46 protein-coding genes and 1 pseudogene are annotated in these 48,057 nt (G+C 28.4%); 36 read left to right on the top strand and 11 right to left on the bottom strand.

What is annotated here, in order from left to right; all coding sequences use genetic code 11:
* The coding region (gene iscB / locus KGF36_RS17755) for an RNA-guided endonuclease IscB (protein WP_227854916.1) at window positions 1–859 on the bottom strand (859 nt) is incomplete at its 3' end.
* A 275-nt stretch (window positions 860–1,134) separates the two neighbouring features.
* Window positions 1,135–2,262 (bottom strand): DEAD/DEAH box helicase, encoded by a 1,128-nt coding sequence (locus KGF36_RS17760; RefSeq protein ID WP_227830128.1) that lies wholly within the window; start codon window positions 2,260–2,262, stop codon window positions 1,135–1,137.
* Window positions 2,263–2,707: 445 nt separating this feature from the next.
* On the opposite strand from KGF36_RS17760, the gene nifV reads away from it, so the two are divergent.
* The 9 genes and pseudogenes from nifV to treR all read left to right on the top strand — a co-directional run bounded on the left by nifV (window position 2,708) and on the right by treR (window position 10,688).
* Window positions 2,708–3,901 (top strand): homocitrate synthase, encoded by a 1,194-nt coding sequence (nifV, locus tag KGF36_RS17765; RefSeq protein ID WP_227433357.1) that lies wholly within the window; start codon window positions 2,708–2,710, stop codon window positions 3,899–3,901.
* Between the two features lie 24 nt (window positions 3,902–3,925).
* Window positions 3,926–5,851, top strand: coding sequence for an aconitate hydratase (locus KGF36_RS17770; RefSeq protein WP_227854917.1), 1,926 nt, complete (start codon window positions 3,926–3,928; stop codon window positions 5,849–5,851).
* A gap of 20 nt (window positions 5,852–5,871) precedes the next feature.
* Window positions 5,872–6,864 (top strand): isocitrate/isopropylmalate dehydrogenase family protein, encoded by a 993-nt coding sequence (locus KGF36_RS17775; protein ID WP_227482972.1) that lies wholly within the window; start codon window positions 5,872–5,874, stop codon window positions 6,862–6,864.
* Between the two features lie 249 nt (window positions 6,865–7,113).
* Window positions 7,114–7,563, top strand: a complete 450-nt coding sequence (locus KGF36_RS17780; RefSeq protein WP_227830131.1) for a MarR family winged helix-turn-helix transcriptional regulator — start codon at window positions 7,114–7,116, stop codon at window positions 7,561–7,563.
* A gap of 33 nt (window positions 7,564–7,596) precedes the next feature.
* Window positions 7,597–8,091 (top strand): GNAT family N-acetyltransferase, encoded by a 495-nt coding sequence (locus KGF36_RS17785; protein ID WP_227841341.1) that lies wholly within the window; start codon window positions 7,597–7,599, stop codon window positions 8,089–8,091.
* 144 nt (window positions 8,092–8,235) lie between these two features.
* Window positions 8,236–8,442, top strand: a pseudogene (locus KGF36_RS17790) (NAD(P)H nitroreductase); the annotation flags it as partial.
* Between the two features lie 189 nt (window positions 8,443–8,631).
* Window positions 8,632–8,943 (top strand): helix-turn-helix domain-containing protein, encoded by a 312-nt coding sequence (locus KGF36_RS17795; RefSeq protein WP_227433351.1) that lies wholly within the window; start codon window positions 8,632–8,634, stop codon window positions 8,941–8,943.
* 28 nt (window positions 8,944–8,971) lie between these two features.
* Entirely contained in the window at window positions 8,972–9,667 is a 696-nt protein-coding gene (locus KGF36_RS17800; RefSeq protein ID WP_227830133.1) for a CPBP family intramembrane glutamic endopeptidase, read from the top strand.
* Window positions 9,668–9,965: 298 nt separating this feature from the next.
* A complete protein-coding gene (treR, locus tag KGF36_RS17805) occupies window positions 9,966–10,688 on the top strand; it encodes a trehalose operon repressor (RefSeq protein ID WP_413926553.1) in 723 nt (240 codons plus the stop codon).
* A gap of 111 nt (window positions 10,689–10,799) precedes the next feature.
* Here treR and treB read toward each other — a convergent pair whose 3' ends face one another.
* Window positions 10,800–12,239 carry a PTS trehalose transporter subunit IIBC gene (treB, locus tag KGF36_RS17810; protein ID WP_227830135.1) on the bottom strand — a complete coding sequence of 480 codons (1,440 nt, stop codon included), beginning with the start codon at window positions 12,237–12,239 and terminating at the stop codon, window positions 10,800–10,802.
* A 281-nt stretch (window positions 12,240–12,520) separates the two neighbouring features.
* Between treB and treC the strand changes: the two genes are divergently transcribed.
* From treC to KGF36_RS17860, 10 genes are all read left to right on the top strand, one after another.
* Entirely contained in the window at window positions 12,521–14,179 is a 1,659-nt protein-coding gene (gene treC / locus KGF36_RS17815) for an alpha,alpha-phosphotrehalase (RefSeq protein WP_227830136.1), read from the top strand.
* Window positions 14,180–14,197: 18 nt separating this feature from the next.
* Window positions 14,198–15,562, top strand: coding sequence for a sulfatase (locus KGF36_RS17820; protein WP_227830137.1), 1,365 nt, complete (start codon window positions 14,198–14,200; stop codon window positions 15,560–15,562).
* A gap of 64 nt (window positions 15,563–15,626) precedes the next feature.
* On the top strand, window positions 15,627–16,748 hold the full coding sequence (locus KGF36_RS17825) for a radical SAM/SPASM domain-containing protein (protein ID WP_227830138.1): 1,122 nt from the start codon (window positions 15,627–15,629) through the stop codon (window positions 16,746–16,748).
* 92 nt (window positions 16,749–16,840) lie between these two features.
* Window positions 16,841–17,623: a sulfite exporter TauE/SafE family protein gene (locus KGF36_RS17830; RefSeq protein ID WP_227830139.1), complete on the top strand. Its 783-nt coding sequence runs from the start codon at window positions 16,841–16,843 to the stop codon at window positions 17,621–17,623.
* Window positions 17,624–17,683: 60 nt separating this feature from the next.
* A complete protein-coding gene (locus KGF36_RS17835) occupies window positions 17,684–18,196 on the top strand; it encodes a PTS glucose transporter subunit IIA (protein WP_227830140.1) in 513 nt (170 codons plus the stop codon).
* A gap of 354 nt (window positions 18,197–18,550) precedes the next feature.
* Window positions 18,551–19,435, top strand: coding sequence for a fumarylacetoacetate hydrolase family protein (locus KGF36_RS17840; RefSeq protein ID WP_227830141.1), 885 nt, complete (start codon window positions 18,551–18,553; stop codon window positions 19,433–19,435).
* Window positions 19,436–19,533: 98 nt separating this feature from the next.
* The gene (locus tag KGF36_RS17845) at window positions 19,534–20,709 is read left to right on the top strand and encodes a phosphoribosylaminoimidazolecarboxamide formyltransferase (protein ID WP_227830142.1); all 1,176 of its coding nucleotides are present in this window, start codon (window positions 19,534–19,536) and stop codon (window positions 20,707–20,709) included.
* A 128-nt stretch (window positions 20,710–20,837) separates the two neighbouring features.
* The gene (locus KGF36_RS17850; protein WP_227830143.1) at window positions 20,838–21,692 is read left to right on the top strand and encodes a hypothetical protein; all 855 of its coding nucleotides are present in this window, start codon (window positions 20,838–20,840) and stop codon (window positions 21,690–21,692) included.
* A 44-nt stretch (window positions 21,693–21,736) separates the two neighbouring features.
* The gene (locus tag KGF36_RS17855) at window positions 21,737–22,984 is read left to right on the top strand and encodes a glycosyltransferase family 4 protein (RefSeq protein ID WP_227830144.1); all 1,248 of its coding nucleotides are present in this window, start codon (window positions 21,737–21,739) and stop codon (window positions 22,982–22,984) included.
* Window positions 22,985–23,086: 102 nt separating this feature from the next.
* On the top strand, window positions 23,087–24,025 hold the full coding sequence (locus tag KGF36_RS17860) for a cell wall-binding repeat-containing protein (RefSeq protein WP_227830145.1): 939 nt from the start codon (window positions 23,087–23,089) through the stop codon (window positions 24,023–24,025).
* A gap of 335 nt (window positions 24,026–24,360) precedes the next feature.
* Here the strand turns inward: KGF36_RS17860 and KGF36_RS17865 are convergent, their stop codons facing one another.
* The gene (locus tag KGF36_RS17865) at window positions 24,361–24,714 is read right to left on the bottom strand and encodes a GIY-YIG nuclease family protein (protein WP_227830146.1); all 354 of its coding nucleotides are present in this window, start codon (window positions 24,712–24,714) and stop codon (window positions 24,361–24,363) included.
* Between the two features lie 303 nt (window positions 24,715–25,017).
* On the opposite strand from KGF36_RS17865, the gene KGF36_RS17870 reads away from it, so the two are divergent.
* The 5 genes from KGF36_RS17870 to KGF36_RS17890 all read left to right on the top strand — a co-directional run bounded on the left by KGF36_RS17870 (window position 25,018) and on the right by KGF36_RS17890 (window position 29,862).
* The gene (locus tag KGF36_RS17870; RefSeq protein WP_227830147.1) at window positions 25,018–25,929 is read left to right on the top strand and encodes a recombination protein NinG; all 912 of its coding nucleotides are present in this window, start codon (window positions 25,018–25,020) and stop codon (window positions 25,927–25,929) included.
* A gap of 250 nt (window positions 25,930–26,179) precedes the next feature.
* Entirely contained in the window at window positions 26,180–26,614 is a 435-nt protein-coding gene (locus KGF36_RS17875) for a DUF6323 family protein (RefSeq protein WP_227830148.1), read from the top strand.
* A 23-nt stretch (window positions 26,615–26,637) separates the two neighbouring features.
* On the top strand, window positions 26,638–28,152 hold the full coding sequence (locus tag KGF36_RS17880; RefSeq protein ID WP_227830149.1) for a DUF6179 domain-containing protein: 1,515 nt from the start codon (window positions 26,638–26,640) through the stop codon (window positions 28,150–28,152).
* Window positions 28,153–28,234: 82 nt separating this feature from the next.
* Window positions 28,235–29,602, top strand: coding sequence for a M20 family metallopeptidase (locus KGF36_RS17885; RefSeq protein WP_227830150.1), 1,368 nt, complete (start codon window positions 28,235–28,237; stop codon window positions 29,600–29,602).
* A 35-nt stretch (window positions 29,603–29,637) separates the two neighbouring features.
* Window positions 29,638–29,862, top strand: coding sequence for a NifU family protein (locus tag KGF36_RS17890; RefSeq protein ID WP_227830151.1), 225 nt, complete (start codon window positions 29,638–29,640; stop codon window positions 29,860–29,862).
* A gap of 120 nt (window positions 29,863–29,982) precedes the next feature.
* On the opposite strand, the gene KGF36_RS17895 is transcribed toward KGF36_RS17890, so the two are convergent.
* Both KGF36_RS17895 and KGF36_RS17900 read right to left on the bottom strand, forming a co-directional pair.
* A complete protein-coding gene (locus tag KGF36_RS17895; RefSeq protein ID WP_227830152.1) occupies window positions 29,983–30,381 on the bottom strand; it encodes an HsmA family protein in 399 nt (132 codons plus the stop codon).
* A gap of 2 nt (window positions 30,382–30,383) precedes the next feature.
* The gene (locus KGF36_RS17900) at window positions 30,384–30,818 is read right to left on the bottom strand and encodes a MarR family winged helix-turn-helix transcriptional regulator (protein ID WP_255287880.1); all 435 of its coding nucleotides are present in this window, start codon (window positions 30,816–30,818) and stop codon (window positions 30,384–30,386) included.
* Window positions 30,819–31,167: 349 nt separating this feature from the next.
* On the opposite strand from KGF36_RS17900, the gene KGF36_RS17905 reads away from it, so the two are divergent.
* The 8 genes from KGF36_RS17905 (at window position 31,168) to KGF36_RS17940 (ending at window position 39,851) form a co-directional block, all read left to right on the top strand.
* Window positions 31,168–32,154: an ABC transporter permease gene (locus KGF36_RS17905; RefSeq protein ID WP_227830153.1), complete on the top strand. Its 987-nt coding sequence runs from the start codon at window positions 31,168–31,170 to the stop codon at window positions 32,152–32,154.
* Window positions 32,138–33,049, top strand: coding sequence for an ABC transporter permease (locus tag KGF36_RS17910; RefSeq protein ID WP_227830154.1), 912 nt, complete (start codon window positions 32,138–32,140; stop codon window positions 33,047–33,049). The genes KGF36_RS17905 and KGF36_RS17910 overlap by 17 nt, the downstream gene beginning before the upstream one ends.
* 115 nt (window positions 33,050–33,164) lie before the next feature.
* Window positions 33,165–34,733 (top strand): ABC transporter substrate-binding protein, encoded by a 1,569-nt coding sequence (locus tag KGF36_RS17915; protein ID WP_227830155.1) that lies wholly within the window; start codon window positions 33,165–33,167, stop codon window positions 34,731–34,733.
* A 73-nt stretch (window positions 34,734–34,806) separates the two neighbouring features.
* Complete coding sequence (locus KGF36_RS17920) at window positions 34,807–35,832, top strand: ABC transporter ATP-binding protein (RefSeq protein ID WP_227830156.1); 1,026 nt, start codon at window positions 34,807–34,809, stop codon at window positions 35,830–35,832.
* Window positions 35,825–36,769 (top strand): ATP-binding cassette domain-containing protein, encoded by a 945-nt coding sequence (locus KGF36_RS17925; RefSeq protein ID WP_227830157.1) that lies wholly within the window; start codon window positions 35,825–35,827, stop codon window positions 36,767–36,769. The genes KGF36_RS17920 and KGF36_RS17925 overlap by 8 nt, the downstream gene beginning before the upstream one ends.
* A gap of 333 nt (window positions 36,770–37,102) precedes the next feature.
* Window positions 37,103–37,957 carry a protein-ADP-ribose hydrolase gene (locus KGF36_RS17930; RefSeq protein ID WP_227830158.1) on the top strand — a complete coding sequence of 285 codons (855 nt, stop codon included), beginning with the start codon at window positions 37,103–37,105 and terminating at the stop codon, window positions 37,955–37,957.
* A 189-nt stretch (window positions 37,958–38,146) separates the two neighbouring features.
* Window positions 38,147–39,118 (top strand): alpha/beta hydrolase, encoded by a 972-nt coding sequence (locus KGF36_RS17935; RefSeq protein WP_227830159.1) that lies wholly within the window; start codon window positions 38,147–38,149, stop codon window positions 39,116–39,118.
* A 283-nt stretch (window positions 39,119–39,401) separates the two neighbouring features.
* A complete protein-coding gene (locus tag KGF36_RS17940) occupies window positions 39,402–39,851 on the top strand; it encodes a hypothetical protein (protein WP_227830160.1) in 450 nt (149 codons plus the stop codon).
* A gap of 160 nt (window positions 39,852–40,011) precedes the next feature.
* Here KGF36_RS17940 and KGF36_RS17945 read toward each other — a convergent pair whose 3' ends face one another.
* Window positions 40,012–40,941: a helix-turn-helix transcriptional regulator gene (locus KGF36_RS17945; RefSeq protein WP_227830161.1), complete on the bottom strand. Its 930-nt coding sequence runs from the start codon at window positions 40,939–40,941 to the stop codon at window positions 40,012–40,014.
* 192 nt (window positions 40,942–41,133) lie between these two features.
* Between KGF36_RS17945 and modA the strand changes: the two genes are divergently transcribed.
* The 4 genes from modA to KGF36_RS17965 all read left to right on the top strand — a co-directional run bounded on the left by modA (window position 41,134) and on the right by KGF36_RS17965 (window position 44,418).
* Window positions 41,134–41,946 carry a molybdate ABC transporter substrate-binding protein gene (gene modA / locus KGF36_RS17950; RefSeq protein ID WP_227830162.1) on the top strand — a complete coding sequence of 271 codons (813 nt, stop codon included), beginning with the start codon at window positions 41,134–41,136 and terminating at the stop codon, window positions 41,944–41,946.
* Window positions 41,947–42,094: 148 nt separating this feature from the next.
* On the top strand, window positions 42,095–42,778 hold the full coding sequence (modB, locus tag KGF36_RS17955) for a molybdate ABC transporter permease subunit (RefSeq protein WP_227830163.1): 684 nt from the start codon (window positions 42,095–42,097) through the stop codon (window positions 42,776–42,778).
* Window positions 42,779–43,855 (top strand): sulfate/molybdate ABC transporter ATP-binding protein, encoded by a 1,077-nt coding sequence (locus tag KGF36_RS17960; RefSeq protein ID WP_227830164.1) that lies wholly within the window; start codon window positions 42,779–42,781, stop codon window positions 43,853–43,855.
* Between the two features lie 5 nt (window positions 43,856–43,860).
* Window positions 43,861–44,418, top strand: coding sequence for a sugar O-acetyltransferase (locus KGF36_RS17965; protein ID WP_227830165.1), 558 nt, complete (start codon window positions 43,861–43,863; stop codon window positions 44,416–44,418).
* A gap of 186 nt (window positions 44,419–44,604) precedes the next feature.
* Here KGF36_RS17965 and KGF36_RS17970 read toward each other — a convergent pair whose 3' ends face one another.
* From KGF36_RS17970 to KGF36_RS17985, 4 genes are all read right to left on the bottom strand, one after another.
* Window positions 44,605–45,621, bottom strand: a complete 1,017-nt coding sequence (locus KGF36_RS17970; protein WP_227830166.1) for an ABC transporter substrate-binding protein — start codon at window positions 45,619–45,621, stop codon at window positions 44,605–44,607.
* 32 nt (window positions 45,622–45,653) lie between these two features.
* The gene (locus tag KGF36_RS17975) at window positions 45,654–46,676 is read right to left on the bottom strand and encodes a CD0873 family tyrosine ABC transporter substrate-binding lipoprotein (RefSeq protein ID WP_227830167.1); all 1,023 of its coding nucleotides are present in this window, start codon (window positions 46,674–46,676) and stop codon (window positions 45,654–45,656) included.
* A gap of 153 nt (window positions 46,677–46,829) precedes the next feature.
* Window positions 46,830–47,585 carry an ABC transporter ATP-binding protein gene (locus KGF36_RS17980; protein ID WP_227830168.1) on the bottom strand — a complete coding sequence of 252 codons (756 nt, stop codon included), beginning with the start codon at window positions 47,583–47,585 and terminating at the stop codon, window positions 46,830–46,832.
* Window positions 47,572–48,057: ABC transporter permease subunit (locus tag KGF36_RS17985; protein ID WP_413926891.1), on the bottom strand; the 486-nt coding region annotated here is incomplete at its 5' end. The genes KGF36_RS17985 and KGF36_RS17980, both read right to left, overlap by 14 nt.

The raw sequence follows: 48,057 nt of genomic DNA on the forward strand, positions 1-48,057 counted from the left end.
CATAAGTTGCTTTAATGTTAGTATATTTTTCTTTCAACTGTTCCAATAAGTACCATCTTATCATTGACATAAATGTATCATCTTTAAAATCTTTAACCTTTTTACCATTTTCACACCAATCATACAGAAATTTACCCTTTTTATGATTAGGAGATGTATGACACTTATTACACAAAGTTATTAAATTACTAGGAGCATCAGAACCACTATCACTCTTGTACTTAATATGATGAATTTCTAATATCTGTTCTTTATTCTTATTCTTACAATTAGGATTTTGACATTTATGTCCATCTCTATGAAGTACATATTCCCTTACATTCCAAAAACCAATTTGTTCTCCCTGCTGATACTTTACTCCATATATATCAGGATTCTTGATTTTTTGTATATCAAAGTTGGCAACCTCTATTACTATATTTTTAATAGGCAGTATTGAATTAAGATAATCTATAAATTTAACATGAGTATCTAACTTATGTTGTAAACTTGGTGCTAACCATCCATTTTCTATTTTTCTATTGTTCCATCTAGGTTTTCTATATCTTAATCTTTGTCTTCTAATTCTTCTATATTGACTTTTTTCTAATAATCTATCTTTCATACCTTGAAGCAACTTTACTTCTCCAACTATCAATTCTTTACTATCTGTTATAGCTGAAAATCCTATATTTAAATATCCGCTATCTATCCCTAATGTTACAGATTGAATATATTCAGTATCCGTTTTATACAGTAATTGTATAGTAAATGGATTAACTCTTTTAACAGTAGCTTTCTTTTGTTTTAATAATTTTCTAGCTTTTGCATTATTAGTAGGCATTAACGGTTTTCCTTCAAAGCTAATTACATACACCATAATATTAATCCTTTCAGATAATTTAACCTCACCTTACGGTGGTAAGCTCTCTTCGCCAATGTTATGAAAGGTTTTAAATATACCACACTTCGCCTGCCATCAGTGATGTTTAATGATACACCGTAGAGTTTAGGACTAGAGAAGTATCCTAAAGTACCTATATATTCTTACATAACGTAGTTAAAACTTAGGCTATTCAACTAACTTGTAATCTCCTACAAGCCACTACCCTTTAGGGTAGTTGGCAGTTGACAATTTGATAGTTAGCCTATATATTATAATTTTACAATTCTTCTATTAATTTTAGATTCTATAGCTGTTTCAATTTCACTTAATATTCTCTCGTTTTTAGGGTCAATAAAAGCACAAGTATAACCCTGTTCTCCAGCTCTACCAGTTCTACCAATACGGTGAATATAGTCTTCAGGCGTTTCTGGTAAATCGTAATTATATATGTGACTTACTCCTGATATATCAAGACCTCGAGAAGCTACGTCTGTAGCTATTAAATATTGTATTTCTAAATTTCTAAATGATTTCATTATTCTTTCTCGCTTTGATTGGGCGATATCACTATGCAACTTTTGACAATTATATCCTCGTATAGCAAGAGCCTCTTCAAGGTTGTCAACTCTTCTTTTAGTTCTACAGAATATTATAGCCATAAAAGGATTGTCTTCGTTTAAAACACTGCATAAAGCATCTAATTTCTTTCTATCTGTAGTTTCTACTACTTCTTGTTTTATATTAGTAAGAGTAATTTCTTCTTTTTCAATAGAAACAACAACAGGATTTTTTGTATATCTATAAGCTAATTTTTTAACTTGAGAATCCATAGTTGCAGAAAAGCATAATGTCTGTTTTTTATTTGAAGTTTCTTTTAAAATAGCTTCAACCTCATTTTTAAATCCCATAAGCAACATTTGGTCTGCTTCATCTAAAACAAAAGTTTTTAATTTGCTAAGGTCAATTGTTTTTCTATTTAAGTGGTCTAGAAGTCTACCTGGTGTTGCTATAATCATATGAATATTTCCTTTTAGTTTTTTTATCTGAGAACCAATGTCTTTTCCACCATAAGCTGCTAGAATATTTATATCCTTAGATTCTTTAAGTTTTATAGCTTCTTCTGTTATTTGAATAGCAAGTTCTCTAGTTGGAGACAGTATAAGTACTTGTATATCATCTATATCCAATGATATATTCTCAAATATCGGAAGCAAGAAAGCAAGTGTTTTACCTGTCCCAGTCTGAGCTTCTGCTATGACATCTTTTCCTGATTTTATTAAAGGAATACTTTCTTTTTGTATAGGTGTAGGTGTTGTTATTCCTGATGTTTTTATAATATTTATAGTATCTTCGCTAATTCCTAAGCTCTTAAAATCCATTATTATCTTACCTTTCATGAAAAATTTTCTATTTTATTAATCAATTAATAATATCATATTTGTAAGTATTTTTAGTAATTTTTTCGATTATTATTTATATAGTTTAAAAATATAGTGTATAACTCTTAAAATATAGTGTAGATTAAATTAAATTTTAGCTAGAATTTTAGAGGTTTAATTTAAAAGGTTTTTTGAAAATAAATCTATTTATAAATTAAATTAAAATGCAAGAAAAACATAATAACTTTCATTTTTAAGAAGTTTTCACAAAAAGGAAAAAATATAGTGCAATAATTAATATAAAGTAATATAATAGATTACAAGATATGAAAAGCTAAAAAAATAAATTGCAAATGAAATTAAAATGAATAAAAAATAAAAAAATAATCAAAAGTTAGAGACATCACTGAAAAATAAGACCTAATATTATTAAAACTAAATGTATACTAAGGGGGGCATTAATATGTGCATTATATCAAAAGATAGAGCAAAGGAAATCAAAATAGTAGATACTACTTTAAGAGATGGAGAACAAACAGCTGGGGTTGTATTTGCGAATAGAGAAAAAATAATGATTGCTGAGATGTTAAGTGATTTAGGTGTCGACCAAATTGAAGTTGGTATACCTACTATGGGTGGAGACGAAAAAAATGTAATAAAGCACATATGCAATAGAAATTTAAAAGCAGATATAATGGCTTGGAATAGAGCAGTGATAAAAGATGTTGAAGAATCTATTTCTTGTGGTGTTGATGCAGTAGCCATATCAATATCAGTATCTGATATTCATATAGAAAATAAACTTAGAACTTCTAGAGGTTGGGTTTTAGAGAACATGGCTAAGACAGTTGAATTTGCAAAGAAAAATGGATTATATGTTTCAGTAAATGGAGAAGATGCTTCAAGAGCGGATATCGACTTCTTAACTGAGTTTATAAATGTTGGAAAGCAAGCAGGAGCAGATAGATTTAGATATTGTGATACTGTAGGAGTTATGAATCCTTTTTCTATAAAAAATGCAATAGAAACTCTTTATGAAAGAACTAATTTTGACATAGAAATGCATACACATAATGATTTTGGTATGGCAACAGCAAATGCACTTGCAGGATTAGCAGCAGGAGCAAACTATGTTGGAGTTACAGTTAATGGCTTAGGTGAGAGAGCTGGAAATGCAGCGTTAGAAGAAGTTTTAATGGCACTTAAATGCATCTATAAATGTGATTTAAATAACGTAGATACTAGAAAGTTTAGAGGGATATGTGAGTATGTGTCACAAGCATCAGGAAGAATACTTCCTACATGGAAACCAGTAGTTGGAGATAATATGTTTATACATGAATCAGGTATACATGCAGATGGAGCTTTAAAAGACCCACATAACTATGAACCATTTGACCCAAGTGAAGTAAATCTTGAAAGAAAGATAGTAATAGGAAAGCATTCAGGAAGAGCAGCAGTAATAAATAAATTGAGTGAATATGAAATGTATATTTCTCCAGAAAACGCTACCAAATTATTAAATGCCATAAGAGCTACATCTATAAGATTGAAAAGAAGTTTGATGGATAAAGAGATTCTTCAATTATATTGTGATATACTAGCACATGAAAAAGGTACAACAGAAGAAGAAGCAGTTAGAGGTTCATATATTTAAGATATAATTGTTTAGGAGGAAAGTATGGGAGATAATATAGTTTATAAAATAATAAAAAAACATATAGTGGATGGAGAGGCTGTTGCTGGCAATTCAATTGGGATAAAAATAGACCAGACTTTAACACAAGATTCCACTGGAACAATGACATATCTTCAATTAGAAGCTATGGGCATAGATAAAGTAAAAACAAAAAGAAGCGTTGCATTTGTAGACCATAATATGTTACAACAAGGATTTGAAAATGCAGATGACCATAAATATATACAAACAGTAGCTGATAAATATGGTGTTTATTTTTCTAAACCAGGAAATGGTATCTGCCATCAAGTGTTTTTAGAAAGATTTTCAACACCAGGAGATACACTTTTGGGTTCTGATAGCCACACACCTACTGCTGGTGGTGTTGGTATGATGGCTATTGGTGCTGGGGGATTGGATGTTGCTCTAGCTATGGCAGGAGGAGCATACTATATAAAAGCACCAAAAGTCTGTAAGGTAAACTTAGTTGGAAAATTAAATAATATGGTATCTTCAAAAGATATAATATTAGAAGTGTTGAGAAAACAAACTGTAAAAGGTGGCGTAGGTAAAGTCTATGAATATGGAGGAGAAGGTGTTAAAAATCTATCTGTTCCACAAAGAGCCACAATAACAAATATGGGAGCTGAACTTGGAGCAACTACTTCAATATTCCCAAGTGATGAAAAAACACTAGAGTTTTTTAAGAGTCAAGGAAGAGAAGATGTTTGGATGGAGCTAAAATCTGATTCAGATGCAATTTATGATGAAGAGATTACTATAAACTTAGATGAATTAAAACCATTAGCTGCAAAGCCTCATAGTCCAGACAATGTAGATGAAGTCGAAAATATAGGAAAGATTAAAATAGACCAAGTTGCGATAGGAAGCTGTACAAATTCTTCTTATGAAGACTTAATGAAAGTAGCCCAAATTTTAAAAGGCAACAAAGTTCATAAGAATGTAAGTTTGGTAATAGCACCAGGCTCAAGACAGGTTATGGAAATGATAGCTAGAAATGGAGCTTTAGGAGATATAATAAGTGCTGGAGCTAGAATATTAGAAAATTCTTGTGGGCCATGTATAGGTATGGGTCAATCTCCAGGAACTGATTCTGTATCTTTAAGAACTTTCAATAGAAACTTCTATGGAAGAAGTGGAACTCTATCAGCACAAGTATATTTAGTGAGCCCAGAAGTAGCAGCAGTAAGTGCTATAAAAGGAGAACTTACAGACCCAAGAGAATTTGATGTTAAATTTGAAAACTTAGATGTAAATGAATTTTTAATAGATGATAGTATGATAATAAAGCCTTCTGATGTAGGAAGCGATGTAGAAGTAGTTAGAGGTCCTAATATAAAGCCTTTCCCTCTTAATACAGAACTAAGTGAGTCTATAAGTGGAAAAGTAATATTGAAGACAGAAGATAATATAACTACTGACCATATAATGCCATCAAATGCTAAGTTACTTCCTTTTAGAAGTAACATACCATATCTTGCAAATTATTGTTTTAATACTGTAGATACAGAGTTTCCTCAAAGAGCAAAAGATAATGATGGTGGATTTATAATTGGTGGAGACAACTATGGACAAGGTTCAAGTAGAGAACATGCTGCCTTAGCACCATTGTATCTTGGTGTTAAAGGAGTAATAGTGAAAAGTTTTGCAAGAATACACAAAGCCAATTTAATAAACAGTGGTATAATTCCAATGGAGTTTTGTGATGAAAAAGATTATGAAAGCTTATCTCTTTTAGATAATTTGGAAATACCAAATATTTTAGATAATCTAGATAGTGGTGTTTTAGAGGTTAAGAATACAAGTAAAGGAACTTCTTTCAAAGTTAAAGTAGAATTATCATCAAAAGAAGTTGATGTATTAAAAGCAGGTGGAAAATTAAATTACACTAAGAATCAAGCTAATTAATATGAAAAGAGGGAATATTGATGTATAAAGTGACACTTATACCAGGAGATGGAATAGGACCAGAAGTTGCGAAAGCTATGAAAAAGGTTGTAGAAGCTACTGGGGTAGAGATAGAATGGGAAGAAGTTAATGCAGGAGAAGCAGTTATTGAAGAATATGGAACTCCACTTCCTCAATATATTATAGATAGTATAAAAAAGAACAAAATAGCTATAAAAGGTCCAATCACTACTCCTGTAGGGAAAGGATTTAGAAGTGTAAATGTAACTTTAAGACAAGCATTAGATTTATATGTTAACTTAAGACCAATTAAGAGTTTTAAAGGTATAAAGTCAAGATATGAAGATGTTGATTTAGTGGTAGTAAGAGAAAATACAGAAGACTTATATGCTGGTATAGAACATAAGATAGGTGATTATGCAGCTGAAAGTATAAAGATAATAACAAGAGGTGCAAGTGAGAGAATTGTTGACTTTGCATGTAACTATGTTAAAGATAACAAGAGAAAAAAAGTTACAGCTATACATAAAGCAAACATAATGAAAATGTCTGATGGCTTGTTTTTAGATGTATTTAGAGAAGTAGCATCAAAACATGGTGTTGAGTATGATGATTTAATTGTAGATGCAGCAGCTATGAACTTAGTTTTAAATCCAGAAAACTACGATGTAATGGTAATGCCAAATCTTTATGGAGACATACTATCTGATTTGGGAGCTGGTCTTGTTGGAGGCTTAGGTATAATTCCAAGTGCAAATATTGGTAAAGATTGTGCTATATTTGAAGCTGTTCATGGAAGTGCTCCACAAATAGCTGGGCAAAATAAAGCTAATCCAACAGCTCTTATTCAATCGTCAGTAATGATGCTTAGATACCTAGGGGAATATGAAAATGCACAAAAGATAGAAACAGCTTTAGAAAAAGTATTTCTTGATGGAAGTAAATTAACTGTAGACTTAGGTGGTTCAGCTTCAACTACTGAATTTGCAGATGAGGTATGTAAATATATTTAGTTGTTATTTATAGTAATAATATGATGTAAGCCTAAAAAGAGCTGTTAATTGTATATGGGACAATTAACAGCTCTTTTTTAGCTCTGTAATTATAGATTTATAAGCATCCATTCAAAAATATGAATAAAAATAAATGTAAAAAAGTTATTTTTTTAGTTGAATATTCAACCAATATATGGTAATATACAAATATAGTTGAAAGTTCAACTAAATATATTTTAAATTTAGAGGTATTGATTGGAGGTGTATTTGATTAAAACTTTAGACAGTAATATATTAAGAGAAGTTGGTACTTTATCTAGAGCAGTAAATTCAATAAATGATATGAAGTACAAAGAATTAAAGTTACAAAAAGGGCAATTTACTTTTTTAACACGAATTTGTGAAAATCCTGGTATAAACCTTGTAGAATTATCAAATGTGTTAAAAGTAGATAAGGCTACTACAACCAAAGCTATACAGAAGTTAATAAAAGCAGGATATGTGGATAAAAAGCAAGATGAGTTTGATAAAAGAGGATATAATTTAACTCCGACTAATAAATCTTTAGAAGTATATGAGTTAATAATTGAAGAAGAAAATAGAAGTATAGAAATCTGTTTTAATAATCTTACAGATGAAGAGAAGCAAACAGCAAACAATATACTAGAGAAAATGAGAAAAAATATAGAAGAAGAATGGTTTAAAGTAAAAAGGTAGTAAATTAATATATGAATATAAGGAGATATTTTTATGATTAGAAAAGCAAATATAAATGATTTAGATAGTATCATGGGAATTATAAAATCAACAGTAGAGGAAATGAAAGGCTATAATAATACACAATGGGATGAAAACTATCCATCAGATAAAGACTTTGTTTCTGATATTGATAAACAAGATTTATATGTAGAAGAAGTAGATGGAAAGATAGCAGGATTTATATGTATTAATTATGATGAACCTAAAGAATATATAGATTTAAATTGGTCGTCTAATGAGAAGGCTATGGTAGTACATAGAATGGCAGTAAATCCAAGTTTTAGAAAGATGGGAATTGCATCTAAACTAGTTGATTTTGCTGAAGAATTAGCTAAAGAAAACGATGTATCATATTTAAAGAGTGATACATATTCAATAAACTCAAAGATGAATTCATTGCTTATAAAATGTGGATTTATCAAAATTGGTGAAATGAGTTTCCTAGGAAAAGAGAAATCTTTCTATTGTTATGATAAAATATTATAAAAAGTATTTATCATACAAAGGCTAGAGAATACATTTTCAGTATTAGTAGGGGCATGATGTAAGCCAGATGTATGCTATTATGAAAGGGTTGATTTAGATGATTGAATTTCTAAAAAAAAGAAGAAGTAACTTCAATCTCATGAGCTTGGATTAGGCTCTTGCTGGATACAAGTAAGAAATAGGATGCATGATGATAGTATAGATGCTGATAAATATATTAGAGATGAACTGAACATACCTGATAAGTACAGTGTAGAATGTATAATTTCTATAGGCTACCTTGATGAAGAAAAAAAATCATACTGTGACTCTGATTTGGACTATGAAAAAGTTCATTTTAATAAATTTTAATGTATAATATATTATATTAAGACAGTATGTTTTTTTGATATTGTTAATATATATTTAAAATTGTAAAAATATATCTGAATTTTACTAACTTATATAGGGGTTATGTACAAGGATTTTAAAGATAAGTATAGAAATTAATGTTTATAATCGATACATAACTAGAGTAACAAAATTTAAGGAGGTTCAAATATGGGTATATTTAAAACAAAGATTGATGAGGATTGGAAAGTAAACTACATCAAAGAATTTAATGAAATGAGAGACTCTTATGAGAGTAAGCTTCAAAAAAAACAGTTTGAAGTAGATAGTTTAAAATCAGAATTAGATAGACTTAGAAGCTACAAAAATAGTCTTAAGCCAAAGGAAAAACAAATTACTGATGATGATATAAATAATATAAAAAACTTGAGAAGAGATGGTTTAAGCTATAAAGAAATTTCAAGTGAAACAAGTTGGAGTAAAGCAACTGTGAGTAGAGTATTAAATGGACTTTACGATTAGTATATACATGGGGTGATTTAAATTGGGGATGAAGTATAGTTATAAAAAATGTATAATGGATTCTATTTCATTGATGTTCATAGTTCAGATAGTAAGGATGATTTTAAATTATATACTTCTAAGTCAATTTGAATTTACCCTTGAAAATTTTAACATTGTAAATTTAATTTCTTTTACAATAGTTGGGTTATCATTAATTTTATTTTTAAAAAATAGTCCTTTGTATAATAAGGTGAGAAATAGAAAAATCACAGAAGCTTTCAATGAAAATAAAGATAATGTACTTATAAAAAGATGTAAGTTGATACTTTTTATAGTAGCTTTATCTCTAGTGGTAATCTCAATTTATTACAATAGAGGCTATATGTTTTTTTATGTAACTATGATGACTTTATCTGTATTAATAGTTCCAGTATTTGAAGAATTATTTTTTAGAGAGTACATATGGAATTATTTAAACAATTTTATAAAATCAAAGAGTAAAGTTATATGTATAACATCTATATTATCTGGTATTTATAATATAGGATATATAGATGTTATACATAATTACATAATGTTATATAATAACTCTTACTATACATTTGAAGTTATTATTTCAAAAATTATTATAGGTACTGTTTTTGGTATTGTACTTGGTATTGTTAAGTCAAGATTTAAAGATGTAAGCTTTTGTATAATATTGAGAAGTCTGTTTACTATACTTATTAGACAGATAATATGATTATATCTACTTAAATAATATAATTATCTTGTAATAAGTATATAAATAATATCTACTTAGATAATATAATTATCTTGTAACAAGTATATAAAGGTAATGAATGATAGCTATATATATAAAATAAACTCTAATATTTGGAGTTTATTTTTTTGTAGGAAATTATTTTAAGAAATTAATTATATTACTTATGCAATTTATTGTTTTAAAGATTAACAAGACTATTTGACAGCTTAGCCCATAATATGATATTTATATAAAATGAGATGAGTGTACAAACTAAAACTAATTATGAATGAGAGTGATTTACTTGAAGAAATTTTATGAAATATATTTAGATTTAGAGAAAGATATAAGAAATAATGTATATGCAGTAGGAGAGCTTTTACCAACAGAAGTAAAGCTTGCTCAAAAATATCGAGTATCAAGAGAAACTATTAGAAAAGCGCAGTCGCTTTTATTGGAGAAGGGGTTTATACAAAAAAAACAAGGTAAAGGGGCTATTGTTTTAGATATAAATAAATTTGAAATAGAAGGGTCAGGGTTGATTAGTTTCAATGAATTACAAAAGAATAAAAATTTAGATACAGAAATAAGTGTACTAAAAAATAAAAAGGAGATTATGCCTTTAGAAATTTGTAAAAAACTAGATATAGACACAAAAACTAAGGTTATAGCAGTTGAAAGACTTAGAAAGATTAATGGAGAAGCTGTTATTTTAGATAAAGATTACTTTATATCTGAAATAATACCAGAAATACCATTAACAGCAGTTCAAAGTTCAATATTTAATTATATAGAGAAAAATCTAGAACTAAAAATAGGTTATGCAAATAAAGAAGTAACAGTAGCTCCTGTTACAGAAGAAGATAAAATATTGCTAGATATTGGAACAGATACACATGTTGTAGTGATACGAAGTGAAGTTTACTTAGAAGATACAAGATTATTTCAGTATCATGAATCTAGACATAGAGTTGATACATTTAGATTTGTAGATTTTGCAAGAAGAAGAAATCTTTAATTATATAAAAGAGTGTCTGTTTTGTACTGTACCCTCAATTGTTGAATCAAAATTCTAATGATTGGATTTCAGTATATTTAGACACTCTTTTTTTATTAGACTATATATTATTTAATTTTCTATAAATTCTTTATTAAAGTATTTGCTCTTTGAGAATATGTATGTAAGGATACAAGTAATGGCTATAGAAAGCCCCATTGCTAAGAAGTAAACACTCCATTGGTCTGTAAATATAGATAAAAACGCTGGTAACCCTGATATACCTATAGAACTTGCTTTAACATTAAAGTAAGATACAACTCCTCCAGCTATACCTGCACCTATCATAGATGCTATGAATGGGAAACGATAACGTAAGTTTATACCAAATATTGCAGGTTCAGTAATACCTAACCAAGCTGAAATTGAAGCTGTTAATGCAACACCCTTGATTTTTTTATTTTTTAATATAAAAAACATTGTCAAAGCTGCTGCGCCTTGCCCAAGGCTAGCCATAACTTGTATTGGCCATAATGTAGCAAATCCTAAAGTACCTATCATTTGTAAATTTATACCTAAGAATAAGTGATGCATACCTGTTATAACTAATGGAGACAATATGAATCCAAAAAGTGCTCCTGCAAGTACTGCATTAATTTCAAACAATCCAAGAATTCCACTTGTAATTAAATTGGCAAATGACATTGTTATAGGTCCTATGATAGAGAATGTTAAGAAACCAGTTATTAACAATGTAAGAGGAGCAACAAAAATAAGCTGAACCATCTCAGGAATTTTTTTAGTTAAGAACTTTTCGATTGTCGCTAAAAGATAAGAAGAACATAAAACAGGGATTACTTGTCCTTGATAGCCTATTTTAGCAATATTAAAACCTAATATATTCCAGTAAGTAACAGCTTCAGGTGTTTTAGAGTATTGTGCACCAGGCATTAAATCTGGATTAATTAAAATAAGACCTAATACAATACCAAGTACAGGATTTCCTCCAAACTTTTTGACAGCTGACCAACCTATTAGTGCAGGTAAAAATGAAAAAGAAGTATTTGCTATAAGATTAATCATATTAGATATACCAGCCCAATTACTATGAACTTCTAAAAAGGGTTGTTCATAGAAAATTCCTGGGTTAGCAAGTAGATTATTTATACCCATCAATAAACCAGAGGCAACTATAGCAGGCAATATAGGAATGAATATATCTGCCAACACCTTTATAGCTTTTTGAAGTGGATTTAATTTTTTATTAGAAATCTCTTTAACCTCAGCCTTTGTTGCTTCTTTAAGTCCAGTAATTTCTATTAATGTAGCATAAACTTTATTTACAAGACCTGGCCCTATAATAACTTGAAATTGACCATTTGAGGTAAAGCTTCCTTTCACTATATCTATTTGTTCTAATTGCTTTATATTAACTTTACTTTCTGAATTTAGAGCAAATCTTAATCTAGTAATACAGTGTGTCGCAGATATTATATTCTCTACTCCCCCAATTGCTTCAAGGATTTGCTCAACCTGCTCTTTATGATGTGTATTTTCTTTTAATGTGCTCATAAAATTACCTCCCTCTTAAAATACGATGTTGTATAGACAAATCTTGAAAATAATATACCATAGAGAAATTTTTATGTCAACGTTATCCTAAATATTTTTAAAATTTAATTGCTAAAAGATAAATTGTATATTATTGGAAAATCAAAAAAGTAAGAGTAAATATGGAAGGATTATAGGGAATATGTTTTTTTATTTAGAGTAAATATTGATTTTAACAAAAAAAAGGTTTATTATAAAAATATAAAAGTTGTCTAGACAAAAATGAAAGGGGAAATTTGCATATGGATCTTAAGAAGAAAGTTATTTATCAAATATATCCAAAATCATTTAATGATTCTAATGATGATGGGATAGGAGATTTAAAAGGAATTATAGAGAAATTACCTTATTTATATAAATTAGGTGTAGATATAATTTGGATTAACCCATTTTTTGTTTCTCCACAAAGGGATAATGGATATGATATTGCTGACTATACATCAATAGATTCTATGTTTGGAACTATGGAGGATTTTGAAGAGTTAGTAGATGAAAGTAAAAAATATAATATAGAATTGATGCTGGATATGGTCTTAAATCACACATCAACAGAACATGAATGGTTTAAAAAAGCTTTGGCAGGAGATAAAAAGTATCAAGATTTCTATTTTATTAGAGAGGGCAAAGAAAATAATCAACTACCGACAAATTGGAAATCTAAATTTGGAGGAAATGCTTGGGGAAAATTTGGAAATACAGATAAGTACTACTTACACTTATATGATGTTACACAAGCTGACCTCAACTGGCGTAATCCTAATGTTAGAGAAGAATTATATAAAGTTGTAAATTTTTGGATAGATAAAGGTGTTAAGGGGTTTAGGTTTGATGTAATAAATGTGATTGGTAAAGATGAAGAATTGAACGATTCTACAAATAATATAGGAAAAGAAATGTATACAGATAAACCTATTGTCCATGAATTTATTAAAGAAATGAACAAAGAAACTTTTGGAAGAGTTGAGGGCATAACAACTGTTGGAGAAATGTCTTCAACAACTATTGAAAATTGTATCTTATATTCTTCTCCAGAAGAAAAAGAGCTTTCAATGACATTTAATTTTCACCATTTAAAAGTAGATTATAAAAATGGTGAAAAATGGAGCGATATACCTTTTGACTTTATGATGCTGAAAAAACTCTTAAATGAATGGCAAGAAAATATTGAAAGTGGTGGTGGATGGAATGCACTATTTTGGAATAATCATGACCAACCAAGAGCTATTAGCAGATTTTGTAATGAAGAATATAGAGTGGAAGCATCGAAAATGTTAGCTGCTACAATACATCTATTAAGAGGAACTCCGTATATATATCAAGGTGAAGAAATAGGTATGACAAATCCAAACTTTGAAAAAATAGATGATTATTTAGATGTTGAAACTCATAACGCGTATAATGAATTTTTAAAAAATAAAATCGAAAAAGAAACAATAATGAATATTATAAAGTCCAAATCTAGAGATAATAGTCGTACACCTATGCAGTGGTCAGACAAATTAAATTCAGGTTTTACAAATGGAAAGCCATGGATTAAAATAGCAGAAAATTATAAAGAGATAAATGTTGAAAAGGAACTTAAAGAAGGGTCAATTTTTAATTTCTATCAAAAGTTAATATCTTTAAGAAAGCAATTAAATATTATATCTGAAGGCTCTTATAAGGGAATTTTACTAGATGATGATAAAGTTTATGCTTATGTTAGAAGCTTAGAAAATGAAAGATTAATAGTATTTAACAACTTCTATGATTGTGAAGTTGAAGTTGAGATTAGTGAGGAATTTTTAGGCAAATCACTTACATATTTGATAGGGAATTATGAAAAGCGAGATTTAGAACCTAAGTTAAAGTTAAGACCTTATGAAACAGTAGCATTTTATAGTAAGGATATAAAAAAATAATGGAAAGAGGTAGTATTAATGAAACCAAATATTTTACTTATGATTTCTCATGATAGTGGTAGAAAATTCAGTAACTATGGATATAATGTGGAAACTCCATGTATAAATAAATTAGCTCAAGAAGGAATTCAATTTGATAATTATTTTTGTGCAGCACCTCAATGCAGTCCAAGTAGAGGAAGTATACTAACTGGATTATACCCTCATAATAATGGGTTAATGGGACTTGCACATCTAGGTTTTTGTATAGATTCTAAACATACAACACTTCCTATGGAGTTACAAAAAAACGGATATGAAACAACATTAATAGGGCTAAGCCATGAAACAATAAATGAAGCACCACCAATAAAAGATAGAGTATTTTCTTCAACCTATGACTTAGGATATGATAATTTTATAGCGGTTCCAGGGGATAGAGCTCCTAAGGTTGCTAAAGAGGTAGTTAAATTCTTAGAGGAATATAAAGAAAATCAAGAAAAGCCATTTTACTTAAGTGTAGGATTTTTTGAAACACATAGAGATTTTGATGAATATGAACCTTATGCAGATAAATTGGATGAAGTAGAAGTATTTAAGTTTTTACCTGATACAGAAGATGTAAGAAAAGATATAGCTTTATATAATGGTTCAGCAAAAGTACTGGATGAGGCAATAGGCAAAATATACAATAAATTACAAGAAACAGGATTAGATAAAAATACAATTGTTATACTGACAACAGACCATGGAGTTGCATTTCCAGGAGCGAAAGGAATGCTAAAAGAAGCAGGATTAGAGACAGCGCTTATAATTTTATTACCTAATTCTTCTCAAAAAAATGTGAAAAAAGAAGCACTATTATGTAATGTTGATTTATTGCCAACTATACTAGATTTAATTGAAGCTGAAATTCCTAAGAATATAGATGGAGAAAGTTTTGCCAATTTATTAAAAACAAATGAAGATATAGGTAGAGACTCATTCTTTACAGAGATGACATGGCATGACCAATATAGACCAATGAGAGGCATAAGGACTAATGAATATAGCTATGTCAGAAATTTTGAAGATGGGCCTAAAGTATATATTACAGTTGATTCACATTTGAGTTTATCAGGTAAAGCTGTTAGAGATAAATTTTATGTTCCTAATGATAAAGAAGAACTTTATGATTTAAGAAAAGACCCACTAGAAGAAAATAATCTAATAAACGATTCAGATTATCAAGACATAGCAAATGAATTGAGAAAGAAAGTTGATAATTGGATGTTAGAAACGAATGACCCACTTTTAAAAGGACCTGTAAAAGGGACAGGTTCAAGTAGATGGAAAACAGAAATAGAAGAGGGTAGAGCTTATCCAGGAAGAGAAGAATATTATAGACTATTATCTGATAAGTAGAAAATATTAAACAAGTAAAAAACATTAAATAAGTAAAAATATATAAAAAAGAAGGTTTTTTATAATGAAAAGTATATCAGTTTTGATTAAACCAGTCTCATCGTTATGTAATTTGAGATGTAAATATTGTTTTTATGCAAATGTGAGCGATTTAAGAGAAGTAAAATCCTATGGTATTATGCAGGAGGATACTGTAAAAAACATAGTAAATAATACATTTGAAATTTTGGATAATGGAGATAGAGTTACATTTGCTTTTCAAGGTGGAGAACCTACTTTAGCAGGATTAAAATTTTTCCAATATTTTATTGAGTATGTTAGTAAAATGGAAAAAAATATAACAGTAAACTACTCTATTCAAACGAATGGAACTCTTATTGACAATCAATGGTGTGAGTTCTTAAAGAAAAATAATTTTTTAGTAGGATTATCATTAGATTTACTAGAAGATTTACATGATAAAAATCGTGTATATTCAAATAATAAGGGAAGTTATATAGATGTAATAAATACAAAAAAACTACTGGAAACATACAAAATAGACTTTAACATACTATGTGTTTTGACAAATCAGATTGCGCTTAATCCAAAAGAGGTTTTTAATTTTATAAAAGCAAACGATGTGAAGTATATACAGTTTATCCCTTGTTTAGATGATTTAGACTGTAAAACTAAGTCAGAGTACTCTTTAGAACCTAAATATTTTGCATACTTTTATAAAATAATATTTAAGCTTTGGAAAAATGAGTTCAATAAAGGAAATTATATAAGTATTAATTTGTTTGATAATCTTATATCCATTTTAATTACAGGAATTCCTAGTACCTGTGGGATAATTGGAAAATGCCAACCACAATTTGTAATAGAGGCTGATGGAAGTGTATATCCATGTGATTTTTATGTACTAGATAACTTTAATTTAGGTAATATAAAAGATAACACTTTATTGGATATTTTAAGAAAATCTAAAATGCAAGAATTTTTGCATAAAGATATAAAGAAAGAAAGTATTTGTTTAAATTGTAATTTTTACAAAATATGTGGTAGTGGATGCAAAAGAATGAAAAATTCTATGTATATTGATTCTAGTAACAATTACTGTGGATATAAAGAATTTTTAATGTCTACTTTTAGTGACCTAGAAAAAATATCAGTATTAGTATATAAAAATCAAATACTAAAATAATTTTAGTATTTATAATTCTAAGTTAAAGTGATTAAAAATTATGTATAATTAAAGGGTTTTGAGCAGAGTAAATTTAGTTAGGATGATTTTAAATGAATGTAATTTTATTTGTAATAGCTATACTTTCAACAACTATAGGAGCTATAACGGGTATTGGTGGAGGGGTAATAATAAAGCCAGTGCTAGATTTGATTGGAGTATTTGATGTTTCGACAATAAGTGTGTTATCATCATTTACTGTATTATCGATGACAATTGTTTCTGTATATAAACAAATTAAATCAAAACTTTTTAAAATAAACTTTAGACTTATTTTAATTGGTGGAGCATCAGTATTAGGAGGGACTATAGGTCAAAGGTTATTAGATTTATCTATTTCATATGTAAATAATCCTTCTATAATAAAAATAACTCAAAATATTATAATGATTATTTTGTTAGTAATGGTTTATTTATATAAAGATAAAAGTTTAAATGTTAAGTTTAATACTAACATTACATATTTTATTGTTGGCATTTTTTTAGGGGTTATATCTTCATTTTTAGGAATAGGTGGAGGTCCTATAAATGTGGCTGTGTTTACAATATTATTTGGATTATCAGCTAAAGAAGCTGCGTTTAATTCCATTATAACTATTTTATTTTCTAATATTTCAAAGTTAGTTACAGTTTTCATAAATACAGGGTTTGGTATATATGATTTATCTGGATTACCTTTTATGATAATAGGAGCAGTATTAGGAGGAATTATAGGTTCCTCGATTAGTAAAAATATGGATGACAAAAGAGTTAAATATATGTTCTCGTATATGACTATAATTATTACTGGAATAAATATATACAGTATATTTCAAGTAATATATTTTATGAATTAAAGTGTATAATGTAGATAACACGAGAAGTCAATTTAAATTATTGGAATGAGGAGATTTAATATGTTCAAAAAGTTATTCTCAAAAAATAAAAATGAAGAAGTAAAAAGTAATTATATAAAAGGAGTATTACAATCGCCACTTACAGGGAAAGTATTAAGTATAACTGATGTTCCTGATGGTGCTTTTTCTAGTAAAATGCTAGGTGATGGGATTGCTATAGAACCACAAGAAGGAGTCGTATCTTCTCCTGTCGATGGGGAGGTAATTCAAGTATTTTTGCCATCTAAGCATGCTATATGCATAAAGAGTGAAGATGATTTGGAGATACTAATACATATAGGATTAGATACTGTAAAGATGAATGGAGATGGATTTGAAGTATTAGTAAATGCAGGAGATAAAGTCTACTGTGGGCAAAAACTTATAAGATTTGATTTAGAAAAAATTAAAAAAAGCGTTAAATCTGTAATAACTCCTATAGTTATAACCAATTCTTATGACATAGATAAAGTTGAAATTTTAAGAACCGGAGATATATGTATTGGAGAAGATTTAATGAAAGTTTATAAGTAAATAGGTTTTACCAAGAGGTTTTGTCTAAATAAAAAATATTATAACTATAAAATGGCTGGATATAATAATATTGAAAGAGTGTAGGTATGCTTATTTTATTAAGGGTACCTTTTTTTATTGTGTTTTATAGAAAATTTATCTGCATAAATAAAGTTTTTTAAAACAATCTTCTTATAATTATATTACTTTTACTAATTATCTTATTTTTGATAATTTCTGATATTTATGAATTGTTATACTTTTTAGAACTCTATTTTTAAATATATATTGACATATATATATTATCTATTACAATTGATATAAACTAATAAAAATAAAATATTATTAATCAACTTATTGAATGGAGGAATAGAAATGAAATTTGTAACTTTCTGTACTGGCAATGAAGAAAATATAGGTGTATTTAACTCAGAAACAAATAGTATATATGAAATTAATAGTTTGGGATTAAGCAAATTATATACAGATATGAATGATTTTATTGAAAATGTATCTACTGGAGATTTAGAAAAAATAAAAAACCATTCATTTGAAAAAGCAAAGTGTTATAAGTTAGAAGAAGTGAAATTATGTTCCCCAATTGTAAGACCTAAAAAAGATATTATATGTTTAGGTTTAAACTATAAAGACCATGTCAATGAAATTCCAGATGGTGTTATAAAAAATGTAGTTATGCCAGACTATCCAATTTATTTCTCTAAAAGAGCAGATAAGGCAATTGGAGTGGATGATAAGATAAGTTTACATGGAGATTTAGTAGAAAAGTTGGATTATGAATCAGAACTTGCAGTAATTATAGGAAAAGAAGGTATAAACATATCAAAAGAAGATGCCTATGAATATATATTTGGATATACAATAATGAATGATATAAGTGAAAGAGCACTTCAAGATAAACACGTGCAGTGGTATAGAGGAAAAAGTTTAGATACACATACATCTATGGGACCTTGCATAGTACATAAAGAAGAATTTGAGCATCCTTTAAAACTAGATATAAGTAGTGTGGTAAATGGAGAAGTAAGACAAGATTCTAATACAGAATACTTTATATTTGATATACCTACTGTAATAAGTGATTTATCAAGAGGAATGACTCTAAAGCCAGGAGATATAATTTCAACTGGAACTCCAGCAGGTGTTGCTATGGGAATGAATCCTCAAGTATATTTAAAACATGGTGATGTAGTCGAATGTAAAGTCGAAGGGATAGGAGTTTTAAAAAATATAGTTGATTAATGGATAAATATGCCATATAATTTTATTAGTACGAATAATTTAATTAATATGGAATTAATCAAATTCAAGATTAATTTACTATAGAGAGGGATGAGTGTATGGCAAAAGAACTAGAACTAAAGTATGGCTGTAATCCAAACCAAAAACCATCAAAAATTTATATGAAAAATGGAGAACTTCCTATAGAAGTATTAAATGGAAAGCCTGGATACATAAATTTTTTGGATGCATTTAATAGTTGGCAACTTGTAAAAGAATTGAAAGAGGCTACTGGTCTTCCAGCAGCAACTTCATTTAAACATGTAAGTCCAGCAGGTGCAGCAGTAGGAATACCTTTATCAGATACTTTAAAACAAATATACTTTGTTGATGATTTAGAGCTTTCTCCATTAGCTTGTGCTTATGCAATGGCAAGAGGGGCAGATAGAATGTCTTCTTATGGAGATTTTATAGCACTTTCAGATGTGTGTGATAAAGAGACTGCGACTATTATAGCGAGAGAAGTTTCTGATGGTATAATAGCCCCAGGGTACACAGACGAGGCTCTTGAGATATTAAAAGGAAAGCGTAAAGGGAATTACAATATTGTAAAAATTGATGAAAATTATACTCCTGAACCTATTGAAACAAAGGATGTTTATGGAATCACTTTTGAACAAGGTAGAAACGAAATATTAATAAATGAAGACTTATTAAAAGATATTCCAACTGATAATAAAATCTTTACAGATAATGCAAAGCGTGATTTAATTATAGCTCTTATCACATTAAAATATACACAGTCAAATTCAGTTTGCTATGCTAAAGATGGACAAGTAATAGGAGTAGGTGCAGGACAACAATCACGTATTCACTGCACTAGACTTGCAGGTAATAAGGCAGATATTTGGTATCTTCGTCAACATCCTAAAGTATTAAATTTAAAATTTAAAAAAGATATAGGTCGTCCAGATAGAGATAATACTATTGATGTATACCTTTCTGATGATTATATGGATGTACTTGCTGATGGTATATGGCAGAATTTATTTGAAGAAAAACCAGAACCTCTTACTGGAGAAGGTAAAAGAGCATGGCTTAAAACTTTAACAGGAGTAGCTCTTGGTTCTGATGCATTTTTCCCATTTGGAGACAATATAGAACGTGCTAAAAGAAGTGGAGTAAGTTTTATAGCACAACCAGGTGGCTCTATTCGTGATGATAATGTTATATTAACTTGTAATAAGTACAATATAGTTATGGCATTTACTAAAAATAGATTATTCCATCACTAAAGTATAAAAAATATAAAATAAATACTGATTAAATTAAAAATCTACAACGAGTTTTGTTGTAGATTTTTTTATTTGCTGTATAATTTTAAATAGAACTTTATTTTTAGATATTCAATTTGGAGGATGATATGGCTTTAAATATAAGAGACTATAGCCTATTGTGTAGTCAAGGTACAGCTAAATTTAATGAAGATGTAGTTGGTATAAGTCCATTTGGAGCATGGGTTTTGGATGGTGCGACAGGGCTCAATGGAAAAAACTTAATATCAAATGAAAGTGATGCAAGATGGTATGTTCAGTGGTGGAATAAGTATTTATATAAAAATATGAATAGAGAAGAATCATTAAAGAGCATTATCAATAGTGGGATAATAGAAATTAAAAAAGAGTATGAGATGAAATTAAATGGAATAAAGGTGGAAAAATTAGATTTGCCATCAAGTTCTATAGCTATTGTTAAATTTCATGAAAATAAAGTAGAGTATTTTTTATTAGGAGATTGTTCTTTATTTATTAAAAATGGAGATTCTAAAGTCATAAAAGATAGAACTATTTGTAAATTTGATAATTCTGTGTTTGATGAAATGAGTAAGCTTTCTGATTTAGAAGAAATGACTTTTGATGAGATAAAGTCAAGTGTCATGGATACAATAGTAAGCAATAGATTGAAAAAGAATACTAAAGATGGATACTGGATATTGGATTTTGATGAGGATGCTGTAGAAAACTCAATATACGGATACTTAGAAATAAAAAAAGATTTTCAATTGATGTTAACAAGTGACGGTTTTACAAGTGCTTGTGATAGGTATAACCTTATAAAAGAAGAAGAATTGATACGTATAGCAGAAAAATTTGGCATAGGATATATACATAATAAAGTTAGAGACTTTGAGGATAATGACTATAAAGCAATTAAGGTTCCAAGATTCAAAGTAAAAGATGATTCTTCCTGTTTGTATCTGGATATATATAACGATTAGATTATATGAAATTGTTTAATTTTAGAGGGGCGGTAAGTAAAAAAGTGAAAATTCTTCATATAATAACACAAAAACCAAATAGTACAGGTAGTGGAATATACATGTGTGGTATGATAAAAGGGTTTGAAAAAATAGGTCATGAGCAAGCTGTAATTGCGGGTATAGATGTTAATGACAATGTAAACTGTTTTTCAAGTGATGTAAGTTTTTATCCAGTAAAGTATAATTGTGGAGAACTAAATTTTCCTGTTGTAGGAATGAGTGATTCTATGCCATATGAAAGTACTAGATATAGAGATTTAAATGTAGAAATGATAAATAGATTAAAACATCAATTTAAAATAAATATAGATAGAGCTATGGAAGATTTTAAGCCAGATATTATAATATGTCATCATTTATATCTTTTAACTGCATTTGTCAGAGAGATTGTGAAAGATATTAAAGTTATGTCTGTTTGTCATGGGACTTGCTTAAGACAGTTAAATACTATCGATTTAGAAAAAGAATATATAATATCAAATATAAAAAATTTGGATTTAATATTTGCTCTTCATAAAAAGCAAAAAGATGATATTATAAAGACTTTTGGAGTAAGCGACAGTAAAGTAGTTGTAATTGGTAGTGGATATAATGATAGTGTATTTTATGATAAAAATTATAAAATAAAAAATGATAAGATAAGGATAGTATTTGCAGGAAAGATATGCAAATCAAAAGGATTGATTCCATTTATAAAAGCTATATCTGGACTAGTATATTGTAAAGATTTAATAGAAGTCAATTTTGCAGGTACAGGAAGTGATGTTGAATCTTATAATGAGATTGTTAAGCTTGCAAGTCAATCTCCATTTAAAATGAATTTCTTAGGAAAATTAGACCAAAGTGACTTAGCTGAGCTATTTAATAAGTCACATATATTTGTTTTACCATCGTTTTATGAAGGGTTGCCAGTTGTAGTTTTAGAGGCTTTATCATGTGGACTTGATGTAATTACCACTGATATTCCTGGTGTTAGAGAATGGATTGGTAGTGTGATTAATGATTCTGGAAAGATAGAATATGTAATGTTGCCTTCTATGAGTTTAGATGGTATTCTAAATGAAGAAGAGTTATCTATCTTTGAGAAGAATTTATATAATGCAATAGATTTTAAAATACAATATCTATTGTCTCATTTGGAGAAAAGGTCATCTGTAGATATGTCAAAAGATATGTCAAAAAAAACATGGGACGGTTTAGCTTATAGGATGAATGAAGTTATTTTAATGGATGAGATGTGTCTAATTTAGAGTGATTTAAATTATAAAAAAAGTGTAACTATTTTTACACTACTTTTAAGCGAATTTATATTATACTGATACTAAATATATTTATTTTGAGGGAGGTAATTTATGAAGTTTAGTAAAAGAATATTAGCATTAGGTATTTCAGCATTATTATTAAGTGTTAGTTTTACAACATCAGCAAATGCACTAGATAAAATCGAAAATATCCAGGGAACAGATAAATATGAAACAGCTGGTATTATTGCAGATAAGCAAGATTATACAACAGCTGTACTTATCAATTCTGATTCTACGATGGTAGATGGTATTTCTGCTAGTGGTCTTGCAGGGGTAAATAATGCAGCAATTTTATTAACTAATAAGGATGATATACCAGAAGCCACTTTACAAAGGCTTAATAGAGTTACTAAGATATATGTAATAGGTGGCGAAAATACTATAAGTAAAGATGTAGAAAAAATGCTACTTATGAGAAGAATGCAGGTCATAAGAATTGATGGAGTAGATAGAGTAGATACAAGTTATAAAATTGCAGCTGAAATAGAAAAGATAAAAAGCAGTGATAAGACGTTTTTAGTAAATGGATTTAAAGATGAAGCTGACGCAGTGAGTGTTGCATCTGTTGCGTATAGAGATGGTGCTCCTATTTTATTGACAAAAGATATAGCTTCAGCAGAAGAAGATACAGATTTAGACCCATGGTTTGGTGTTTCACCTGTTCCAGTATATGCTGTTGGAGGAAAATCTACACTAAGTGATTATATAGTAAGTAGATATAGAGCAACAAGAATTGATGGTAGTGATAGATATGAAACTAATAAGAATGTAATTAAGAAGTTTTATAATGAAACAAAAGAGTTTTATGTGGCAAGTGGAGATGATTTAGTTTATGCTTTAGTTGCTTCACCAATGGCTAAAAACGCTCCTGTTGTTTTAGTTTCAGATAAAAGTGATAAGAGTATATTAAATAATGCTAATAAAGTCACTGCAATAGGTATAAATGATAAGAATGTTATAGAGCAATGTTTAGAAGCTACAAAATAATAGAATGTTATCAGTAAAATGAATACATAATATATAGTAAAAGTCAGTATAATGCTTATATTTTAGTGATATATAGTGTATAAATATTAAACTATATAAATCTTCTAGTTGATTTTATGACAAAAATCAATTAGAAGATTTTTTTTATTAAAATTATGTATCAAAGTTATATACTAAAATTGAACTGTATATGTTAAAAAATAATGCGTGAGCTATTCATATATAAGAATCAATTATCCTCATAAATGACAAGATGAATGGAGTCATACACAAAATTGTATGACAATTCCATCCTATCATGTTCAAATCAAAAAAGAAGATATGATGCGCATTTTTTATAAAGAATAAATCTCATAAGAGTTATCTTCTTTTAGTTTTTCTAACCAAACCATTTCTAAAATATCTAATTCTTCTAAGTAATCTTTTTCAGTTTTATTATCATCATGTTTTATAAGTTCTAAAATTTCAAATGTAAATGCTTTTTCTCCATATTTTTTCCAAGCATTATTTAAATCTCTTACCATACATGACCCAGCACAAAGTTGAAATTTGAGGAAGTTAAACTTGCTTTTTATATCATTGCTTTTTCCAAGATAAATCTTTTTAGTAATATCACTTTTTATCATAAATACACCAATGTCAAATTTCATTTCCCTGTATAGTTGTTTTAATTCACGTTTTCTATCCATTTTCTGAGTACCTCTCCTTATAATAATATGTAATATGTAAAATTATTTATATATTACATATTATTATAAGGATATTAATTAGAAATGTAAATAGATTTTGATAAAATTAATTATAAGTTTACTATTGCTTAGTATTAATATTTAGGCTAATTAGAGTTATTATATGGTTTAATGTTATATAAAATTAAAAAGAAGAGTTGACATGATGAAAATTATAGAATAAACTAAAAATGTAATAGTAAATGAATATTAACTATTACATTGAAAGGGAATTATTATTATGAAAGGGAGGAAATTGTTACTATGAATAAAAATATAGAATTAATTGGAAATTTTGCTAGTGATTGGATTCGCTATAGTGATTATGAATATAAAATTACTGAAGAAGATGAACTGTATATAGTACCAACAGAAGATGCTGTATTTACTATGTACAATCCATTTGATGTTGCAGATGAAATTATAGTAGATATAATTCGCATAGGGCAAGAAGCATTACAAGATATATCAAAAGAAACTAAAGAAATGAGATTAAAAAAAGAAGTACTTGAATTTGTAAAGAAATATGGACTGTTAGGATTGATTTATTCAAGTGTATATAATAGAGATATTGTGGGTGAAGAAAGAGTACTGATGATTGAAAAGAATTATATTACAAAAGAGAATATATTGAATACTGATGAGTATGTAAATATGTTTATCCCATTTGCAAGTGATGAAGATGTATACTTTAAAAAATATAAACGAGGTATAGATGTATCAAAACGAGAGGAATCACCTAAGTTTTTTGGAAAAAGACCACTGATTTTGGATTTAGTATTTTCAAGGTTTTATACAGAACAATTGGATTGGATTGTAAATTTTGCTAAGGATATGTGTAGACATTTTAATCAAATTTGTGTCTATAAAAATATGTCTAACTTATTAACTGAAAGTGTGACTATTATGTCTGGAGGGTTTAATCCTCAAAAGATAGGATTTTCTATAAGTCAATTAGATAAACCCACTATTGCATGGGAATTTAATTCTTTAAAAACAGCTATTGAAACTATATATGCATTTGCAATTACAAGTGAACCTGCATCTTTAAATAAATGTAAGTATTGTGGAAAGATTTATATACCTACAAATTCTAAATCTCAATACTGTTCACCTTCCTGTAGAAATTGCTCAAATGTAAAGAAAAGCAGAAGTAGAGCTAAAAAAGATAAGTAAAGTAATATATCATTGTTTAGATTTTAATTATAAATAACTATTAAATGAATAAATAGTTATAAAAAATATATCTGAGTAATGATATATTTTTTTATTGAAAAATTTAATTAAAATAGTAATTTTGAGTTGACAAAAACTACTTATAATAATACTATTATAAGTAGTTTTGCGAGTGAGTATATATACTAATTTAAATATATCATAAAACAAGTTAAAAGTCAATAGAAAAATGGAAAAGGAGAATTTTAAAATGATATCACCTATTATTTTGAGTTCTATGCATCAAAATTTAAAGGAAATAGAAAGAAATGAATTGCTTGAAACTAATAAAGAATCTAAGTGTTATGGTCTAGTACTTTCAGAGGAGGATGTAAAAGATATAATAACTTCAAGAAATGATACTTTAAAGGGATATGGAAGAATAGAATTAGAGATAAAAGTTACAAAACAATTAATAGAAAATATATATACATCACAGTTTACAAACATGGATGATTATTTAGAGACTATTAATGATATGCAAGAAATCTTTTATTACTTAAAAAATGAAACAGATGATAAAATTTGTGATGATGAAATTATAGAAATACTTGATGAACTTTATGAAAAATTTACAGGGAATATGGATAATGTAAGAGGGGAAGCAGAGGAATTTGCAAAAAAGTTTAAATTTGGAGAAGTTTAATCTAATGAGAGGGGAAACTTACTATGTCAAATAATAATCTAACCAACATCAATATAAACGAAAATAATCTAATAAAAAATCAATATGCAATATCTCTACTTAAAGAATGTATGGATTGTAAAGTAATAAATGAGAGAGAAGTATATAACATACAACAGGAAATATCCTTAATTCTTATAAATTTAATTAAAAAATATACAAATGGTCAAAGTACATCAGTAAAGATTGAAGTTGCTGAAAAATTATTGCTTTCAATTTGGTATGCTATTGATGCATATGTAAGTAAACTTGAAAATATAGAAAAAAGAATTGTAGGATTGACGTCTAAAAATATTAAGAATATATATTTAGAAGGCATTAAAATTCTTGAATATGATTTACTTGAGTTAGAAAAATTTTATGAACTAATGAAAAGTAGAAAATTATATACTAACTCAATAACATATAATGATACTTTAATGGAATTGTCTGGTTTCTTTAAAAACTATAGTATAAAATTTGAAGCCTATGATATTCCAGTGAGTATAGATTATCCATTGGCATTAGATGATATGGATATTCAAGGAATTTATTATGTAAAAAATTATATTGAGAGTATGGATATAGAAAATAGATTTTGTAATTTATTTAAAAAGAAAGATAGAGAAAAATTATTTTATGATTATGGAATAACTTATAAAATAGATTGTGATGTTATACTTATAAACTTATTTGAACTTATTATAAATAACTCTATTTTCTCTGCAATTTTAGGCAATGAATCAACTAATTTGAAAATTTCAGAATATGAATATGAATTTTTAGAAAAACAATTTAGAAACATCTACAATCATACCTTTGAAGGTGAAATTAAGGTATATGAGGAAAATAATGTAATTGAATTTATTGAAGAAAATAATAGTTTTGATTTTAATGATTCTGAAGAACTCGATAAACAAAGTACAATAAATGAAAAAATAGTTTTATTGCTTGAAGAAGCAATTGATGTATTGATAGAAAGATTAAATATAGAAGATGAAGCCATGATAAAATACATAAAAGCATATGAGAAGATATTTATTGAGTCTGTACTAAGTTCAATAAAAAGTGGCACTTTTAAAAGTATGATAACTGTAAGTAAGAATGAAAATGAACCTTTAGAAAAGTATATTGTTGATGATGAAAATAAATTAGATGATGAGTCATTTAGAGCGATATTCAATGCTGTACTAGAAAGTACTTCTATAATTGAAAAAATAAAAATAATAAAGGAAAACATCAATGCAAAAAAAGACTTTATTGATATTCTTGAATCTGAGTGCTTATTTGGGGATGATTATCTAATGCTATTTGCTTCATTAAGTGAATTTGAATTGGCAATACTGGGAAGTGTAGTATTTTATGAAGATATGAGAATGGAAGAAATTAATTTATTGGAACTCTTATTAAATAAAAATAGTGAAACTACACTATGGAAAAGAGAGTACATTGAATTTATGAAGAGACAAAATAAGGAAAAAATACATTGTATAGAAGAATATATAAATCAAATTAATTAACAAAAAATTGTGAATAAATAGAATGTTAGTATATAATATAATTTGTAAAGCATATCAAAAATACATATCTGTGGAGGAGATTATGAAAGAATATATTATAAATAATATTGAGGAGATAAGAGAAGAATTAATTGATTTATCTAAAAAAATATGGGAAAATCCAGAATTAGCTTTTGAAGAAAAGTGTGCAAGCAGTATTCAAAAGGAATATCTAAAGTCAAAAGGATTTGAAATTGAAGAAGTAGACAATTTACCTACTGGATTTATAGCAAGTTTTGGAGAAGGGAAGCCAGTAATTGGAATACTTGGCGAATATGATGCTTTGCCAGAACTATCACAATCTGTGAGTACAGAAAAAAATCCATTGGTAGAGGGAGAATCTGGACATGGATGTGGTCATAATTTATTGGGTGTAGCAGGTGTAGGAGCAGTCGTTTCTATTAAAGAACTAATGGAAAAAAATAAATTTAATGGAACAATAAAGTATTTCGGTTGTCCTGCTGAAGAAGAAGGTGGAGGAAAGACTGTAATGTGTGTAAATGGATGTTTTGATAATGTAGATTGCGCATTTACATGGCATCCTTTTGATATAAATGCCACATGGAGAGGTGGAAGTCTGGCAAATTTATCTGCTAGATTTAAGTTTAAGGGAATAACAGCACATGCAGCTCAAGCCCCTCATAATGGTAGAAGTGCATTGGATGCTGTTGAACTTATGAATGTAGGAGCAAATTATTTAAGAGAACATGTAATTGACTCTATAAGAATGCATTATGTTATAACTAATGGTGGGGGAAGACCTAATGTAGTTCCTGGTTTTGCGGAAAGTTGGTATTTTATAAGAGGTAAAAAAGCAAAAGATGCAGAGCATGTTCTTGACAGGCTAATAAAAGTGGCACAAGGAGCAGCTATGATGACAGAGACTGAAATGGAGTATGTAATTACTGATGGGATTTATGATTATATACCAAATCAGTGTTTAACTGATTTAGTATACGATAATATGATTCTTGTTGGCCCCCCTAAAACTACTCCTGAAGAAGAAGAATTTGCAAAAAAATTATGTGCTACTCTTACTAAGGAAGAGAGACTAGGTGTAGCTACAGCATTCCAAGATGATAAATCTATTATGGACAGTTATATACATCATGGTATAGCTGATGGAGCAGAAGGTAAAGGATTAGCTGGTTCTACTGATGTTGGAGATGTAAGTTATGTGATACCAGTGGCTCAATTTGCAATGGCAGCATGGCCTGTTGGTGTGGCAAGCCATACATGGCAGTCATGTGCATCAGCTGGTTCAAGCATAGGATTTTCAGCTATGATAAATTCAGCTAAGGTATTGGCTTGTAGTGCTTATGATGTATTTATGAATACTAAGGTTATTGATGAGGCAAATATAGAATTTAAAAAATCATTAGATGGACAAAAATTTAAACCATTGGTATAATCTTGGTAATAAAAATATTTCTGGGGGGAATAACTATGAGAGAACAAGTTGAAAGAGTGCTTGAACAAAAGATAAAACCTGTATTACAAAGAGATGGTGGAGATGTAGAGCTTATAGATGTAAATGAGAATGGAGTAGTTTTAGTTAGATTACAAGGTGCTTGTAGTGGATGTCCAGGAGCAACTATGACAATAAAAGCTATTATTGAAAATGTTTTGGTAAGCGAAGTTCCAGGAGTAACTCAAGTATTAGGTGTTTAATAAATTTAAATTATACATAAGGATTTATGAAGTTGTGTAAAAGAGTAAGTAAAATATTATAGATAGATATGAAAAAGTGTGTAAGTGTATATTCATTTTCTTACACACTTTTTTTACTTATTATCCAGCCATACCAATAAACATACCTATAAAGTATGGAATTAACCAGATAGTCCATACAACTATACTAAACTTATGGAAGAATTTTTTCTTATCTTCATCATCCTTATACAAAACAAAAGTAGCCCATCCTGCATGAAAAAGCATAAGAACAATTGCTAGGAGACCTGTTATACTATGAAGATTTTGGGACAATACAGATTTTACTTCAAAAGAGTGGCTATTAGCTATATTACTCATTGTAAATGTTCCTAAAGTATCAAATATTAAACCAAGCCAAAATATAATTACATGTTTCTTTTTTAAAATTTTAGCTTTTCTCTCTCCAAATACACCTATAGTATAAAAAATTAAAGCTGATGTTATAAACACTATTGCAAGTATTAATTTAGAATTCATAATTATCTCTCCTTTATTTTTGCTAATATATTTCTAAGATTTTTTACTAATTCATTTAATTCTTTTTCATCACAATTTTTAAAAATATCATCAAAGCTTTCTTGCATTTTACTTTTAAAATTTGTAGCAAATTCAAGTCCATCTTCTGTAAATTTAACATATGTATTTCTCTTATCATCATATTTTTTGAACTTTTCTACATAGCCAATTTGTTCTAATCTACTGACTATACCTGATACAGTTCCTTTAGCTAAAGACATCTCATCGCATAGTTGTGATATTGTTAGCTCTTGATTATGAGCTATTAGTTTTATAACTATAATCTGTTGATGTGTCAATCCATTTTCTTTAAAATTTTCTTCCACTGTGTACATTGTTTTAGAATAGAGTTCTTTGAGAAGCATAGCTATTCTAAAACAATCATAATTAGTTTTCAATAAAATCACCTCTTAGATGGTTTGCATAGAAACTAATATAATATAGTTTTAATAAATAGTCAATATAAAACCAATAATTATATAATAAAAAACTTAATAATTATATAAAATAAAAGATTCGTAACATCATAAAAATTTTATTTTAGGTAAAAATAAAACAATTTGATGAAATTTTAACAATTTTTCAAAAGTTTGTTTACACACAACATAAATGATGCTAAAATTGGTTTATAGATAAATATTTAAAATTTAATTTTTATTTAATGATAATAAAACCACGAAGGTTTAAACGTCGATTGACGCTTGCTTTTGGTGGTTTTTTTTATTGCAACAAAGGGGGAATAGGGGTTTGTTAAAGGATATAGTTAAAAAGTTGTTGCAGTTTATTTTAGTAATGTTTTTATTATCTTTTGTAGTTTTTTATATGGCAAGACTTGCTCCAGGAGACCCGTTAATTTCTTACTATGGAGATGGTGTAGAAAGAATGAGTACTCAAGAGAAAGAAAATGCTATGAAAAAACTTGGTCTAAACGAACCAATATACAGTCAATATATAAAATGGATTTCAGATGCATCAAGAGGCGAATTTGGAATTTCATTCAAATATAAGCAAAATGTTACTTCTGTTATAAATGATGTTTATATAAACACTATCATATTAGGTGGGTCAGGATATATACTTACCTTTGCGCTAGCATTACTTCTTGGAATCTTTTGTACATTGCATGAAGACAAGCTCATAGATAGGATTATATGTAAACTAGGAACAATAACCAACTGTATTCCATCATTCTGGGTTGCTTTAGTACTTATACTTATATTCAGTATAAATCTAAGTATACTTCCAAGTAGTGGAGCTTATTCAATGGGAGAGGAATCTAGTATATCAAGTAGGATATCTCATTTAATATTACCTCTTACAGTACTTATATTGAGCCATTTATGGTATTACACATATATGATAAGAAATAAATTGCTAGAAGAAATAAGAGAAGATTATGTATTGCTATGTAAAGCAAAAGGTTTAAACAATAGAACCATTGTTTTTAAGCATTGCCTGAGAAATATAATGCCATCCTATATAAGCATTATGGCTATTTCAATACCTCACATATTAGGAGGAACTTATGTAGTTGAAAAGGTTTTTTCTTATCCTGGGTTAGGAACTCTTTGCTTTGAGAGTGCAAAGTATCACGATTATAATATGTTATTAGTTTTATGTCTAATAACAGGGGCTTTAGTAGTATTTGGAAATATGTTAGCTCAAATTATAAACAATAAAATAGACCCTAGAATGAAGTACGATAGAGGTGATAACAATGAAGCTGCAATGTAGTGATTTTGAGATTGTAGGAGAAAATTATATTTCAGTAGTAGAAGACGAACAAATAGAAATAAAAAAAACTCTGTTTGAAAAATTTAAACAGTTACCATATATATCAATCATCATTTTATCCATTATAGTTATTGGAAGTGTATTTTCATCTTTGATAATGACACATGAGCCAACATATATGGATTTAGTAAGTTCTAATTTAGCTCCAAGTAAAGATTTTTTCTTTGGAACAGATTCAATGGGAAGAGATATATATTCTATGATATGGTATGGAGGAAAAATATCTTTATTTATAGGAATATTTTCGACAATAATATCAACTATCATAGGAATTGTTTATGGTAGCATAAGTGGTTCAGCATCTGAACTTGTAGATGATGCAATGATGAGATTTACAGAAATCATACTTAGTATACCATCAATATTAATTATAATATTTGTACAAGCGATACTTGGGAATTCAAATCCAATATCTATGTCCATAGTAATAGGGATAACAAGTTGGATGAATATATCTAAAATTGTAAGGACTGAAGTTAGACAAATAAGAAATAGTGAGTACATACTAGCAGCTAAAAGTATGGGTGGAGGATTTTTCTATATATTAAAACAGCACTTACTTCCAAATTTTGTTGCATCAATAATGTTTATAGTAGTAACAAATATAGGTGCAGCTATTGGAACTGAATCAACACTGAGTTTTTTAGGAATTGGTTTGCCAATAGAAATTGTTTCTTGGGGAAGTATGCTATCTTTATCAGAGGAAGCACTGCTTTCAAATAGATGGTGGATTATCCTAATTCCAGGTATATTTTTAGTTACTACATTGGTTTGTATAACTAATATTGGTAATTATATAAGAAAGAGCAATAATAAAAAATCAAGTAATTTATAAATCAGCGTTTCAAGTGTTAAATAAGCAAATACTAAGGTATTTGAAATATCTATTTAAATAAATGGGGTCAAAGCTTTAAAAAATATTTATTATTAAAAGCAAAAGGGGGAGCATCATGAAATTAAAGAAATTAAAAGTTTTAAGTCTAGTAATGATACTTAGTCTAATGGCAGGCTGTTCTAGTGCAGGAAATGGGGACAAAAAAACAGATAAACCTAAAGATGGTAAAGTACTTGTTTATGGAAGTAATGACTATACAAGTATAAATCCGGCACTATATGAACATGGAGAAATAAATTCATTGATATTTAATGGATTAACAGCTCATGATGAAAATAATAAAGTAGTTCCTTGTCTAGCAAAAGATTGGAAATTTGATGAAGCAACAAATACATATACGTTTAATTTAAGAGATGATGTTAAATGGCATGATGGAGAGAAGTTTACAGCAAATGATGTTAAATTCACAATGGAAACTATAATGAATCCAGACAATGCTTCTGAAATAGCATCAAATTATGAAGATATAACAAAAATTGATGTAGTTAATGATACTACTATAAAAATTACTTTAAAAGCACCAAATACAGCAATGCTTGATTATCTAACAGTTGGAATATTACCAAAACATGCATTAGAAGGTAAGGATATAGCTACTGATGGATTTAATCAAAAACCAATAGGTACTGGACCATTTAAACTTGAAAAATGGGATAAAGGTCAAAGTATAACACTTGTTAAAAATAGTGATTATTTTGTAAAAGAGCCAGGTCTAGATAAAGTAGTATTTAAGATTGTACCAGATGACAAAGCTAAAGCAATGCAATTAAAATCAGGCGAATTAGATTTAGCACAAGTAACTCCTAAAGATATGTCTAATTTTGAGAAAGACGAAAAGAATTTTAAAGTAAATATAATGAAAACTGCAGATTATAGAGGGATACTATATAACTTCAATTCTAAATTCTTTAAAGATGAAAAGACTAAAGGATTACCAAATGCTTTAAGTTATGCAATAGATAGAAAAGCAATAGTTGATAGTGTATTATTGGGACATGGTGTACCAGCATATTCACCTTTACAAATGGGACCATATAATAATCCTGATATAGAGAAATTTGAGTATAATCCAGAAAAAGCTAAGCAAGAAATTGAGAAATTAGGTTGGAAATTAGGTTCTGATGGAATATATGAAAAAGAAGGTACTAAATTAGCTTTTGAAATAACAGCTGGTGAAAGTGACCAAGTTAGAGTTGATATGGCTAAAATATGTGCACAGCAGTTAAAAGAAATAGGTGTTGATGCTAAAGCTGTAGTTGTAACTGAAACAGATTGGGCTAATCAAGATGCACATTTAATCGGTTGGGGAAGTCCATTTGACCCAGATGACCATACATATAAAGTATTTGGAACAGATAAAGGTGCAAACTATAATGCTTATTCTAATCCTACTATAGATAAAATACTTCAACAAGCAAGAGAAACAGAAAATAAAGATGAAAAATTAAAGTTATATAAACAATTCCAAGTAGAGATGACTAAAGATATGCCATACACATTTATTGCTTATATAGATGCCATATATGTTGGAAAACCAAATATAAAAGGTTTAACACCTGATACAGTTTTAGGTCATCATGGTGTAGGTATATTCTGGAACATAGCTGATTGGACAATAGAATAATAGTTAGATTAATTAGAAACCTTAGGGATAAAATATATCCCTAAGGTTTGAATAGCATAGGGGTTGATGGTTTTTGGAACATTTATTGGAGGTTAATAATCTATCTGTAAGCTTTAAAATTGAAGAAGGTGAAGTACAAGCTGTGAGAGATGTGTCTTTTACTCTAAAGAAGGGTGAAACACTAGCTATAGTAGGAGAATCTGGTTGTGGAAAATCTGTATTGTGTAAAAGTTTGATGAAGATACTTCCATATAATGGATATATCAAAAGTGGAGAGGTTCTACTTAAATCAAAGGACTTAGTTAAAAAATCTGAGAAAGAAATGGAAAAGATTAGAGGAAGAGATATATCAATGATATTTCAAGACCCTATGACATCTTTGAATCCAACCATATCAATAGGAAAGCAAATAACTGAAGCTATAGTAATCCATCAAGGCATAAGTAAAAGTGAAGCTAAAAAAAGAGCTATAGAACTTATTGAATTAGTTGGGATAGATAATCCTGAAAAAAGATTTAAACAATTTCCGCATCATTTTTCAGGAGGAATGAGGCAACGTATAGTAATTGCTATAGCACTGGCTTGTAATCCAGAAGTATTAATTGCTGATGAGCCTACAACAGCCTTGGATGTGACTATACAAGCTCAGATAATTGACTTAATAAAAGAACTACAAGATAAAATAGGTTTATCAATAATATTTATAACTCATGATTTAGGTGTAGTTGCAACTATGGCTGATAGGATAGCAGTTATGTATGCAGGTAAGATTGTAGAAATAGGAACAGTAGAAGATATATTTTATGACCCTAGACATCCATATACTTGGGGATTATTAGGTTCATTACCTACTTTAGATTCACAAGAAGAGTATTTGTATAATATACCTGGAATGCCTCCAAATTTATTAAATCCTCCAAAGGGGGATGCATTTGCAGTAAGAAATAAAAATGCTCTTAGGATAGATTATGAAAAGGAGCCACCAATGTTTAAAATTAATGATACACACAGTGCAGCAACTTGGTTATTGCATCCAGATGCACCTAAAATAAATATACCAGTTAGGGTAAATGGTGGAAGGGTGATTTCTAATGAATAAAGAAAAATTACTAGAAATAAAAAATTTAAAACAATATTTTCATTTGGATAAAAGTACTACTGTAAAAGCAGTTGATGATATAAGTTTTGATATATATAAAGGAGAGATATTTGGTTTAGTAGGAGAATCTGGTTCGGGAAAATCTACAACTGGTAAAACTATAATAAAGTTACATGAGCCTACTGGTGGAGAGGTAATTTATAAGGGAAATTGTATCTCAGATAAAAAAGCATATAAATTTGTAAAAAAAGATGTAAATAAAAGTATGCAGATTATTTTTCAAGATTCTACTTCATCATTAAATCCTCGTATGACAATTGGAGATATAATTTCAGAGCCACTTAAAATTCAGGGTGTCTGTAAAAATAAAGCAGAAAGACTGGATAAAGTCTATGAGATGTTAAATTTAGTTGGGCTTGATAGAAGCTATGCAAATAAGTATCCTTCTGACTTTTCGGGTGGACAAAGACAACGTATTGGTATAGCTCGAGCTCTTTCAGTAGACCCAGAGTTTATAATAGCTGATGAACCTATAGCTTCTTTAGATGTATCTATACAAGCACAAATAGTAAATTTATTTAAAAAATTACAGCAAGAAAAAAACTTAACTTGTTTGTTTATAGCGCATGATTTATCTATGGTGAGACATATTAGTGACCGTATAGGAGTTATGCATAATGGAAAATTAGTAGAATTAGCGGATTCAGAAGAGTTGTATAATAATCCTATTCATCCATATACAAAGTCTTTACTTTCTGCAATTCCTATTCCTGACCCAAGATATGCTAAGCTAAGAAATAGAGTGGAATATAATTCTAGTATGTATAATTGTTCAAATGATGAGTTATCAAGTTGGATTGAGGTTTCAGATGGTCATTTTGTATATGCTTCTAAATCAGATATAGATAAATACCAACAAAATTTAAAAGTTGTTTAGTGTAAAAACCACTCTAGGTAAGAGAGTATATAGATTTAGAGTGGTTTTTATGTATATAAATTTATGTGTAAAAGTGTCAGTTTTAGAAACTTTCGCCTTTAATTATTATATTTAAAAATTTTATGTTTAAAGTGTTAGCAAGTAGCATATTATTTCTATAAAGGGTTCTATAAAATACTTAAAATAGTTCTATATTTTGTCTTTAAATATATTAATATTAAAAAATTTACACTTTTAACAGGATTTATGTAAGTGTTTATAGAAATAAATAAGTATGTACATAATACATAATTATTTTTTATAATTCTAAAATACAAGAATGGAGAGATAGCTATGAAGTGGAGAGATTATGCTGATGATGTAAACTTATTTGAGGATTTTGATAGAAGTATCAAACCTCTAACTGACGAACAAAAAAAGAAAAATATAAACACTTTAATTGCATATTTTTCAAAAGAAGTTCCTTCTAAAATATACAATTTATCAAATGATGAAATCAAGCCTAGAGATATACTTAGAGGACTTCTTAATGTATATCCACCAAAAGAAATTGCTCCAGAGATACTGAGTATGTTACATAATTTATTGTTAATTGAATGTGAAGAAAGAGAGTTAGTAGATGTAAATGATATAGAAGAAGTAGAGGAAGGTATTGCTATATGGAGAGGCAATATAACTAATTTAAAAGCAGATGCAATAGTAAATGCTGCAAATAATAAGTTATTGGGATGCCTGCAACCATTACATTTATGTGTAGATAATGAGATACATTCATGTGCAGGTCCTAGACTTAGAGAAGATTGTGACAAAATAATAAAAAAACAAGGACATTTAGAATATACAGGAGATGCTAAAATAACTAGAGGTTATTGTCTACCTGCAAAATTTGTAGTACACACTGTTGGACCTATTGTATCTGGTGGTCAGCCAAGTAAAGAACAGGAAAAACAATTACTACATTGCTACAAATCATCTCTAAATACTATAAGAGAAATTGATGAAATAAAGAATATCGTTTTTTGTGGTATTTCTACAGGGGTATTTGGATATCCAAAAAAAGAAGCAGCTAATCTTGCTGTAAATAGGGTGAGATTGTGGTTAAAAGAAAATCATGAGAAAAATTTAAAAGTTGTATTTAATGTATTCACAGAAGAGGAAGAAGAAAAATATAGAAGAATATTTAGATAGTACTTGTCAATAAAGTATATAGTAATATTTATTAGATGAGGTAATAGCTTATAAATATTAATGATTAAAAAAATATAATTTGTAATTTTAGTAGATTAATAGGTATAATAGAAATCATAAGAGTAGTATAAGTAGTGATTGTATTACTTTTAAAAAACACAATATAGGAAAATTAAATGGTAAATAAATATGAAAAATAGTTTTAAAAATTATATTAGTTTAACAAATAAGGTAATAGTTGTGTCAGTTGTATTTCTGTTAATACTATTAATCATATCGTACATATTTGGAAAATTGGTGTACGATAGCTCAGTTGGCTCAGAACAGTTAATAAAAAAAGAGGATGTAGTAAAAGTATTTTCTGAGAGAAAAGATAAACCATTAGATAAATTAAAAAACTACAAGACAGAGGAGTTAATGATACAAAGTTCTAATAATTACAAACTGGAAAGTCTTTTTATAAATTCAAATATAAAAACAAAAAATACTATTATAGTTGTTCATGGAATTGGAAGTAGTCACTATGAAATGTTAAAAATAGCATATGAATACTTAGATAAAGGTTATAATGTATTGATTTACAATCAAAGAAATACTGGTAACAGTGGAGGCGATAATTTCACATTTGGTCTTTATGAGAGATATGATTTAGATAGTATGGTTAAGTTTGTAAAAAATAAATTCCCAGATGGTAAATTGGGAATCCATGGATTTTCTATGGGTGCAGGAACGGCTACTATGCATACAGCTATAAATTCAGAAAGTCAAGAGGTCGATTTTTATATATTAGATTCTCCATATTCTGAAATGAAGGATGCCATTAGAATGGGAGTAATAGAAAAACATATACCAAATATATTAGTAAATTATGTAGTAGCATGTGGAGATTTGTATAATAAATTTAAATCTGGATTTTGGTATAGTGATGTAGAGCCATATAAGGCAATCGAAAAGAGTAATGTTCCTATACTATTTATACATGGAACAAAAGACACTGTTTGTAATTATCAAAATAGCCAAACAATGTATGACTTAGTCAAACATAATAAAAAAGAGCTATGGCTTATAGAAGGTGTTGAACATGTCGCTGGATATGACTCTGATAGTAGAACATATTTCAATAGAATTTTCAAGTTTATAGATAGTAGTATTATTAATTAATAGAAATTAGTTGTATATTTCAAGGGGGTGTCTCAAAATGAACTTTTTAGTTCATGAGGCACTCTTTTTTGTATGAAATCAACTATATTTTCATCATTTCAACAATGACAAAGAGGCTTATCTCTATTTTGAGACAGTCCCTTTTTCATATTAAATATAAATGTTTAATATGAATTAATTGATTATGAAAATGAAAATAACTACCAATTAAATTCACTTATACCTCAAATAAAAGATTTAGTATTATATATAACAAAATCTAACGAAAAGAGAGGTAGTATATATGAAAAACAAAAATAATAAAGAAAAAGGCATGTTGAATGTGAGAGCATTAAGAGTTTTGGGATTACTATTGATATTTTTTGATTATACAGGAGATACTTTAAATTTTTATAACTTTTTTGCTAAACCCTTAGTATCAGGAAGTTTATATCAACCAGGAGGAGCCGACTATATAGTATTGTTATTATTTGTTGCAGAATGTGTATACTTAGTAGGAAGATACACATTAAAAGTTAAAATAAATTGGAGTGAAGTTATTGAAAATGAAAAAGATAATTTTATTAATAATTTATTAGTTGAGAAAATACAAGAAGAAAGCAACTTTGTATATAACCTATTAAACTCATTTATTTTACCACATGTATACAAGATAGGAGAATTATTCATATTTAAAACACATAACGCGTTAATCTACATTAAGGAAAAATACTATTATGTAAATATATATTAATATATATTTAACTGTTTAGTGTATTGAATTCTATATATGACTATTAAGACGAATAGTATAGGTTTCTTTGATAGGTTAAGTTTTTTGATATACATAAAAATCGCAATTTACCTTACTATTAATTTATAAGTCTTGTAAAAATAGATTGCGATTTTTATTTTTAAACTTCTGCTATGACTTTACCTGTGTCAATCAAATCATATCCACCAAGACCCTGAAGTTCAGCCTTAAATTCAGCTGAATTAATTATACTAATTATAGTTTGGTAGACAGGGTTTTTTAAGTCTTCTTTTTTTATGACCAAATCATAGCGTTCCTTGTGAAGAGGAATAAAGTCAATATTGTTTACTTGTAGAGCAGCTTTTTCATTGCCCAATCCAACATCAGCTATACCACGAGAAACCTTACTTGCTACGCCTAAATGTGATAATTCTTCATTATAATAACCATTTATATCAGTGCCATTAAAATTTAAAAGTCTAAGTTTGCCATCAAGCAAAACTCTAGTTCCAGCCCCTTTTTCTCGATTTACAAGTGTTATATTTGGTCTGGTTAAATCCTTCCAATTTTTTATTTCCTTAGGATTTCCTTTAGCAACGTAAAAACCTTGCATTCTATAAGCTAGATTTATAAGTACACATGGGATTCCTGGTAACAGTTTTTTAACAAAAGTACTATTGTATTCATCTGTTTCAAAATCCCATAGATGGGATGATGCTATAGAAACCCTGCCATTATACAATTCATATAGAGCATTATAACTGCCTATATAAGAGCGAAATGTATTTACTCTATCTAATTTTTTTTCAACAGACCTAGCTAAAATATCTAATATTACATCTTGACCAGAAATAATAATTTTAGAATTATTATCAATATCTATATTTTTATTGTTAAAATGTGTATCTTTAATTTTACTAGTTTTCTGATTGTTGATATATTCTTCAACATCTTTAATATCAACTCTTATTTTTTTACCTACTTTGTAAGAAGGAAGCTCACCTCTTTTGATTAATTCATATACAGTATTTTTTGTTATTTTTAATAGTTCAGCTACTTCAACAGGTGTCAAAGATGATAATGAGTCCATAATCCACCTCCATATAAGGTTATTTTAACATTAAAAAAAGAAAAATGTAGAAAAATATTTAAAAGTAATATAAATAATTTACTTGAAAATTTATTAGCAGGTATATATAATTAAGTTATACATAACAAAACATGATAAAACATGATAAAACGAATTAAAATATGTATCAAATTTACAAAAAGGGAGAGTATTATGAAAAAAATATTGGGAATATTAGGACTAGTTGCATGTTTAACTTTGGGGACAGTTGGATGTAGTAGTAAAGAAAGTCCAAAAGATGATGGAAAAGAAGAACAAACAAGTAAAAGTAGTGAGGCAGTAGAATTAAACATATCAGCTGCAGCAAGTTTAAAAGAAGCAATGGCAAAAATTGAAGAAGAATACAAAAAAGTTGATTCCAATGTAAAACTTACAGTTAACTATGGAGCATCAGGTTCGCTTCAACAACAAATAGAACAAGGTGCACCATGTGATTTATTTATTTCAGCAGGCCAAAAACAAATGAAAGCTTTAGATGAAGAAAAGTTATTGGTTTCTGATACTATGAAAGATTTAGTTAAAAATGATTTAGTTCTTATTTCTTCTGCTGGTAGCGATGTATCTAGTATGAAAGACTTAACTACAGATAAAGTAAAGAAAATTGCAGTTGGAGAAGCTGAAAGTGTTCCAGCAGGTAAATATGCAGATGAAGTATTAACTAATTTAAATTTAAAAGATACATTGAAAGATAAATTAGTGTTTGCAAAAGATGTAAAAGAAGTTTTAGCATGGGTACAATCAGGAAATGCAGATGTTGGATTCGTTTACTTTAGTGATACTGTTAATAATGATAAAATAAAAGTAGTTGAAAAAACAGATGAAAAAACTCATTCACCTATTACATATCCAGTTGCAGTAATTGAAGCTAGTAAAAATGCAGATGCTGCTAAGAAATTTGAAGAATTTCTATTAAGTGATGCAGGACAAAAGATTTTTGAGGAATTTGGATATAAAAAAGTAGAATAAGTTTAAAAATAATTTATATATAATTAAAAAGAAATTGTATATAGATAAATGAAAATTGAAAATAATTGTATATTATAATAAAATGGAAATAGTGAAATTAATAGATTTATTAATTTCACTATTTCCATTTAAATTAAGGAGGGAAAAAATGGGGACAGATTGGTCACCTTTATGGATATCACTTAAGACAGCTTTTTTGTCAACGATAATAACTTTTATAATAGGAATATTTGTGTCATATATTATGGCTAACTATAGAGGTAAGTGGAAAGGTCTTATAGATGGTATATTTACACTTCCATTAATTTTGCCACCCACAGTTGTTGGATTCTTTTTATTGTTGTTATGTGGGAAAAATGGCTTTGTAGGTAAATTTTTACTGAATTTTGATAAAACCTTAATATTTAGCTGGACAGCAACTGTAATCTCAGCAGTAGTAGTATCTTTTCCTATGATGTATAGAACCTCAAGGTCAGCTTTTGAACAAATTGATAACAATATGTTGTCTGCTGCTAGAACCTTAGGTCTTAATGAATGGAAAGTTTTTTTAAAGATTGCAGTACCATTAGCTTGGCCTGGGATAATAGGTGGACTTGTGTTGTCGTTTGCCAGAGCACTTGGAGAATTTGGTGCTACACTTATGATAGCTGGAAATATACCTGGCAAAACTCAAACGATGCCAATCGCTATATTTTTTGCAGTTGAAGGTGGAGATATGAATAAAGCTATGATGTGGGTTATGATTATTGTAGCAATATCTATAGCAATGATTTTATTATTAAATTATTGGTCGGAATTCCAGCAGAAAATAATAGGAAAGAGGTGTAGATAGTTGAGTTTATATGTAGATATTGAAAAAGATTTATCCTCTTTTAAATTAAAAGTAAAAATTGAACAGGAAAAAGGAATTTTAGGATTTTTAGGTGAATCTGGTTCTGGAAAAAGTATGACATTAAAATGTATAGCAGGACTTGAAAAACCTACAAGAGGTAAGATTATATTAAATGAAAGAGTGTTGTTTGATTCTGAAAAAAAGATAAATTTATCAACACAAGAAAGAAATGTTGGTTTTTTATTTCAAAACTATGCATTATTTCCACATATGACTGTAAGCCAAAATATCGAACTTGGTCTTTCAAAGTTAAGTAAAGATGAAAAAAAGGAAATAATAATGAAATATTTAGAAATACTTAAATTAAATGGATTTGAGGGGAGATATCCTTGGCAATTATCTGGTGGGCAACAACAAAGAGTGGCACTAGCTAGAGCATTAGCTACATCTCCAGATATACTACTTTTAGATGAACCTTTTTCTGCATTAGACCATCATTTGAGGAGTAATATGGAAAAAGAACTTATGAACATGTTAAAAGATTATAAGGGAGATATATTGTTTGTTACTCATGATATTGAAGAAGCTTACCGAGTTTGTGATGATATTATGGTTTATAATAAAGGAGAAGGTCTTCCCAAAAGACCTAAAAAAGAACTATTTGAGTTTCCAAAATATCTTATAGAAGCAAAAATAACAGGATGTAAAAATATATCTCGATTAAATAGAATAGATGAAAATACTATTTACGCCACAGATTGGGGATGCAAGTTGACATTAACTGGAAACATAGGTGATAATATAGAATATGTGGGAATCAGAGAGCATCATATTAAGGTTTTAGATTCTAGTGAAAATTTAGATGGCAAGTTATGTTTTCAATTAATTAACATCATAGAAAATCCATTTACATATACTATATATGCTAGAAACCATAATTTATCTAGTGAAAGTATGCCTATTCAAATAGAATTAGAAAAAAACAAAATGAGATTTGAGAAGGGAGACAGCATTTATTTAGATTTTCCACAGGAATATTTATTTTGCTTTAAGTACAATTACAACGAAAAGGAGTAAATTATATGACTGAAAAAGAAAAAATGTTGTCAGGTCAAGGTTACTATGCAAGTGATGAATTGTTAGTAAAAGAGAGAGAGTATTGTAGAAAATTAACTAGATTATTTAATAATACTTTGGAAGATGAGTATGAAAAGAGAGCAGATATTTTAAGACAACTATTTGGTTCAGTTGGTAATAAAATAAATGTGGAACAAAGCATAAAGTGTGACTATGGATATAATATACATGTAGGTGAAAATTTTTTTGCAAATTATGACTGTATTTTTTTAGATGTATGTAAAATTGAAATCGGTGATAATGTAATGTTAGCTCCAAATGTTCAAATTTATACAGCTTATCATCCAATTGATGCACAGCTTAGAATTTCAGGAATAGAGTATGGCTCACCTGTAAAGATAGGGCATAATGCATGGATAGGTGGAGGAGCAATTATAACTCCAGGAGTTACTATAGGTGATAATGTGGTAATAGGTGCAGGAAGTGTGGTTACAAAAGATATACCATCAAATACTATAGCAGTTGGAAATCCATGTAGAGTAATAAAGAAAATAGAAAAATAAGCTTATTTATATAAATAAGTTAAGAGTATTTACATACTATCTTTAAATAAATAATGTATTAAAAGTAAAAATATATGCCTGTTTTATGTCTTGAAAAACTCATAGAAACAGGCATATTGATTGTATACAAAAATCTCATTGAATTTTACTTTGTTTTAATATTTTATATTAATTAGAGTAGCCAAATTATTTATTTTCAGTTTTAATATAAACTATATTCTCGTCAGAAGGTTTATCTATAGAAAGTGCCTTTAGAGTATCTTCATTAATAATTAAATTAGTTTCTTCTAAACTTGTTATAGGCATATCTGAAACTTTAGATTCTCCTTTTAGAATCTTAACAGCCATCTCACCAGTCTTATAACCTAATTTTTCATAATCTATACCTTGGCAAGCCAATGCTCCACCTTTTACCATACCCTCTTCTGCAGCTATTATAGGTATTTTGTTTTTAGTAGCAAGTTGAGAAACTATAGGCATAGAAGATGCAAGTAAATTATCTGTAGGAGCGTAAATAACATCTACATTACCCATTAAACTAGAAGCAGCTTGATTTATTTCACTAGAAGAACTAATTCCTTTTTCAACAATTTTAAGGCCTTTATCATTTGCATATTTCTTCAAGTTATCAACTTGAACTTTAGAATTTACCTCGCTAGTATTATATATAACACCTATAGTCTTTGCTTGTGGGATGAGTATATCAAGAGCCTTTAAACTCTTATCAATAGGTGTAAAATTGGAAGTTCCAGAAACATTTTTACCTGGTTTATCTAAAGAATCTGCAAATCCAGCAGAAACAGGGTCAGTTACAGCAGTTATAAGTATAGGTATATCTTTAGTAGCATTGTATGCTGCCTGAGCAGATGGAGTAGATATAGCAAATATCAAATCTTTTTTATCAGAAACAAATTTACTAGCTATAGTTTGTGTAGTAGGCATATCATTTTGAGCATTTTGATAATCTATTTCTATATTTTTACCATCTTTAAATCCATTATCTTCTAGAGCTTTAATGAATCCTTCTCTAGATGCATCTAAAGCTTGATGCTCAACCAATTGAGTAATACCAATTTTTTTAATTTCATTATTTTTATCAGATGATTTATTTGAATCATCCTCATTATTTTTAGAACAACCTGTAATGGTGGATACACTAAGAACACCAATTAAAATTAAATTTATCAACTTACTGGACTTCATTTTGACCACTCCCTCATAAAAATCTATTATATTTATTCTTGTTTAGTTTTTACATAAGAAATATTTTCATTAGAAGGTTTTTCCATACCTAAAGCTTTTAATATATCTTCATTAACAATGATATCTGTATCATCTGATGTAGCTACAGGCATATCAGAAACTGATTCACCATTTAAAATTTTAACAGCCATCTCACCTGTTTTGTAACCAAGTTTTTCATAGTTTATACCTTGACAAGCAAGAGCACCTTTTTCAACTGGACCAGATTCAGCTGCTATAACTGGAATCTTATTTTCAGTAGCTATTTTAGAAACTATAGGCATAGAAGAAGCTACTAAGTTGTCAGTAGGAACATATAAAACATCTATCTTACCAACTAAACTAGAAATTCCCTGATTGACTTCATTTGAAGTAGTTATCCCTTTTTCAACAACTTTAAAACCATTTTTAGAAGCATATTCTTTTAAAGCATCCACTTGAACTTTTGAATTAACTTCACTAGTATTGTACATAACTCCTATAGTTTTTGCCTTAGGAGCAAATATTTTAAGAAGTTCTAAGCCTTTTTCCACAGAAACGAAATCTGATGTTCCAGATACATTTCCACCTGGTTTTTCAATTGATTTAACTAAGCCAGCAGCAACAGGGTCACTGACAGCAGTTATAAGTATAGGTATATCCTTAGTTGCATTGTACGCTGCTTGAGCAGATGGAGTAGATATGGCAAATATTAAATCCTTTTTATCAGATGCAAATTTACTTGCAATACTTTGTGTAGTAGGCATATCATTTTGAGCATTTTGGAAATCTATATCAATATTTTCTCCATCTTTAAATCCATTTTTTTCTAAGGCTTTTACAAATCCTGTTTTAGTAGCATCTAATGCTGGATGTTCAACCAATTGAGTTATACCAATTTTTTTCACTTCTTTATCTTTAGAGCTATTTTCTTGTTTAGAATTGCCAGAGTCTCCACCTTGTGAACATCCTGTAAGCATAGATACTCCAAGAGCACCAGCTAAAATTAAACTTACCAATCTTTTTTTATTAATCATTTTTATATCCCCCTCAAAAGTTTTATTGTTATATGTGTTCATATATTCATATGAATTGTTGTAGTATTGCTAAAAATATTATGACTTTAAAATTATTTTATAAATAAACTAACTTGTAACTAAGCTAAAATTAAATTATCATAATAGATACTTTTAAACTGCATATTCAAATTTTTCTAATATTTCTTCAACTGTTAATTTTTCTTTTTCTTTTCCCTTTACATCTAAGACAACTTCACCTTTATGGAGCATTATCAATCTATCTCCATACTGAAGAGCATGCTTTAAGTTGTGAGTTACCATAAGGGTAGTTATATTTTTTTTTCTTACAATCTTATCAGTTAATTCAATTACTTCATTTGATGTCTTTGGGTCAAGTGCCGCTGTATGTTCATCAAGTAATAAAACTGAAGGGCTTGTTAAGCATGACATAATTAGTGAAAGTGATTGTCTTTGACCTCCTGATAAAAATTGTACTTGTACGTCTAGGTATTTTTTTAAATCCAGAGAAACTCCTTCTAATAAATTTTCTAGAAAATCTCTTTTATAACGAAGACATTTTTTTAGATTCAATAACTTACCTTTATTAAGAGCCAAGGATAAGTTTTCTCTAACTGTCATAGAAGGACAAGTTCCTAAACTTGGGTCTTGAAAAACTCTACTTACTATTTGAGTTCTTCTATGTTCAGCTAAATTAGATAGATTGTGTTTATTTAATAATACTTGACCAGAAGATTCTTTTATAAGACCCGATATTATATTTAATAAAGTGGATTTACCAGTTCCATTACTACCTATGATACTTACAAATTCACCATCTTCTATGTCAATTGATAAATTTTCAAATATAGTATTAGGTTGACCGTATGGATTTGGGAAACTCTTTGAAAGATTTTTAATTTGTAACATCTATAACACCTCTTTTTTCAGATTTATTTTTGGTACTAGCTTTGTACTTGTTTTTTTTTAGTGAGATATTTAAGTTACCAGTAGCTAAGAAAGCTATTATAACTATGGCAGTTATCAGTTTTAAATCAGTTGATAGCATACCTAAACTCATTGCAAAGTATATAGTGAATTGGTATATGAAAGAGCCAACAATTATTGCAGTAGTATCTTTAATAAAAGTGAATTTCTTAAATAATGTAATACCAATTATGATAGAAGCAATTCCAAGTACTAAAGTTCCAATACCCATATTTACATCTGAAAATCCTAAGAATTGAGCCATCAAACTACCAGATAAAGCTATAAGTCCATTTGAAATCATAAGTCCTAATATTTTTATAGAACCAATATTTATGCCCAAAGATTTAATCATTTGAGAGTTGTCACCAACACCTTTTAGAGTGTATCCAAGACCTGTCTTTAAGAATAAATC

This window comes from Clostridioides sp. ZZV14-6009 (assembly GCF_020658095.1).
GTDB lineage: Bacteria > Bacillota > Clostridia > Peptostreptococcales > Peptostreptococcaceae > Clostridioides.

Excerpts from the sequence above, each read along its gene's own strand:
- KGF36_RS17865 (WP_227830146.1), bottom strand. The coding sequence starts at position 24,714 with ATGGATAGAAAACGTGAATTAAAACAACTATACAGGGAAATGAAATTT.
- nifV (WP_227433357.1), top strand. The coding sequence starts at position 2,708 with ATGTGCATTATATCAAAAGATAGAGCAAAGGAAATCAAAATAGTAGAT.
- KGF36_RS17845 (WP_227830142.1), top strand. The coding sequence starts at position 19,534 with ATGGCAAAAGAACTAGAACTAAAGTATGGCTGTAATCCAAACCAAAAA.
- KGF36_RS17850 (WP_227830143.1), top strand. The coding sequence starts at position 20,838 with ATGGCTTTAAATATAAGAGACTATAGCCTATTGTGTAGTCAAGGTACA.
- KGF36_RS17795 (WP_227433351.1), top strand. The coding sequence starts at position 8,632 with ATGGGTATATTTAAAACAAAGATTGATGAGGATTGGAAAGTAAACTAC.
- KGF36_RS17835 (WP_227830140.1), top strand. The coding sequence starts at position 17,684 with ATGTTCAAAAAGTTATTCTCAAAAAATAAAAATGAAGAAGTAAAAAGT.
- KGF36_RS17860 (WP_227830145.1), top strand. The coding sequence starts at position 23,087 with ATGAAGTTTAGTAAAAGAATATTAGCATTAGGTATTTCAGCATTATTA.
- KGF36_RS17975 (WP_227830167.1), bottom strand. The coding sequence starts at position 46,676 with ATGATTAATAAAAAAAGATTGGTAAGTTTAATTTTAGCTGGTGCTCTT.
- treB (WP_227830135.1), bottom strand. The coding sequence starts at position 12,239 with ATGAGCACATTAAAAGAAAATACACATCATAAAGAGCAGGTTGAGCAA.
- KGF36_RS17770 (WP_227854917.1), top strand. The coding sequence starts at position 3,926 with ATGGGAGATAATATAGTTTATAAAATAATAAAAAAACATATAGTGGAT.
- KGF36_RS17895 (WP_227830152.1), bottom strand. The coding sequence starts at position 30,381 with ATGAATTCTAAATTAATACTTGCAATAGTGTTTATAACATCAGCTTTA.
- KGF36_RS17785 (WP_227841341.1), top strand. The coding sequence starts at position 7,597 with ATGATTAGAAAAGCAAATATAAATGATTTAGATAGTATCATGGGAATT.
- KGF36_RS17830 (WP_227830139.1), top strand. The coding sequence starts at position 16,841 with ATGAATGTAATTTTATTTGTAATAGCTATACTTTCAACAACTATAGGA.
- KGF36_RS17880 (WP_227830149.1), top strand. The coding sequence starts at position 26,638 with ATGTCAAATAATAATCTAACCAACATCAATATAAACGAAAATAATCTA.
- KGF36_RS17870 (WP_227830147.1), top strand. The coding sequence starts at position 25,018 with ATGAATAAAAATATAGAATTAATTGGAAATTTTGCTAGTGATTGGATT.
- KGF36_RS17980 (WP_227830168.1), bottom strand. The coding sequence starts at position 47,585 with ATGTTACAAATTAAAAATCTTTCAAAGAGTTTCCCAAATCCATACGGT.
- KGF36_RS17885 (WP_227830150.1), top strand. The coding sequence starts at position 28,235 with ATGAAAGAATATATTATAAATAATATTGAGGAGATAAGAGAAGAATTA.
- modB (WP_227830163.1), top strand. The coding sequence starts at position 42,095 with ATGGGGACAGATTGGTCACCTTTATGGATATCACTTAAGACAGCTTTT.
- KGF36_RS17910 (WP_227830154.1), top strand. The coding sequence starts at position 32,138 with ATGAAGCTGCAATGTAGTGATTTTGAGATTGTAGGAGAAAATTATATT.
- treC (WP_227830136.1), top strand. The coding sequence starts at position 12,521 with ATGGATCTTAAGAAGAAAGTTATTTATCAAATATATCCAAAATCATTT.
- KGF36_RS17945 (WP_227830161.1), bottom strand. The coding sequence starts at position 40,941 with ATGGACTCATTATCATCTTTGACACCTGTTGAAGTAGCTGAACTATTA.
- KGF36_RS17965 (WP_227830165.1), top strand. The coding sequence starts at position 43,861 with ATGACTGAAAAAGAAAAAATGTTGTCAGGTCAAGGTTACTATGCAAGT.
- KGF36_RS17970 (WP_227830166.1), bottom strand. The coding sequence starts at position 45,621 with ATGAAGTCCAGTAAGTTGATAAATTTAATTTTAATTGGTGTTCTTAGT.
- KGF36_RS17775 (WP_227482972.1), top strand. The coding sequence starts at position 5,872 with ATGTATAAAGTGACACTTATACCAGGAGATGGAATAGGACCAGAAGTT.
- KGF36_RS17935 (WP_227830159.1), top strand. The coding sequence starts at position 38,147 with ATGAAAAATAGTTTTAAAAATTATATTAGTTTAACAAATAAGGTAATA.
- KGF36_RS17840 (WP_227830141.1), top strand. The coding sequence starts at position 18,551 with ATGAAATTTGTAACTTTCTGTACTGGCAATGAAGAAAATATAGGTGTA.
- KGF36_RS17875 (WP_227830148.1), top strand. The coding sequence starts at position 26,180 with ATGATATCACCTATTATTTTGAGTTCTATGCATCAAAATTTAAAGGAA.
- KGF36_RS17890 (WP_227830151.1), top strand. The coding sequence starts at position 29,638 with ATGAGAGAACAAGTTGAAAGAGTGCTTGAACAAAAGATAAAACCTGTA.
- KGF36_RS17820 (WP_227830137.1), top strand. The coding sequence starts at position 14,198 with ATGAAACCAAATATTTTACTTATGATTTCTCATGATAGTGGTAGAAAA.
- KGF36_RS17940 (WP_227830160.1), top strand. The coding sequence starts at position 39,402 with ATGAAAAACAAAAATAATAAAGAAAAAGGCATGTTGAATGTGAGAGCA.
- KGF36_RS17930 (WP_227830158.1), top strand. The coding sequence starts at position 37,103 with ATGAAGTGGAGAGATTATGCTGATGATGTAAACTTATTTGAGGATTTT.
- KGF36_RS17825 (WP_227830138.1), top strand. The coding sequence starts at position 15,627 with ATGAAAAGTATATCAGTTTTGATTAAACCAGTCTCATCGTTATGTAAT.
- KGF36_RS17925 (WP_227830157.1), top strand. The coding sequence starts at position 35,825 with ATGAATAAAGAAAAATTACTAGAAATAAAAAATTTAAAACAATATTTT.
- KGF36_RS17915 (WP_227830155.1), top strand. The coding sequence starts at position 33,165 with ATGAAATTAAAGAAATTAAAAGTTTTAAGTCTAGTAATGATACTTAGT.
- KGF36_RS17760 (WP_227830128.1), bottom strand. The coding sequence starts at position 2,262 with ATGAAAGGTAAGATAATAATGGATTTTAAGAGCTTAGGAATTAGCGAA.
- modA (WP_227830162.1), top strand. The coding sequence starts at position 41,134 with ATGAAAAAAATATTGGGAATATTAGGACTAGTTGCATGTTTAACTTTG.
- KGF36_RS17800 (WP_227830133.1), top strand. The coding sequence starts at position 8,972 with ATGAAGTATAGTTATAAAAAATGTATAATGGATTCTATTTCATTGATG.